Annotated in this window: 36 protein-coding genes and 2 tRNA genes; 17 read left to right on the plus strand and 21 right to left on the minus strand. The window is 65.2% G+C overall.

Annotated elements, in window-relative coordinates; translation table 11 throughout:
- Positions 1 to 306 precede the first annotated feature (306 nt).
- A complete protein-coding gene (gene nadB / locus ACFOLG_RS07035) occupies positions 307 to 1,890 on the plus strand; it encodes an L-aspartate oxidase (RefSeq protein ID WP_386090043.1) in 1,584 nt (527 codons plus the stop codon).
- A 60-nt stretch (positions 1,891 to 1,950) separates the two neighbouring features.
- On the opposite strand, the gene ACFOLG_RS07040 is transcribed toward nadB, so the two are convergent.
- Entirely contained in the window at positions 1,951 to 4,239 is a 2,289-nt protein-coding gene (locus tag ACFOLG_RS07040) for a PAS domain-containing sensor histidine kinase (protein ID WP_386090046.1), read from the minus strand.
- Positions 4,240 to 4,453: 214 nt separating this feature from the next.
- On the opposite strand from ACFOLG_RS07040, the gene ACFOLG_RS07045 reads away from it, so the two are divergent.
- The 8 genes from ACFOLG_RS07045 (at position 4,454) to ACFOLG_RS07080 (ending at position 17,163) form a co-directional block, all read left to right on the plus strand.
- Positions 4,454 to 5,452 (plus strand): TRAP transporter substrate-binding protein, encoded by a 999-nt coding sequence (locus tag ACFOLG_RS07045; RefSeq protein ID WP_386090048.1) that lies wholly within the window; start codon positions 4,454 to 4,456, stop codon positions 5,450 to 5,452.
- A gap of 66 nt (positions 5,453 to 5,518) precedes the next feature.
- Complete coding sequence (locus ACFOLG_RS07050; RefSeq protein WP_386090051.1) at positions 5,519 to 6,133, plus strand: TRAP transporter small permease; 615 nt, start codon at positions 5,519 to 5,521, stop codon at positions 6,131 to 6,133.
- Positions 6,130 to 7,413: a TRAP transporter large permease gene (locus tag ACFOLG_RS07055; RefSeq protein ID WP_386090053.1), complete on the plus strand. Its 1,284-nt coding sequence runs from the start codon at positions 6,130 to 6,132 to the stop codon at positions 7,411 to 7,413. Before ACFOLG_RS07050 ends, ACFOLG_RS07055 begins: the two co-directional genes overlap by 4 nt.
- Positions 7,414 to 7,614: 201 nt before the next feature.
- Positions 7,615 to 9,885 carry an NADP-dependent malic enzyme gene (locus ACFOLG_RS07060; protein ID WP_386090056.1) on the plus strand — a complete coding sequence of 757 codons (2,271 nt, stop codon included), beginning with the start codon at positions 7,615 to 7,617 and terminating at the stop codon, positions 9,883 to 9,885.
- 131 nt (positions 9,886 to 10,016) lie between these two features.
- Entirely contained in the window at positions 10,017 to 10,262 is a 246-nt protein-coding gene (locus ACFOLG_RS07065) for a PhaM family polyhydroxyalkanoate granule multifunctional regulatory protein (RefSeq protein ID WP_386090059.1), read from the plus strand.
- Positions 10,263 to 10,336: 74 nt separating this feature from the next.
- Positions 10,337 to 13,786, plus strand: a complete 3,450-nt coding sequence (gene dnaE, locus ACFOLG_RS07070) for a DNA polymerase III subunit alpha (RefSeq protein WP_386090061.1) — start codon at positions 10,337 to 10,339, stop codon at positions 13,784 to 13,786.
- A gap of 259 nt (positions 13,787 to 14,045) precedes the next feature.
- A complete protein-coding gene (locus tag ACFOLG_RS07075; protein ID WP_386090064.1) occupies positions 14,046 to 15,272 on the plus strand; it encodes an anion transporter in 1,227 nt (408 codons plus the stop codon).
- A gap of 238 nt (positions 15,273 to 15,510) precedes the next feature.
- Positions 15,511 to 17,163 (plus strand): SulP family inorganic anion transporter, encoded by a 1,653-nt coding sequence (locus ACFOLG_RS07080; protein WP_386090067.1) that lies wholly within the window; start codon positions 15,511 to 15,513, stop codon positions 17,161 to 17,163.
- A 263-nt stretch (positions 17,164 to 17,426) separates the two neighbouring features.
- On the opposite strand, the gene accD is transcribed toward ACFOLG_RS07080, so the two are convergent.
- The 14 genes from accD to leuC form a co-directional block, all read right to left on the minus strand.
- Positions 17,427 to 18,299: an acetyl-CoA carboxylase, carboxyltransferase subunit beta gene (gene accD / locus ACFOLG_RS07085; RefSeq protein ID WP_386090069.1), complete on the minus strand. Its 873-nt coding sequence runs from the start codon at positions 18,297 to 18,299 to the stop codon at positions 17,427 to 17,429.
- Positions 18,300 to 18,376: 77 nt separating this feature from the next.
- Entirely contained in the window at positions 18,377 to 19,171 is a 795-nt protein-coding gene (gene trpA / locus ACFOLG_RS07090) for a tryptophan synthase subunit alpha (protein ID WP_386090071.1), read from the minus strand.
- Positions 19,172 to 19,258: 87 nt separating this feature from the next.
- Positions 19,259 to 20,461: a tryptophan synthase subunit beta gene (trpB, locus tag ACFOLG_RS07095; protein WP_386090074.1), complete on the minus strand. Its 1,203-nt coding sequence runs from the start codon at positions 20,459 to 20,461 to the stop codon at positions 19,259 to 19,261.
- 31 nt (positions 20,462 to 20,492) lie between these two features.
- Positions 20,493 to 21,131: a phosphoribosylanthranilate isomerase gene (locus tag ACFOLG_RS07100; RefSeq protein WP_386090077.1), complete on the minus strand. Its 639-nt coding sequence runs from the start codon at positions 21,129 to 21,131 to the stop codon at positions 20,493 to 20,495.
- 1 nt (position 21,132) lies between these two features.
- Positions 21,133 to 21,921, minus strand: a complete 789-nt coding sequence (gene truA, locus ACFOLG_RS07105) for a tRNA pseudouridine(38-40) synthase TruA (RefSeq protein ID WP_386090079.1) — start codon at positions 21,919 to 21,921, stop codon at positions 21,133 to 21,135.
- Positions 21,918 to 22,544, minus strand: coding sequence for a hypothetical protein (locus ACFOLG_RS07110; RefSeq protein WP_386090081.1), 627 nt, complete (start codon positions 22,542 to 22,544; stop codon positions 21,918 to 21,920). The genes truA and ACFOLG_RS07110 overlap by 4 nt, the downstream gene beginning before the upstream one ends.
- On the minus strand, positions 22,544 to 24,658 hold the full coding sequence (locus tag ACFOLG_RS07115; RefSeq protein ID WP_386090084.1) for a type IV pilus assembly protein FimV: 2,115 nt from the start codon (positions 24,656 to 24,658) through the stop codon (positions 22,544 to 22,546). The genes ACFOLG_RS07110 and ACFOLG_RS07115 overlap by 1 nt, the downstream gene beginning before the upstream one ends.
- Before the next feature lie 75 nt (positions 24,659 to 24,733).
- Positions 24,734 to 26,965: a FimV/HubP family polar landmark protein gene (locus ACFOLG_RS07120; RefSeq protein ID WP_386090086.1), complete on the minus strand. Its 2,232-nt coding sequence runs from the start codon at positions 26,963 to 26,965 to the stop codon at positions 24,734 to 24,736.
- 171 nt (positions 26,966 to 27,136) lie between these two features.
- Positions 27,137 to 28,150, minus strand: a complete 1,014-nt coding sequence (locus tag ACFOLG_RS07125) for an aspartate-semialdehyde dehydrogenase (protein ID WP_386090088.1) — start codon at positions 28,148 to 28,150, stop codon at positions 27,137 to 27,139.
- Between the two features lie 68 nt (positions 28,151 to 28,218).
- Complete coding sequence (gene asd, locus ACFOLG_RS07130) at positions 28,219 to 29,325, minus strand: aspartate-semialdehyde dehydrogenase (protein WP_386090091.1); 1,107 nt, start codon at positions 29,323 to 29,325, stop codon at positions 28,219 to 28,221.
- A 281-nt stretch (positions 29,326 to 29,606) separates the two neighbouring features.
- Positions 29,607 to 30,671: a 3-isopropylmalate dehydrogenase gene (gene leuB / locus ACFOLG_RS07135; protein WP_386090095.1), complete on the minus strand. Its 1,065-nt coding sequence runs from the start codon at positions 30,669 to 30,671 to the stop codon at positions 29,607 to 29,609.
- A gap of 64 nt (positions 30,672 to 30,735) precedes the next feature.
- Complete coding sequence (gene leuD, locus ACFOLG_RS07140) at positions 30,736 to 31,374, minus strand: 3-isopropylmalate dehydratase small subunit (protein WP_386090098.1); 639 nt, start codon at positions 31,372 to 31,374, stop codon at positions 30,736 to 30,738.
- 120 nt (positions 31,375 to 31,494) lie between these two features.
- Positions 31,495 to 31,647 carry an entericidin EcnAB gene (locus tag ACFOLG_RS07145; RefSeq protein WP_386090099.1) on the minus strand — a complete coding sequence of 51 codons (153 nt, stop codon included), beginning with the start codon at positions 31,645 to 31,647 and terminating at the stop codon, positions 31,495 to 31,497.
- Between the two features lie 35 nt (positions 31,648 to 31,682).
- Entirely contained in the window at positions 31,683 to 33,089 is a 1,407-nt protein-coding gene (leuC, locus tag ACFOLG_RS07150) for a 3-isopropylmalate dehydratase large subunit (protein WP_386090101.1), read from the minus strand.
- A 152-nt stretch (positions 33,090 to 33,241) separates the two neighbouring features.
- On the opposite strand from leuC, the gene ACFOLG_RS07155 reads away from it, so the two are divergent.
- Complete coding sequence (locus tag ACFOLG_RS07155) at positions 33,242 to 34,024, plus strand: helix-turn-helix transcriptional regulator (RefSeq protein ID WP_386090103.1); 783 nt, start codon at positions 33,242 to 33,244, stop codon at positions 34,022 to 34,024.
- Positions 34,025 to 34,066: 42 nt separating this feature from the next.
- Here ACFOLG_RS07155 and ACFOLG_RS07160 read toward each other — a convergent pair whose 3' ends face one another.
- The 3 genes from ACFOLG_RS07160 to ACFOLG_RS07170 form a co-directional block, all read right to left on the minus strand.
- On the minus strand, positions 34,067 to 35,224 hold the full coding sequence (locus ACFOLG_RS07160; protein ID WP_386090106.1) for an MFS transporter: 1,158 nt from the start codon (positions 35,222 to 35,224) through the stop codon (positions 34,067 to 34,069).
- 108 nt (positions 35,225 to 35,332) lie between these two features.
- Positions 35,333 to 35,740, minus strand: a complete 408-nt coding sequence (locus ACFOLG_RS07165) for an RNA-binding S4 domain-containing protein (protein ID WP_386090109.1) — start codon at positions 35,738 to 35,740, stop codon at positions 35,333 to 35,335.
- Complete coding sequence (locus tag ACFOLG_RS07170) at positions 35,737 to 35,937, minus strand: hypothetical protein (protein ID WP_386090112.1); 201 nt, start codon at positions 35,935 to 35,937, stop codon at positions 35,737 to 35,739. Before ACFOLG_RS07170 ends, ACFOLG_RS07165 begins: the two co-directional genes overlap by 4 nt.
- Before the next feature lie 440 nt (positions 35,938 to 36,377).
- Here ACFOLG_RS07170 and ACFOLG_RS07175 point away from each other — a divergent pair, with 440 nt between their 5' ends.
- The 3 genes from ACFOLG_RS07175 (at position 36,378) to ACFOLG_RS07185 (ending at position 41,481) form a co-directional block, all read left to right on the plus strand.
- Positions 36,378 to 38,147: a PHA/PHB synthase family protein gene (locus tag ACFOLG_RS07175; protein ID WP_386090114.1), complete on the plus strand. Its 1,770-nt coding sequence runs from the start codon at positions 36,378 to 36,380 to the stop codon at positions 38,145 to 38,147.
- 85 nt (positions 38,148 to 38,232) lie between these two features.
- Entirely contained in the window at positions 38,233 to 39,414 is a 1,182-nt protein-coding gene (locus tag ACFOLG_RS07180) for an acetyl-CoA C-acetyltransferase (protein ID WP_386090116.1), read from the plus strand.
- 279 nt (positions 39,415 to 39,693) lie between these two features.
- A complete protein-coding gene (locus ACFOLG_RS07185) occupies positions 39,694 to 41,481 on the plus strand; it encodes an aminopeptidase P family protein (RefSeq protein WP_386090118.1) in 1,788 nt (595 codons plus the stop codon).
- Positions 41,482 to 41,683: 202 nt separating this feature from the next.
- Here ACFOLG_RS07185 and ACFOLG_RS07190 read toward each other — a convergent pair whose 3' ends face one another.
- The 3 genes from ACFOLG_RS07190 to ACFOLG_RS07200 all read right to left on the minus strand — a co-directional run bounded on the left by ACFOLG_RS07190 (position 41,684) and on the right by ACFOLG_RS07200 (position 43,244).
- Positions 41,684 to 42,715, minus strand: coding sequence for an adenosine deaminase (locus ACFOLG_RS07190; RefSeq protein ID WP_386090130.1), 1,032 nt, complete (start codon positions 42,713 to 42,715; stop codon positions 41,684 to 41,686).
- Positions 42,716 to 43,002: 287 nt separating this feature from the next.
- Positions 43,003 to 43,093 (minus strand) — tRNA-Ser (locus tag ACFOLG_RS07195).
- A 60-nt stretch (positions 43,094 to 43,153) separates the two neighbouring features.
- Positions 43,154 to 43,244, minus strand: a tRNA-Ser gene (locus ACFOLG_RS07200).
- Between the two features lie 291 nt (positions 43,245 to 43,535).
- On the opposite strand from ACFOLG_RS07200, the gene ACFOLG_RS07205 reads away from it, so the two are divergent.
- The 4 genes from ACFOLG_RS07205 to serS all read left to right on the plus strand — a co-directional run bounded on the left by ACFOLG_RS07205 (position 43,536) and on the right by serS (position 48,827).
- A complete protein-coding gene (locus ACFOLG_RS07205) occupies positions 43,536 to 45,128 on the plus strand; it encodes an NAD+ synthase (RefSeq protein WP_386090121.1) in 1,593 nt (530 codons plus the stop codon).
- A gap of 240 nt (positions 45,129 to 45,368) precedes the next feature.
- Entirely contained in the window at positions 45,369 to 45,974 is a 606-nt protein-coding gene (lolA, locus tag ACFOLG_RS07210; protein ID WP_386090123.1) for an outer membrane lipoprotein chaperone LolA, read from the plus strand.
- Positions 45,975 to 45,977: 3 nt separating this feature from the next.
- Entirely contained in the window at positions 45,978 to 47,285 is a 1,308-nt protein-coding gene (locus ACFOLG_RS07215; RefSeq protein WP_386090125.1) for a replication-associated recombination protein A, read from the plus strand.
- Between the two features lie 255 nt (positions 47,286 to 47,540).
- On the plus strand, positions 47,541 to 48,827 hold the full coding sequence (gene serS, locus ACFOLG_RS07220; protein WP_386090128.1) for a serine--tRNA ligase: 1,287 nt from the start codon (positions 47,541 to 47,543) through the stop codon (positions 48,825 to 48,827).
- Positions 48,828 to 49,515 lie beyond the last annotated feature (688 nt).

The following is a 49,515-nucleotide window of genomic DNA, read 5'->3' on the forward strand; positions in this document are numbered from 1 at the left end:
GCCAGGCACTTACACCTATCGGTTATTTGGTTTGTTAAAGAGCGGGCTGACTTCGTTTCGTTGCGTCGTCAGCAGAGGAGGCCAACTATACCCACCAGCCTTTCCCCCGTCAACACCCGCCACCGCAAAAACCCCAACCAATTCGACAAGTCATTGATCTGCAAGCACGCCAGAAAGCAAAAAAGGTTGGCCGCAGGCGATGCAGCGACATCCGCACCGCCCGGTCGCACACAGGCCGCCCCCCATCTGCTACTCTGTTGCGCTGTTTTTGACACGTTACGGCACTGCGACGGCGGGATCCGGGAAATGACGAACCTTAAATTTGATGTACTGATTATTGGCAGCGGCCTGGCGGGCATGACGCTGGCGCTGCACCTGGCGGAAAAGAAGAAGGTAGGCCTGATTACCAAGCGCGATTTACTGGAAGGCAGTTCCAGCTATGCGCAAGGCGGGATTGCCGCGGTGCTGGATACCAGCGACTCCATAGAAGAGCACATCCATGACACCCTGGTGGCCGGTGCCGGGCTGTGCAACGAGGACACCACGCGCTTTATCGTGGAGAACTCCAAGGATGCTATCGACTGGCTGGTGGACCTGGGCGTGCCGTTCACCCGCGACGACAGCCACCAGACCGGCTTCCACCTGACGCGCGAAGGCGGCCACAGCCACCGCCGCATCATTCACGCCGCCGATGCCACTGGCGCGGCAGTGACCAGCACGCTGGGGCAGAAGATCAAGGCGCACCCGAACATCACGCTGCTGGAAGACTATATCGCCATCGACCTGATCACCTCGCGCAAGCTGGGGCTGGAAGGCAAGCGCTGCTTCGGCGTGTACGCGCTGGACAAGATCGGCGACCACGTGATCACCATTGCCGCCAACCAGACCATCCTGGCCTCCGGCGGCGCCGGCAAGGTATACCTGTATACCACCAACCCGGACACTGCCACCGGCGACGGCATCGCCATGGGCTGGCGCGCCGGCTGCCGGGTGGGCAATATGGAGTTCATCCAGTTCCACCCCACCTGCCTGTACCACCCACACAGCAAGTCGTTCCTGATCTCGGAAGCGGTGCGTGGCGAAGGCGGCATCCTGCGCCTGCCGGACGGCACCCGCTTCATGCCGCATCACGACGAACGCGCCGAGCTGGCGCCGCGCGACGTGGTGGCGCGCGCCATCGACTTCGAAATGAAGAAACATGGTCTGGACTGCGTGTATCTGGACATCTCCTACAAGCCGGCCAGCTTCATCCAGGAGCACTTCCCCAATATCTACGCGCACTGCCTGGAGCTGGGCATCGACATCACTCAGCAGCCTATTCCGGTGGTACCGGCGGCGCACTACACCTGCGGCGGCCTGGTGACAGACCTGAAGGGCCGCACCGATGTGGAAGGCCTGTATGCAGTGGGTGAAGTGGCCTGCACCGGCCTGCACGGTGCCAACCGCCTGGCCAGCAATTCGCTGCTGGAGTGCATGATCATCGGCAAGGCCGCCGCCGCCGACATCCTGGCCAGCAAGCCGGCCAAGCTGCCGAGCATGCCGGACTGGGACGACAGCCAGGTCACCGACCCGGACGAGGAAGTGGTGATCTCGCACAACTGGGACGAGCTGCGCCGCGCCATGTGGGACTACGTGGGCATCGTGCGCACCAACAAGCGACTGGAACGTGCGCAGAACCGCATCAAGCTGCTGTCGGAAGAGATCAACGAGTTCTACAGCAACTTCCACATCACCAACGACCTGATCGAGCTGCGCAACCTGGTGCAGACCGCCGAACTGATCGTGCGCTCGGCGCTGCTACGCAAGGAAAGCCGCGGCCTGCACTTTAGCCGCGACTACCCGGACACGCTGCCGGAGGCCAAGGAAACCATCCTGACGCCGCCGCAGTAAGCGTCGCGCAGAAATGAAAAGGTTGGCCGCATGCGGCCAACCTTTTTTGCTTTCCGCCCACTACTCGCCCTGATACAGCGGCAGCGTGAACCAGAACGCGCAGCCGCCGGTCAGCGGCGCGCTGACACCAAACTCGCCGCGGTGGTGCTCGACGATGGAGCGGCAGATGTTGAGGCCGATACCCATGCCCTGCGGCTTGGTGGAATAAAACGGCGTGAACAGGTTCTCGCGGATCTGCTCGGACAAGCCCGGGCCGTTGTCCACCACCTCCACCCGCCAGAATTGCGCACCGACCGCGCTGTGCAGCCGCACCGTCGGTCGCGGCGAGTCCGCCTCGCGCATCGCCTCCACCGCGTTCTTGACCAGGTTGAGCAGCACCTGCTCGATCAGCACCGGGTCCATCTCCACCCGCAGGCCGCCAGGCGCCGGCTCCAGCAGCAGCTGCATGCCGTACTTGTCGGCCATCGGCTGCGCCAGCGCCACCGCGCGCCGCACCGCCAGATCCGGGTCGCACAGCTCCAGCTGCGGCGCGTGCTTCTTCACGAAGGCGCGGATGCTGTTGACGATCTGCCCTGCCCGCCGTGCCTGCTCGGCAATCGCCTGCACCGCCTCGCCCACGCCGTTGTTCTGCGCGGTGCTGCTGGGCAGCTTGCGCGCCAGGCCGGCGGCGTAGGTGGAGATGGCGGTGAGCGGCTGGCCCAGCTCGTGCGCCAGCGACGACGCCATCTCGCCCATGGCGATCAGCCGCGAGGTGGTCTGGAAGCGTTCCTCCTGCGCCCGTTCGCGCGCGGCGCGGGCGCGCGATTCGGTGACATCCACCAGCATGCACAGCCAGGCCTGCTCGCCGTCCACCCAGTCGATGCCGCGATACTGCAGCTGGTACCAGTTGCGGCCACGGTCCGGCGAGTATTCCAGGTTGGCCGCCAGCCGTTCCATGCCGCGCGCCATGCCCGGCAGCAGCGGACAGTAGGCGCCCTCGGCATCGAAGCCGCCCCAGCCGCTGGCAAACGCCGGGTTGGCATACACCAGCTGCCGGGTTTCGCCCGCCACCACGCACAGGCCGCTGTCGAGGCCATTGAGCACGGTGAGGAAGCGCTGGTGCGAGGCATTCAGCGCCAGGCGCTTTTTCTTCAGCTCGGTGATGTCGTACATCGACGCCACCCAACCCTCCTGCCGCTCGCCCTGCAGCAAGGGCGCCGCGTACAGCCGCACCTCGAAACGCTCGCCGGCGCGATCGCGGAACGGCAGCTCGAAGCCATGCTCCGGCAGTTCGCCGGCCAGCATGGCGCGCATCGCCGCCATCAGCAGCGGGTAGTCTTCCTCGGCCCAGAAGCTGTACGGCAGCTGCTGGCCAACCAGTTCTTCCACCGTCAGGCCGGTCAACTCGCACATGGCGCGGTTGACGCGCAGGATGGCGCCGTGGCGGTCGAAGGCGATCAGCCCGCTTTTCATGCTGTCTTCCACTGCGCGACGGATCGACATCTCGCGCTGCAGCGCCTGCTCCACCTGCGCCCGCTGCCGCACGTGGCGGCGGATACGCCACAGCAGAAACAGCAGCGCCAGCACCAGCAGCGCAATCAGCACACTGAGCACCGGCAGGGTGAGGCCGATGCCGGTGCGGTAGCTGATACCGCGCAGCATCACGCCGTACCCCGGCGGGTCGAAGCTCAGCTGGTGCGACTGCGTGCCCTGCGGCGGCGCCTGCTCGAACTTGCTGGCCAGCGCGCGGCCTTCCAGATCCACCAGGCTGATGTGGTATTTGGAGGCGATCCACCACGGCACCTGCTGCTGCAGCAGGCCGCTCATGCTGTACACCAGCCGCACGCCGCCGATAAAGCGGCCCTGCTGCAGCAGCGGCACCGCCAGATCGAAACGGAAGTGGCCATCCGGGCCGACATACGGTTGGCCGTAACTCAGCCGCCCCAGTTTTTCCGAGCGCCACAGCGCATCGTAGGCGGCGCCGCTCAACTGGTGCGGCTGGCGCCCCAGGCTGTCCAGCTGCACCGCGCCGTCGCGGCCCACCCACTGCACCGCCACGATCTCGCGGCTCTCGCGCTGCAGCAGCTGCGCGGCGGCCAGGAAGCGCTTGCCCTGCGCCGCCGTAACCGGCGGCAGGTCGCCCTCCATATTGTCCAGCCAGCGCTGGTGCTCCTCCATGTGCAGCCGCAGGCTCTGGTCCAGCCACAGCAGCTCCTGGATCAGGCTGTCGCGCTGCTCGTCCTGCCAGTCCTTGTAGACCACCCAGAACAGTCCGGCCAGCGCCGCCAGCAGGCCGATCAGGATCAGCGCCGCCCCCAGCCACAGGCGACGCGGCGCGGCGTGGGCAGGCGAGAGTTCTTTCAGCGTCATGGCAGATCTTTCAAGGTTGGCCGCAGCGAGCTGCACACTGGCGCAGCCCGTCCGGCGCAGACATTGGGGAAATCCCTGATGCCGAATTCCCCAATGGCGATGGCAAGTCACAACTCCTAGTGTTCAGCATGTGATCTGTCCGCTTGTCGGACAAGGTTGCCCATACAGAGAACACAACAAGCAACACAACATGTAAACACAGGAGAGTAGCAAGATGAAACTCAAGTATGCCGCCCTGATCGCCGGTGTCGCCCTTGGCCTGTCCGGTATCGCCAACGCCGCCGATTTCGTGATCAAGTTCAGCCACGTGGTGGCGCAGGACACCCCGAAAGGCAAGGCCGCCGAATACTTCAAGAAGCTGGCCGAGGAACGCACCAAAGGCCGCGTGCAGGTGCAGGTGTTCCCCAACAGCCAGCTGTACAAGGACAAGGAAGAACTGGAAGCGCTGCAGCTGGGCGCGGTGCAGATGCTGGCCCCCAGCCTGGCCAAGTTCGGCCCGCTGGGCGCCAAGGAATTCGAAGTGTTCGACCTGCCGTACATCTTCGACAACTACGACGAGCTGCACAAAGTCACCCAGGGCCCGATCGGCATGCAGCTGCTGTCCAAGCTGGAAAGCAAGGGCATCAAGGGCCTGGCCTACTGGGATAACGGCTTCAAGATTTTCTCCGCCAACAAGCCGCTCAAGTCGCCGGCCGACTTCAAGGGCCTGAAGATGCGCATCCAGTCCTCCAAGGTGCTGGAAGAAGAAATGCGCGCGCTGGGCGCGCTGCCGCAGGTGATGGCGTTCTCCGAGACCTACCAGGCGCTGCAGACCGGCGTGGTGGATGGCACCGAGAACCCGCCGTCCAATATGCTGACCCAGAAGATGCACGAAGTGCAGAAGTACGCCACGGTGACCAACCACGGCTACCTGGGCTACGCGGTGATCGTGAACAAGAAGTTCTGGGACGGCCTGCCGGCTGACATCCGCACCACGCTGGATGGCGCGATGAAGGATGCCACCACCTACGCCAACAAGATCGCGCAGCAGGAAAACGAAAACGATCTGGCCAAGATCAAGGCCTCCGGCAAGACCCAGGTCTACGTGCCGACCGCCGCCGAGCGCGCCGCCTTCAAGAAGGCTCTGGTGCCGGTACACACCAAGATGGATGACCGCATCGGCGAGGGCCTGGTGCAGCTGATCTACAAACAGACCGGCTACACCCCGAACTAAGCCCCGTCCGTAACCGCCAGGTTGGCCGCAACACCATGCGGCCAACCTTTTATCCGGAGTCACACCATGAAATTCCTCGACCATCTCGAGGAGTGGCTGATTGCAACCCTGATGGCGGCGGCAACACTGATCACGTTCTTTGCAGTGGTGCACCGTTACGGCAGCGGCATCGAGTCACTTCAACCCTATCTCGCCCACATCCACACCAGCTGGGCGCAGGAACTCACCATCTACATGTTCGTGTGGATGGCCAAGTTCGGCGCCGCCTACGGCGTGCGCACCGGCATCCACGTCGGCGTGGACGTGCTGATCAACAAGCTGTCCGACAAGAACCGCGGCCGCTTCATCATCATCGGCCTGTTGGCCGGCGCGCTGTTCACCGGCATCGTCGGCACCCTGGGCGCCAACTTCGTGTGGGAAATCGGCCATACCGACCAGACCTCGGCCGACCTGGAACTGCCGATGTGGCTGGTCTACCTGGCAGTACCGTGCGGCTCCTACCTGATGTGCTTCCGCTTCCTGCAAGTGCTGGTGGGCTTCGTGAAAACCGGCCACCTGCCCAAGCACGACCATAGCCACGTGGAAGGCATGGACGATGTGGAGGAAGACAGCAACTGGTTCGCGCTGGACGACAACCTGCACCCGCACGACATCAAGAAAAACGGAGGCGACAAGCAATGAGCGCACTCATCATTTTTGCTCTGCTGCTGGTGCTGATGCTGACCGGCATGCCGATCTCCATTTCACTGGGTCTGACGGTACTGACCTTCCTGTTCACCATGACCGAAGTGCCGATCGAGGCGGTGGCGCTGAAGCTGTTCACCGGCATCGAGAAGTTCGAGATCATGGCGATCCCGTTCTTCATCCTGGCCGGTAACTTCCTCACCCACGGCGGCGTGGCGCGGCGGATGATCAAGTTTGCCTCGTCGATGGTCGGCCACTGGCACGGCGGCCTCGGCCTGGCTGGCGTGCTGGCCTGCGCGCTGTTCGCCGCGGTATCCGGTTCCAGCCCGGCCACCGTGGTGGCCATCGGCTCCATCCTGCTGCCGGCGATGGTGAAGCAGGGTTTCCCCAACAGCTTCGGCGCCGGCGTGATCACCACCTCGGGCGCGCTGGGCATCCTGATCCCGCCGTCGATCGTGATGGTGATGTACTCGGTGGCCACCAACACCTCGGTGGGCCAGCTGTTCATGGCCGGCGTGATCCCCGGCCTGATGCTGGCGGGCTTCCTCGGCTTCACCACCTGGTGGCGTGCGCGCAAGTTCGGCTACCCGCGTCTGGCCAAGGCCAGCCTGGCGCAGCGCCTGCAGGCGTTCCGCGAAAGCATCTGGGGCCTGCTGCTGATCGTGGTGGTGATCGGCGGTATCTACACCGGCATCTTCACCCCCACCGAGGCGGCCGCCATGTCGGCGGTGTACGCCTTCATCGTGGCGGTGTTCGTGTACAAGGACCTGACGCTGAAGCAAGTGCCCAAGGTGCTGCTGGATTCGGCCAGCATGTCGGCGATGCTGCTGTACATCATCACCAACGCGGTGCTGTTCTCGTTCCTGATGACCAGCGAAGGCATTCCGCAGGCGATGGCCAGCTGGCTGATCGACGCCGGCCTCGGCCCGGTGGCGTTCCTGCTGGCGGTGAACGTGATCCTGCTGCTGGCCGGCAACGTGATGGAGCCGTCGTCCATCGTGCTGATCTTCGCGCCCATCCTGTTCCCGGTGGCCACCGCGCTGGGCATCGACCCGGTGCACTTCGGCATCCTGATCGTGGTGAACATGGAAGTCGGCATGTGCCACCCGCCGGTAGGGCTGAACCTGTACGTGGCCTCCGGCATCACCAAGATGGGCATCACCGAGCTGACCGTGGCGGTATGGCCGTGGCTGCTCACCATGCTGGCCTTCCTGGCACTGGTGACCTACGTGCCGACCATCTCGCTGTGGCTGCCTAGAACGCTGGGCATGATGTAAACGTTGGCCGCAATGCCGGCGCCACCGCCCCTGCCCGCCCCGCGCGCGGCATGGGGCGCGGCGCCGGCGGCGGCCAACCCCGTTGCCGCCAAGCCGCCGCTTGCGTTTTTTGTCGGACACGGTCATAGCCCAATCCAAGGGTTCGCCCTATAATGCCAACCCTCTCCACACCCTCTGAAATAACAATCAGGAGCCAACAGAATGGACGAGCAACTGCGCCAAGCCGCACTCGAGTTCCACCAGTTCCCGCAGCCGGGCAAGATCCAGGTCGCCCCTACCAAGCCGCTGGCCACCCAGCGCGACCTGGCACTTGCCTACTCGCCGGGCGTTGCCGCGCCTTGCGATGCGATCGTGGAAGATCCGCTGAACGCCTACAAGTACACCGCCCGCGGCAACCTGGTGGCCGTGGTGACCAACGGTACCGCGGTGCTGGGCCTGGGCAATATCGGCCCGCTGGCCGGCAAGCCGGTGATGGAAGGTAAAGGCGTGCTGTTCAAGAAGTTCGCCGGCGTCGACGTGTTCGACATCGAGCTGAACGAGAACGACCCGGACAAGCTGGTCGACATGATCTGCGCGATGGAGCCGACCTTCGGCGGCATCAACCTGGAAGACATCAAGGCGCCGGAATGCTTCTACATCGAGAAGAAGTGCCGTGAACGCATGAACATTCCGGTGTTCCACGACGACCAGCACGGTACCGCCATCGTGGCCGCCGCCGCGGTGCTGAACTCGCTGCGCCTGGTGAACAAGGACATCGGCAGCGTGCGCGTGGTGGCCTCCGGCGCCGGCGCCGCCGCCATCGCCTGCCTGGAGCTGCTGGTAGCGCTGGGCGTGAAGCGCGAGAACATCACCGTCTGCGACTCCAAGGGTGTGATCTACCAGGACCGCGACGACAAGATGGACGAATCGAAGAAACGCTTCGCCATCCCGGACAACGGTCAGCGCAAACTGGCCGACGCCATGGTCGGCGCCGACATCTTCATGGGTCTGTCCGGCCCGAAACTGGTGAGCCAGGACATGGTGAAATCCATGGCCGCCTACCCGGTGATCCTGGCCATGGCCAACCCGGAACCGGAAATCCTGCCGCCGCTGGTGAAGGAAGTACGCCCGGACGCCATCATCGGCACCGGTCGCTCCGACTTCCCGAACCAGGTGAACAACGTACTGTGCTTCCCGTTCATCTTCCGTGGTGCGCTGGACGTTGGCGCCACCACCATCAACGAAGAGATGAAGCTGGCCACCGTGCGCGCCATCGCCGACCTGGCCATGGCTGAGCAGAACGACGTGGTTGCCACCGCCTACGGTGACCAGGAACTGTCCTTCGGCCCGGAATACGTGATTCCGAAGCCGTTCGACCCGCGCCTGATCGTGAAGATCGCCCCGGCCGTGGCCAAGGCGGCAATGGAATCCGGCGTGGCTACCCGCCCGATCAAGGACTTCGACGCCTACGCCGACCAGCTGGCGCAGTTCGTGTACAAGACCAACCTGTTCATGAAGCCGGTGTTCTCGCAGGCCAAGAAAGCGCTGAAACGCGTGGTGATGGCCGAAGGCGAAGACGAGCGCGTGCTGCATGCCACCCAGGAAATCGCCGCGCAAGGCCTGGCATTCCCGATCCTGATCGGCCGCCCGAGCGTGATCGAGAAGCGCATCAAGAAACTGGGCCTGAAGCTGGAAATCGGCAAGGATTTCGAGCTGGTGAACAACGAGTCCGACCCGCGCTATGCCGAATACTGGAAAGACTACTACCAGCTGATGAAGCGCAAGGGCGTGAGCCAGGAACAGGCGCGTCGCCGCGTGATCGGCAACACCACCCTGATCGGCGCGCTGATGGTACGCCGCGGTGAAGCCGACGCGCTGATCTGCGGTACCTACGGCCCGTATCGCCAGCACTTCGACATCATCGAGAACGTGATCGGCTACGCCCGCCAGGACAAGGTGGCCGCCGCGATGAACGCGCTGATCCTGCCGACCGGCAACATCTTCATCGCCGACACCTACGTGAACCCGAACCCGGACGCGCAGCAGCTGGCCGCCATCACCGAGATGGCAGCCCAGTCGGTACGCCGCTTCGGTATCAACCCGAAAGTGGCGCTGCTGTCCAACTCCAGCTTCGGTACCTGGAACTCGGAAGGCGCCTGCAAGATGCGCGACGCGCTGGCGCTGGTACAGGAAGCCCACCCGACGCTGGAAATCGACGGCGAGATGCAGGGCGACGCGGCGCTGGTGGAAAGCATCCGCCAGCAAGCCATGCCGGAAAGCACGCTGAAAGGCGCGGCCAACCTGCTGGTAATGCCGAACGTGGAAGCAGCCAACATCAGCTACAACCTGCTGCGCGTGTCGGCATCCGACGGCGTGACCATCGGCCCGATCCTGATGGGCATGGCCAAGCCGGTGCACATCCTGACCCCGATCTCCTCGGTACGCCGCATCATCAACATGGTGGCGCTGGCCGCCGTGGATGCCGCCTGCTAAGCCGGCAGCCGCAACAGACGCAACGGGCACCTTCGGGTGCCCGTTTTTTTATGGCCGCGCCGCGCGGTGGACAGGCGATGCGCTAAGATGAAGCCATCATGCCGGCAGCGCCGGCCACCCCGGAGACCACCATGAGCGCCGACTTCAACCCCGCCGATCCGTTTGCCATGTTCCGCCAGCTGCTGCAATCCGCCACCCCGCCCGGCGCCCAGCCCTTCTTGCCGCCGATGACGGTAGAAGAGGTCGAACGCAAGCTGGCCGAGCTGCGGGTAGTGGAAACCTGGCTCACCATGAACCTGGGCATGCTGTCGATGCAGATCAAGACCCTGGAAATGCAGAAGGCCGCGCTGGCGGCGATGCAGCCGAAAGACAAGTAAACCCCGCCGCAAGGTTGGCCGCATGCGGCCAACCTTGTCATGACGCCCACGCCCGCCACCGTTACAATGGCGGGATGAACGCACCCCGCTTTGTCCACCTCCGCCTCCATTCCGAATTCTCTGTCAGCGACGGTATCGTCCGCCTCGACGACGCGGTAAAACGCGCCGTCAAGGACGGCATGCCGGCACTGGGCATGTCGGACCTGATGAACATCTTCGGCATGGTCAAGTTCTACAAGGCCTGCCGCGGCAAGGGCATCAAGCCCATCGTGTCCTGCGACATCTGGGTAGAGAACGAAGCCGATCCGGACAAGCCCAGCCGCCTGCTGCTGATGGTGAAGAACCGCGCCGGCTACGGCCGCCTGTGCGAGCTGCTGGCCGCCGCCTACACCCACAACCAGCACCGCGGCCGCGCCGAGATCAAGCGCAGCTGGCTGGAGGACGGCGACAACAGCAACCTGCTGTGTCTGTCCGGCGCCCACCTGGGCGATGTCGGCATTGCCATCGCCAACGGCAACCTGGACGAGGCGAAAAGCCGCGCCGCGCACTGGGCGCGACTGTTCCCCGGCAGCTTCTACTTGGAAGTGCAGCGGGTGGACAACCCGCAGGTGGAAAACGTGGTGCAAGGCACGCTGTGCCTGGCCGGCGACACCGGCCTGCCGGTGGTGGCCACCCACCCGATCCAGTTCATGGAGCCGGACGACTTCAAGGCGCACGAGGCGCGGGTGTGCATCGCCGAAGGCTATACCCTGTCCGACAAGCGCCGGCCGAAGGACTTCGCCGAGTGCCAGTACTTCATGTCCAGCGAGGAGATGCTGGCGCGCTTCGCCGACATCCCCGAGGCGCTGCAGAACACGGTGGAAATCGCCCGCCGCTGCAACATTACCGTGCAGCTGGGCAAGAACTACCTGCCGCAGTTCCCCACCCCGGACGGCATGTCGCTGGACGACTACCTGGTGCACCTGTCGCGCGAAGGGCTGGAGACCCGGCTGGCCAAGCTGTACCCGGATCCGGCCGTGCGCGCCGCCGAGCGCCCGCGTTACGACGCGCGGCTGGATATCGAGTGCAAGACCATCATCGACATGGGCTTTCCCGGCTACTTTCTGATCGTGGCGGACTTCATCAACTGGGCGAAGAACAACGGCTGCCCGGTAGGTCCGGGCCGCGGCTCCGGCGCCGGCTCGCTGGTGGCCTACAGCATCGGCATTACCGACATCGACCCGCTGGCCTACGCGCTGCTGTTCGAGCGCTTCCTCAACCCGGAACGGGTATCGATGCCCGACTTCGACATCGACTTCTGCCAGGACAACCGCTACCGCGTGATCGAGTACGTTCGCCAGGCCTACGGCGCCGAGGCGGTGAGCCAGATCGCCACCTTCGGCACCATGGCCGCCAAGGCGGTGGTGCGCGACGTTGGCCGCGTGCTCGACCTGCCGTACATGTTCTGCGACGGCGTGTCCAAGCTGATTCCGGCCGCGCCCGGCAAGCAGTATTCGCTGGACGATGCGGTGGAGATGGAACCGGTACTGCGCGAGCGACTGGAAAACGAGGAAGAACTGAGCGAACTGTGGGCGCTGGCCAAGAAGCTGGAAGGCCTCACCCGCGGCATCGGCATGCACGCCGGCGGCGTGCTGATCGCGCCGGGCAAGATCACCGACTTCTGCCCGGTGTACCAGGCCAGCGGCGAGGACGCGGTGCCGGTGTCGATGCTGGACAAGGACGACGTGGAGCAGGTCGGGCTGGTGAAGTTCGACTTCCTCGGCCTGCGCAACCTGACCATTATCGACTTGGCGGTGCGCTACATCCAGGCGCTGGACCCGAGCTTCACCACCGACATCAACCTGCTGGAATTCACCGACCCGGCCGCCTACAAGGTGCTGCAGCAGGCCAACACCACCGGCGTGTTCCAGCTGGAATCGGACGGCATGAAGCGGCTGCTGGAAAAGCTGAAGCCCGACCGTTTCGAAGACATCATCGCGGTGCTGGCGCTGTACCGCCCCGGCCCGCTCGGTTCCGGCATGGTGGACGACTTCATCCTGCGCAAGGCCGGCAAGCAGGAGGTGGACTACTTCCACCCCGATCTGCAGGCCTGTCTGGACCCGACCTACGGCGTGATCGTGTATCAGGAACAGGTGATGCAGATCTCGCAGATCATCGGCGGCTACACCCTGGGCGGCGCCGACATGCTGCGCCGCGCGATGGGCAAGAAGAAGCCGGAGGAAATGGCCGAGCACCGCGGCAAGATCGCCGCCGGCGCCAAGGAAAAAGGCTACGACCCGGCGCTGGCCGAGATGCTGTTCGACCTGATGGCCAAGTTCGCCGAGTACGGCTTCAACAAGTCGCACACCGCGGCCTATGCGGTGGTGTCGTACCAGACCGCCTGGCTGAAGGCGCACCACACCTCGGCCTTCATGGCCGCCACCATGTCGTCGGAACTGGACAACACCGACCAGCTGAAGGTGTTCTACGACGACAGTATCGATAGCAAGAACGGCCTCAAATTCCTGCCGCCGGACGTGAACGAGAGCTTCTACCGCTTCGTACCGGTGGACCGCAAGCACATCCGCTACGCACTGGGCGCGGTCAAGGGCACCGGCGAATCGGCGGTCGATCACATCGTGGCGGTGCGCAACGACAGCGGCCCGTTTACCAGCCTGTTCGACTTCTGCAAGCGTACCGACAAGAAGCTGGTCAACAAGCGGGTGATCGAATCGCTGATCCGCGCCGGCGCCTTCGACAGCATCGACGCCAACCGCGCCAAGCTGTTCGCCAACGTTGGCCTCGCCATGAGCGCCGCCGACCAGGAAGCGGCCAACGCCAGCCAGGGCGGCCTGTTCGACATGTTCGGCGAAGACGTGGCGCCCAGCGTGGAGATGGTGGACTGCAAGCCGTGGACCGCCGCGGTGCAGCTGGCGGAAGAGAAGATCGCCATCGGCTACTACCTGTCCGGCCACCCGTTCTCCGCCTACGAGAAAGAGGTGCGCGGCTTCATCAAGACGCCGCTGAACCGCCTCAGCCCCAAGCGCGAGCCGCAGTTGCTGGCCGGCTTCGTCACCGGCATCCGCACCAAGGTGGGCAACCGCGGCAAGATGGCCTTCGTGCAGCTGGACGACGGCACCGCCAAGCTGGAGGTGAGCCTGTTCGCCGAGGCGGTGGACCTCAACCGCACCAAGCTGAAGGACGACATCGTGCTGGTGGTGGAAGGCAAGGTCAGTGAGGACAAGTTCTCCGGCGGCCTGCGCATCATCGCCGACCAGCTGTACGAGCTGGGCGAGGCGCGCAGCCGCTACGCGCGCAGCCTGGCGATCCAGATGAAGGCCAGCCACGACGTGACCTCGCTGCGCAACATCCTCACCCCCTACCGCAGCGAGGAAGCCGGCTGCCCGGTGCGCATCAGCTACCAGAACGACAAGGCCAGGGGCGACCTGATGCTGCCGCCGGAATGGGGCGTGCGGCTGGACGACAGCCTGCTGGTGACGCTGGAAGACTGGCTGGGCGAGCGCACCGTGAAAGTGCTGTGGTAAGCGCCCCAGGCCGCAAGTGCAACGGCAAGCCTGTGCTTGCCGTTGTTGCTTGCCCGCGTGGCCTGCGGCCAACCTTGCGCCCAGACGTTGGCCGCAACATTGGCCAGCGCAAGCCCGCCATGCCGCCCTCGCCGCTGCCGTTCAATACTCTCTGCCACCGCCCCGGGCCGGCCAGCGTTGCCCGCGGGCCGCGCTGGCATCGGCGCTGGCGCCAGGCTGGTGCAGCAGCAGCAACCTTTCCCCTTACCTTCCCGCAAACATGACCGCCACCATCGTCACCATCTTTACCCTGGTCTACCTGGGCATGATCCTGGGCGGCCTGCCCTTGCTGCAGCTGGATCGCACCGGCGTGGCGCTGCTGGGCGCCATCGCGCTGATCGGCCTGGACGCCGTCAGCCTGCCGCAGGCGGTGGCCGCGGTGCACCTGCCCACCGTCATCCTGCTGTTCTCCTTCATGGTGGTATCGGCGCAGATGCGCCTCGGCGGCTTCTACGGCTGGGCCACGCGCGGCATGGCGGCGCTGCCGCTGTCGCCGCCGCAGCTGCTGGGGCTGCTGATCGTGATGGCCGGCGCGCTGTCGGCGGTGTTCAGCAACGACATCGTCTGTCTGGCGATGGCGCCGGTGCTGGTGCAAGCCTGCCTGCAGCGCCGGCTGAACCCGGTACCCTTCCTGCTGGGCCTGGCCTGTGCGGCCAACATCGGCTCCGCCGCCACGCTGATCGGCAACCCGCAGAACATCCTGATCGGCCAGACGCTGCGGCTGTCATTCTCCGGCTACCTGCTGCAGGCTATCGTGCCGGTGCTGCTGGGGCTGGCCGCCTGTTGGGCGATCATCGTATGGCAGAGCCGCGGCGACTGGGCCGGCACGGCGCCCGTGCTGCCGGCGACGGAACAGCGCAGTGACGAACCGCCGCTGGATCGCTGGCAGAGCGCCAAGGGCCTGGCAGTAGCCGCCGTGCTGCTGGGCCTGTTCCTGTTCTCGCCGCTGCCGCAGGCGCAGCTGGCGCTCACCGGCGCCGGCCTGCTGCTGATGAGCCGCAAGCTGCACTCCGCACGCATGCTGGGGCTGGTGGATTGGGAGGTGCTGGTGCTGTTCGCCGGGCTGTTCGTCGTCAACCACGCACTGCAGAGCACCGGCCTGCCGGCCGAGGCGGTCAGCTGGCTGGCGGCGCAGGGAGTGCGGCTGAGCGAGCCGTGGACGCTGTTCGGCACCACCTTCGCGCTGTCCAACCTCATCTCCAACGTGCCGGCGGTGATGCTGCTGCTGCCGGTAGCCAGCCATGAACTGGCCGGCAGCATGCTGGCGCTGGTCAGCACCCTGGCCGGCAATCTGCTGATCGTCGGCAGCATCGCCAACATCCTGGTGGTGGATGCCGCCGCCCGCCATGGCGTGCGCATCGACTGGCGCCGCCACGCCCGCACCGGCGTGCCGGTAACGCTGGCCACGCTGCTGATCTGCGCGGCGGTATTCGCGCTACGCTTCTGAGCCTCTGCCCGCTGGCGCGCGGCAAGGCAGCAGCGGCCGGAAAGGCGCCACCACCAGAGCTAACTGCCTGTGCTGACAGCAGACTCGGCGTGCGATCGACCGGGCGCCGCCGCGGGTGAACCGCTGCGCTGCGACCTGCCACGACCCGCAGCGGCCGCCGGCCGCGGCAAGTAACCCTTGAATTGGTGCGGTCTTGTTCAGTAGTCTTGACACTGGATAACTCGAACAAGACCGCACCATGGCCACCCTGCCCGCCTTTCGCCCGCAACTGCTCACCAGCCTGCGCCACTACAACCGGGCGCTGTTCCGCCAGGATCTGATGGCCGGCCTCACCGTAGGCATCGTGGCGCTGCCGCTGGCCATGGCCTTCGCCATCGCCTCCGGCGTGCCGCCGCAGGCCGGCATCTTCACCGCCGTCATCGCCGGCCTGCTCGCCTCGCTGCTAGGCGGCACCAAGCTGTGCGTCACCGGCCCCACCGGCGCCTTCATCGTCATCATCTACGGCATCGTAGTGAAGTACGGCGTGGCCAACCTGATCATCTGCACCTTCATGGCCGGCGCCATGCTGGTGCTGATGGGGCTGCTGCGGCTGGGCCAGGTGATCAAGTTCTTTCCCATGCCGCTGATCACCGGCTTCACCAACGGCATCGCGGTGCTGATCTTCCTCACCCAGCTCAAGGATTTCTTCGGCCTGCCCATCGCGCAGATGCCGGCCGGCTTCTTCGCCGTGCTGGCCACGCTGCGCCAGCATCTGGCCGACTTCGACCCGCTGACGCTGGCCATCGCCGCCGCCTCGCTGCTGCTGATCCTGCTGTGGCCCAAGCGCCTCAATCGCCAGCTGCCCGGCCCCTTCGTGGCGCTGTTGCTGGCCACGCTCACCGTCAGCCTGTTCCACCTGCCGCTGGCCACCATCGGCAGCAAGTTCGGCGGCATCCCGCAGGGCTTGCCCGAGTTGCATGGCCTGCGCTTCGACCCGCAGCACCTGTCCGAGCTGCTGACGCCAGCGTTCACCATCGCGCTGCTGGGGGCGATCGAATCGCTGCTGTGCGCGGTGGTGGCCGACAGCATCACCGGCGACAAGCACGACGCCAACCAGGAGCTGATCGCCCAGGGCATCGCCAATATGGTGGTGCCGTTCTTCGGCGGCATCCCCGCCACCGGCGCCATCGCCCGCACCGCCACCAATATCGGCAACGGCGGCAAGACGCCGGTGGCCGGCATCGTGCACGCGCTGTTGCTGTTGCTGGTGATCCTGGTGGCGGCACCGCTGGCCGCCTACATCCCGCTGGCAGCGCTGGCGGCGATCCTGGTGGCGGTGGCGCTGAAAATGGGCGACTGGGACATCCGCAAGGCGGCGCAGTTTCCGCGCCAGGACACTGCCATCCTGGTGGTCACCTTCGTGCTGACCGTGGTGTTCGACCTGACCATCGCGGTGGAAATCGGCCTGCTGATCGCCGCGGTGCTGTTCATCCGCCGCATGGCGGCCAGCACCAGCGTGCAGCAGCTGCGGCCGGAGCACGCGCAGCTGTTCGAGCGCCACTCGATCGCCGGCAAGACGGTGCCGGCCGGCTGCGTCGCCTACCGGGTGGAAGGCGCGCTGTTCTTCGGCGCCGCCGACACCGTGGAACAGTTGGCCAGCCAGCCGTCCAGCGTACGGGTGGTGATCCTGCAGCTGCACCGGCTGGTGCTGCTGGATACCAGCGGCCTGCTGGCATTATCCGCCCTGCACCAGCGCCTGGCGGCACAGGACCGCACGCTGATCCTGTGCGGCGCCGGCAACGAGGTCACCGGCATGCTGCGTAGCGCCCGCCTGGCGCACGAGATGGGGGTGGGCAATATCCAGCCCGACCTCACCACCGCGCTGCGCCGCGCCGCGCCGAGGAACTGCTGACCAGCGGCGTGGTGTGGGGCTAGCGCCTGCGGCCAACGTTGCCCGCAGACAAACAAAGAGCCAGTCCGCAGACTGGCTTGCAGGCGACTGACCAAGCGCGTCGCTCTCCGCCTGCCGGAGCCGGCGAAGCCGGCCGCACCAGACAAGCAGGAGTGACGGCAGTCTTGCTGTTTACATAGCAAAGCCCTTTCGCCATGCGAAAGGGCTTTGTCTACGCGCAAAAAAGCCAGTCCGCAGACTGGCTTTTTTCACGACGGCAGCGCTCAGGCGGCGACCGGCGGCTCTTTCTGCAGCATCGCCAGCAGAGTGGCAACACGCTCTTTCAGCTCGCGGCGGTCGACGATCATGTCGATGGCGCCCTTTTCCATCAGGAACTCGGAACGCTGGAAGCCTTCCGGCAGGGTCTCGCGCACGGTCTGCTCGATCACGCGAGGACCGGCAAAGCCGATCAGCGCGCCCGGCTCGCCGATTACCACGTCGCCGAGGAAGGCGAAGGAGGCGGATACGCCCCCCATGGTCGGGTCGGTGAGGATGGAGATGAACGGCAGCTGGAAGTCGCTCAGCAGCTGCAGCGCGGCCGAGGTCTTGGCCATCTGCATCAGCGAGTTCAGGCCTTCCTGCATGCGCGCGCCACCGGAGGCGGCCACACAGATGAATGGCGCACGTGCTTCCACCGCGGCCTGTACGCCGCGCACGAAGCGCTCGCCCACTACCGAGCCCATCGAGCCGCCGATGAAGCGGAACTCGAAGGCGGCGACCACCGCCGGCAGGTTGTGGATGCTGCCCTGCATCACCACCAGTGCATCGTCTTCGCCGGTGCCGGCCTGCGCTGCGGTGAGGCGATCCGGATAGCGCTTGCTGTCCTTGAACTTGAGAATGTCCACCGGCTTGACGTCGGTGCCGATCTCGCGGCGGCCTTCTTCATCCAGCAGCATGTCGATGCGCGCGCGCGCATCGATAGCGTGATGATAGTCACACTTGGGGCAGACCTGCAGGTTGCTTTGGAGGTCGGTGTGATACAACACCGCCTCGCAGGCCGGGCATTTGCTCCACAGCCCCTCCGGTACCGCCGACGATTTCACGGCGCGGGTTTCGCGCTTGATTTTCGGCGGCAGGAGTTTGTTCAACCAGCTCATGCTGACTCCTTGATTCAAACACTGCGGCCAACTGGTCGTTGGCCGCAGTGGTGCTGGCACGGGTATCCAGCGTGTTCCTAACGGGTGGCAGCTTTCAATGTAGCTACCAGACGGGTCAACTGCTCTCTGGCAGTTTCTGGTGTAGCCGCCTCGATTTCCTGTACCAGACGGCTGCCCACCACCACCGCGTCGGCGGTACCGGCGATGGCGCGGGCGGTTTCGGCATCGCGAATGCCAAAGCCGACACCGATCGGTACTTCAATGAATTGTCTAAGGGCGGCAATTTTACGCGCTACGTCGGCAATGTCCAGATTTCCGGCACCGGTAACGCCTTTTAATGACACATAGTAGACATAACCCCGTGCCTGACGGGCGATCTCGCGCACCCGCGCCTCCGGCGTGGTAGGGGCGATCAGGAACACCGGATCCAGCCCGGCCGCCGTCAGCGCGGCGGACAGTTCGCCGGCTTCTTCCGGCGGGCAGTCCACGGTCAGCACGCCGTCCACGCCGGCATCGGCGGCCAGCTGGGCGAACTGCTGGTAGCCGATGACGTGCACCGGGTTCAGGTAGCCCATCAGCACCACCGGGGTGGTCTGGTTGCTCTGGCGGAAGGTTTTCACCATCGCCAGCACGTCGCGCAGACCTACCTTGTGTACCAGCGCGCGCTCGCTGGCGCGCTGGATCACCGGGCCGTCGGCCATCGGGTCGGAGAACGGGATGCCCAGTTCGATGATGTCGGCACCGCCGTCCACCAGGCCGTGCATCAGCTCCACGGTCAGGTTCGGGTGCGGGTCACCGGCGGTAATGAAGGGAATCATGGCCTTTTCGCCGGCGGCCTTGAGGCGGGCAAAGGTGGCAGCAATACGGTTCATGGCAGGTTTCCTTGCTGGGCAGCATCTGCTTCTGCCCGCGTATGAAATGTGCCAAGGGTTGGCCGCATGCGGCCAACCCTTGGGTGGTTACAGCGTCAGCCCCATCAGGCCGGCAACGGTGTTGATGTCCTTGTCGCCGCGGCCGGACAGCGTCACCAGAATGGCCTTGTCCTTGGCCATGGTGGGCGCCAGTTTCACCGCCTGTGCCAGTGCGTGGCTGGATTCCAGCGCCGGGATGATGCCCTCCAGACGGCAGCAATCGTGGAATGCCGCCAGCGCCTCGGTATCGGTCACCGCCACATACTCTGCGCGGCCGCTGTCCTTCAGCCAGGAGTGTTCCGGCCCCACGCCCGGGTAATCCAGGCCGGCGGAGATAGAATGGGTCTCGATGACCTGGCCGTTGGCATCCTGCATCAGGTAGCTGCGGGAGCCATGCAGCACGCCGGCCGGCGCGTTGGAGGCCAGCGGCGCGGCGTGGCGGCCGGTTTCCAGGCCGTCACCGGCCGGCTCCACGCCCACCAGGCGCACGCCCGGTACATCGAGATACGGGTGGAAGGTGCCGATGGCGTTGGAGCCGCCACCAACACAGGCCATCACCACGTCCGGCTGGCGGCCAAGGATTTCCGGCATCTGCACCTTGGCTTCCTCGCCGATCACCGATACGAAGTCGCGCACCAGCATTGGGTACGGGTGCGGGCCGGCGGCGGTGCCGAGGATGTAGAAGGTGGTGTCGATATTGGTTACCCAGTCGCGCATCGCCTCGTTCAGCGCATCCTTCAGCGTCTTGGAGCCGGATTCCACCGGCACCACGGTGGCGCCCAGCAGCTTCATGCGGAACACGTTCGGCGCCTGGCGCTTGATGTCCTCAGCACCCATGTACACCACGCATTCCATGCCGTAGCGCGCCGCCACGGTGGCGGTGGCCACGCCATGCTGGCCGGCACCGGTTTCGGCGATCACGCGCTTCTTGCCCATGCTGCGCGCCAGCAGCGCCTGGCCGATGGCGTTGTTGATTTTGTGCGCGCCGGTGTGGTTGAGGTCTTCACGCTTGAGGAAGATCTGCGCCCCGCCCAGCAGCTCGGACCAGCGCTTGGCGTGGTACACCGGGCTGGGGCGGCCGACGAAGTGCTTCAGCTCGTAGTGGTACTCCTGCCAGAAGGCCGGGTCTGCCTTGGCACGGGCGTACTCGGCTTTCAGCTCGTCCAAGGCAGCCATCAAGGTTTCGGCAACGTAGACGCCACCGTACGGGCCGAAGTGGCCGCGTGCATCGGGGAAGTCGTATTGGCTCATGGCATGCTCCTGATTGTGGGTGTGTGCCGGCTTACACCGGCGATATGGAATGCTGTGCCGCCCTGACGGCGGCAATGAAACTGGCCATGCGCGACGGGCTCTTGATGCCCTTGCCGCTTTCCACGCCGCTGGACACATCCACCGCGGCGGGACTGACGCGCGCTACCGCGTCGGCCACATTGTGTTCGTCCAGTCCACCGGACAGGATCAACGGCAGCGGCAGCTGCGGCGGGATCAGCGTCCAGTCGAAAGTCTTGCCGGTGCCGCCGTGCGCGCCTTCCACGAAGGCGTCGGTCAGCAGGCCGCGGGCATCGTGATACTGTGCGGCCAACGCCGCGAGGTCGGTACCGGGCTGCACTCGCACCGCTTTCAGATACGGGCGCCGGAAGCTGCGGCAGAATTCCGCGCTTTCCTCGCCGTGGAACTGCAGCACGTCGATGGCGCAGTGCGCCAGCACGCTTTCCACTTCCTCGCGGCTGGCGTTGACGAACAGCGCCACCACGCTGACAAACGGCGGCAGCGCGGCAATGATGGCCTGCGCCTGCGCGATGTCGACATGACGCGGGCTCTTGTCGTAGAACACCAGGCCGATGGCGTCGGCGCCAAGGTTGGCCGCAGCCAGTGCGTCTTCCGGGCGGGTGAAACCGCAAATCTTGATACGCGCGCTCATGTCATCTCCACAGCGTCAGCCGCGACGGCACGGCGTGCGACGGCACATCGAATTCGGGCGGATAACCCACGCCGGTCAGGTACAGGCCATCCGGCATGAAGGTGGGCGGCGCCTTGGTGCGGTCACGGGCGGCCAGCAGTGCCTGCAGACCGGCGGCATCCAGGCTGCCCTTGCCGACGTACAGCAGCGCGCCGACGATATTGCGCACCATGTGGTGCAGGAAGGCATCGGCCAGCAGATCGAAGCTGATCACGCCGTCCACCTGGTGAATATCCAGCTGCTGCAGGTTTTTCAACGGCGACTTGGCCTGGCACTCGCTGGCGCGGAAGCTGGAAAAATCGTGCTGCCCCAGTAGGCCCTGCGCCGCGTCGCGCATCGCGGCCACGTCCAGCGGCTGGTGGTACCAGCCGATGCGGCCGGCGGTCAGCGCCGGGCGTACCGGGTCGGTGAGCAGCAGGTAACGGTAGGAGCGGGAAAACGCCGAGAAACGGGCGTGAAAGGTCTCCGGCACTTCGCGTGCCCAGGTCACCGCCACACTGTCCGGCAGGTGGGCGTTGACGCCGCGCACCCAGGCGTTCAGCGGCCGCGGCACCTCACAATCGAAATGCACCACCTGCTGCAGCGCATGCACGCCGGCATCGGTGCGACCCGCGGCCAACGTGGTCAACGGCTGGCCGGCAATGGTGGAAATCGCCTGATTCAGGCGATCCTGTACGGTATTGCCATGTGGCTGGCTCTGCCAGCCGGCAAATGCGCGCCCGTCGTACTCCAGACCCAGCGCAATCCTCATGCCACTACTTTCATTACAACCGCCATCAGGACGCCCGCCAACAGCACGCCGTCCCATTTGCTCCATGGGTAAAGAGGCAACTGTACCTTATCGGGCGCAGCTTGTGCGAACTGCGCCGGCTGCAAATACGGCAATAATTGCGCCAGACGGGGCTTTTCCGCTTGCTCCAGCAGGCTATTGGCATAGTGCATGGTCAAGGCCAGCCGCAGCGCCAGGCGGCCACGCGGCATACCGGCGCGGGCAAACAAGGCATCCAGCGGCCAACTTGCCGCCAGCAGGCCCTGAGTCCCCAGCCCTAGCCAGACACCGCGCGCCAGCAGCGCCAGCAACAGCACCGACAGCGCCTGATGCGCACCGGCCTGCAGGCCGGCAATACTGGGCGCGAACCGGGAGGCGAACAGCGGCGTGCCGGGCAGTGTCCATGCCGCCAGCAGCAACATGGCCAGCAGCAACCAGCGCATGCGCCGCAGCGCCTGCCGCAGCTCGGCGTGCCCGCGCCGCCAGCAAGCCACGGCGGCCAGCAGCAACAGATAACCGGCAATGGGAAGCGACAGCAGATACAGGGCCAGCACGACAACGAGGAGGCAGCAGGTCAGTGGGTGCGGCAACAACCGACGCGACATCAGTCGCTATCCCCTTTCAGCAGAGCATCGGCCATTTCACTATCGCCCATCTCGCGGTACAGCCGCGCCAGGGCGGCCGCCTCATCGTCGGTATCCGCCAGCGCCGAGACCGGCACCGCTTCATTGCCGTTGACCTTGCGCACAATCTGGCGCACCGGCTCACGCGATGGCTCGGCGAACGGTGCGGCCGCGGTCGGCGTGGCGGACTCCGCCGCCCGGTACAGGGGGTTACCGCCATCGAAGCGGGCTCCCAGCAGCTGCACCCGCTGCCACAACTCGCTATCCGGCCCGGACATCGCCAGCACGTCCAGCGCTTCGCTCTCGAACGGCTCGGTCGCCCCGGCTTGCGCCAGCACTTCCAGCAGCTTGTACCGCACCTCGTCCGCCTGCGGAGTCTGCTGCAGGGCGGCCCGCAGCATCTGCTCGGCCTGCTCGCGGCGGCCGTACACCAGCAGCACATCCACCTCGGCCAGCACATCGCCGACCGGCAGCGTCTGCGCCTGGGCAACTGGCGGATAATCCGACGTCGTCAACGGTGTGACGGCTGCCGACTCTGCTTGAGATTCCGATTGGGACTCCGATTGTGGCTCCGTTTCGGATGCGGCAGGCGCCAGCACGACCGCCGCCGGAGCAACGGCTGGCGCCGCCTCGGCAACGTCCGGCTCGGCGCCGCTATCCGGCAACGCTGCAACCACCGCCTCGCTACTGGCGGCAGCTGGCTCCGGCACCCAGCGGGCAGGCGTGGCCGCCAGCGACTCGCGCAACTGCTGCTTGCGGCGGTGCCACACCGCCCACGCCAGCAGGCTCAATACCGATACCCCACCAATGCCGGTCAACACCCAGTCGTCCAGCGCCGCCAGCAAGTCTTCGTCTTGTTTGGCGACGACAGCCGGACTGGAGGCCGGTGCCTTCGTCGGCTTGGCCGGCTCTCGGTCGGTAGCCGCAATCCGGCGTATCTCCGCTTCCAGCTGGGCAATGCGCTGTTGCGCCTGATGCAGGTGCAGAATGCGCTGCCGTTCAGCCTCCTGCTGCGCGCGCTCCGCGGCGCTGGGCTCGGCCTCCACGGCAGGCACTGGCGCTGCCTTGCTGGGTGCTTTGGCATGCAACGACGGCGCCAAGGTTGGCCGCGCCGCAGCATGGCCGGGCAGGCGCAATACCGCCCCGGCCAGCAAACGGTTGGGGTCGCCCGCCACAAACGCGTGCGCATTACTGCGCACGATCTGCAACGCCAGCTCGTTACGGCGCTGCGTTCCCTCCGCCAGGCGCGACACGATTTGCGACAGCGTGTCACCGGCCCGCACCTGATAGCGCCCGCCCGGCGCATGGGCGATATGTCGTGGCAGCGGTTGTTTACTGCCCATGGCAGCATGGGCTGGCGACAGGCTGAAGCTACGCTGCACCTGCAGGCCATGGGCATGCGTTTCCAGCACAAAGGTCAGCTCGTCACCGCTTTGGGCTTGCTGCCCGTGCAGGGTCAGCCACTGGTGCCCCGCAGCCTGGTGGTAGCGCACGGCAAGCTGCTCGCCCGCCAACCCCTTGCCCGGGCGCAACACAAAGTCTTCATCGCGCAGCTCCGCCGGCCAACGTCCCAGCAGGTCGATCTCGGCCTGCAAGGGCACACCCTTGGCCGACAACACGCGTGCCTCGCCAAAGGCCAGAAACTCGGCAGCAGCGCTATTGGCAGCCCGCTCGCCAGATTGCGCACCGTCGGTACTGGCGAAGCTTGCAGCTGGTGAGCGCGTGGCATCGGCCTGCGCATGATAGGCCCGCACCTCGCGCCCGGAGGCCCACGCCAGTTCCAGCGCGAAATCCAGCACTTCGTCTGGCGCCATGACCGGCCCCATGACCCGCACCACATACTGGCCTGGGCGGTCCTCCACGGTCATGACCTTGAGCTGGAAGGCCTTGGCGGAAAAACTTTCAAGGAAGGGGTATTGCTGCGCGGATGCCAGCGAGGCGTAGGGGTCGCTCAGGCCAGGCTCATCGAGCAGGGGGATTTCGGCCAGAAACGGCTCCCCTGCGGCGGAGAGGACGCGTACCTCGCCAAGACCGGCATGAGCACCCGGCGCCAGCAAGCCCAGCGCCAGTGCAACAGACAGCGCCTTTAATCGCACGCAGTCATCCCCTGTTGATGCAAAAAGATTGAGCGTGGCAGCGCGGCCAACGTTGCGCCGCCACGGTTAGACGGATTACAGGCTGTCAAGCAATGCCTCTGCTTCGGCCTTGAGCGAGCCCTGGGCTTCCTTGACCAATTCTTCCAGCACTTCGCGTGCACCTTCCTTGTCGCCCATATCCAGATAGACCCGCGCCAGGTCCAGCTTGGTGGACAGCGGATCATCGCTGACATCCAGTCCGGCGGTAGACACTGCCTCAACCGGCTCGGCAAGCGGCGCAGCCGCCACGGCCGGCTCATCCAGTGCCGACAGGTCGAAGTCGAACGTGGCCAGGGCATCATCGGTGCTAGCGGCAGGCTTCGGTGGCTCGACTTCCGCCGCTGCCGTGCCTGCCGGCAACATGCTGTCCAGATTGAAGTCGAAGTCCAGCATGTGACTGTCGTTGCTTGCCGCGGCCGGCTCCGGCTCGACTACCACCTCTGGCGCCGGCTCTGGTTCGTGGAGCATGGCCTCCAGATCCAGATCGGCGGCAACCGGGGTCGCCGGTGCCGGCATGCCCATCAGGGCGGCTTCGATATCGTCCACCGCTGCGGCTGCCGGCGACGGGGTCGCCGGGGCTTCGAAATCGCCCATCAGCTCCTTGTCCAGGTCAACCGTAGTGCTCGACGACACCACCTCTACCGCGGCAGCGGCCGCTGTGGCCGCATTCTGGTCCGCATACAGCGCGTTTTCCGGATCAATGACGCGCCCCAATGCCGCCGCCTTGGCCCACACCCCGCCCTGCCCACCCGTTACCGCGTGCAGCTCCTTGGCATGGCCCTCCAGTGCCGAGCGATCCTGACGCGAAACGTAGATTTCCATCAGCTTGAGACGGGCTTCGTGACGGGTAGGATCTTTCGCCAGCGCATCGCGCAGGATTTCCTCGGCCTGCTGGTCACGGCCATACGCCAGATACACCTCGGCCTCGGCCACCGGATCGACCTCTACCGTATCCACGGTATTCATGCTGGTGCGGGTAAAGTCGGCCAGGAAGGCGCTGTCACTGGCGGCAGCCCCTGCGGCCAACGTGCGGCCAACATTGTCCAACGGTACATTGATGGTGGCAGCCGAGGTTACGGCATCGTTGCCACGCCGACGGCGCAGGAACACCACCGCGGCAGACAGCAGCAGCACGGCGGCACTGCCACCGGCCACCAACGGCAGGTTGTCCAGCAGGGAGTCCATCATGGACGGGCCGGACTCCTGCGCTGGCTCCGCTGCGGCCGGCGGCGCCGCCTTGGCGGCAGACGCGGCGGCTTGCAGCGCCTTCAGCTGTTTTTCCAGCTCGTCGATCTTGCGCTGCGCCTGCTGCAGCGCCTGGTCGTTTAGCGGTGCGGAAGCCGCAGCATCCGGCGCCTCCAGCTTCAACACCGGACTACCGCTGGGCGCCAGGGTAACAGGCGCCGAGGCGGCGGCCTTTGCGGCAGGCGCGGGAGCAGGAGCCGGCGCGGGCGCCACCGATTTTTCCGGTAGCGGGGCGACGGCGGGCGCAGCAGGCTGTGGTTTGACCGCCGGCACATGGGCCGCCGCCATGCCACCGGCCAGAATCTGCGCCACCTGTTGCTCAGGCAGCGCACGCATGCTGGCTGCCGACGGCACTTTCAGGCGGCTGCCAGCCTTGATCGACGACGGATTGCCATTGATGAAGGCGGACGGGTTGGCGTTGACCAGTGCCGCCATTACGCGACGCTGCCCCACCCCGCTCAACCCCAGACCACGCGCGAGGCCGGACAGCGTCTGCCCCGGCTGCACTACCAGGCTGCCACGCGGTGCACGATAGACCGGCGGCACCGGCAGATCGTCCGCTGGCAGCGGGCGCGGGCGCACAACCGGCGGCGGTGGCCGACGCAGCGGCGCAGCCTGCACATTGCTGCGGCTGATCTCGTCGGCACGCCCGGCGTACTCGGCCGGATCCAGCAGAATGGTGTATTCACGCACATAGCGGGCGTTGGTCGCCTTGGCTTCCACCACAAAGCGCAGGAAAGGCTCACTGATAGGCTGGTTGGAACTTACCCGGATGTAGGGGCGGCCGTTGCTGCGGTAGGCCAGCGTGAAGCGCAAGCTGCTGAGCACACCGGTGTAATCCACTTGCAGGTCGCGAAAGGTCTCGATCGGCGCAAGACCAACGCGCAAGACGTCCTCATCGGCCTTGCCGGTCAGGTCGATCTCCGCGCGGAGTACTTCACCCAGGTTGGAGCGTACCGCCACCCCTCCCAACCCGGCCCAGGCGGATGTAGAGAACAGCAAAGCCAACAGCAGCGAACTCATTCTTTTCTTGGCCAGCATTTTTCTTGCACTACCTTTCGCTGTAATTATCTATTTCCCACCCCGCCCCGCGGCCGATGGAGACTGGTTTGCTGCATGTAATATCAAACTAGCAGATCAACAAGTCAAACCACATACCAGTGTCAACGCCCGATACTAACTGCTGTTAGCGGATCAGGCAAAATAGCCGCGCTTCATCAGCGCCATGGCTGTTGCCACGCAGCTGTGCGCAATCGCGGCGCGGATATTGTCGGCGGCCAACCAGAACGACAGCGCATTGCCCTGGCGACGCACGCGGCTCACCCACACTGCCTCGTTACCGGAAGCTTCCAGTGGTGTGACATAGGGCATGTCGCCAGCCGGATCGTCCACCACCTGCAGGCCGGCGGCCGCAAACAGTTCGCGCGCCTTGTCGGCAGTCAGTTCGTCGTCGCTGGCCACGCTCACCGCCCAGCCATGGCCAAAGAACACCGGCACCCGCACGCAGCTGGCTTCGATGCTCAGCGCCGGCAGCGCCAGCAGCTTGCGCACTTCCTGCTCTACCGATAGCTCTTCCTCGCTGACACCCTGCGCGTCCACGCCGCCGATCAGCGGCAGTACGTTGAAGGCGATGCGCTTGGGGAATACTTCCATCTCGGCATCACGCTGCGAGAACAGCGCGGTGGTCTGGCTGGCCAGCTCTTCCAGCGCGGCCTGGCCACTGCCGGATACCGACTGGAAAGTGGTAACGGTAACGCGCTGTAGGCCAGCAGCCTTGATTGCGGCCAACGCCTGCGCCAGCGGGGTAGCGGTGCAGTTGGGAATGGACACCAGCGGCGCCTCACCCAGATCGTCCAGCAGCTTGTCGTTGATCTGCGGCGCGTACAGCGGCACGTCGTCGGCCTGGCGGTAGGCGGCACTGAAATCGATCACTGCGGCACCGGCGGCACGCGCGGCCTGCACGTACTGGCGCGACAGCGCACTGCCAGCTACGAAGATAACCAGCGCCGCGTTGGCAAAGTCGAACTCCTCCACCGCCAGCACATCCAGCTCCAAATTGCCGTAGTAAGCACTTTCGCCTTCCTTGTCGGCGACATCCAGCGCGTACACGCGCTCGATCGGCAGCTCGCGCTCGGCGAGCAGCTCCAGTACGGCCTGGCCTACCAGATTGGTGGCCCCCACTACGGCAACACGAATTGCTTCAGACATATTCTTTCCAGGTAAAAAACAGAAAGGGCGCCGCCGGCGCCCTTGAAGGAAACAGCATCAAGCGTATTTTAACGCTCAATCAGGATACGCAACATACGGCGCAGCGGTTCGGCCGCGCCCCACAGCAGCTGGTCACCGATCACGAAGGCGGACAGGTACTCGCCGCCCATGTTCAGCTTGCGCACGCGGCCAACGCCTACCTGCAGGCTGCCGGTGATGGCGGCCGGGGTCAGTTCCTTGACCGAGATCTCGCGATCGTTCGGCACCCACTTCACCCAGTCGTTGCCGGACTTGATAATGGATTCGATCTCGTCCAGCGGCAGGTCGCGCTTCAGCTTCACGGTCAGCGCCAGGCTGTGACAGCGCATGGCGCCGATGCGTACGCACAGGCCGTCGACCGGAATGGTGGCATCGGTGCCCAGAATCTTGTTCACCTCGGCCTGGCCCTTCCATTCTTCCTTGGACTGGCCATTGTCCAGCTGCTTGTCGATCCACGGAATCAGGCCACCAGCCAGCGGCGCGCCGAAGAATTCGGTCGGCACGTCTTCGCGGATGGTAGCGGCCACCTTGCGGTCGATGTCGAGGATGGCGGAAGACGGCGTGGCCAGCTCGTCGGCCACGGCGGCGTGCACCACGCCCATGCCCTTCAGCAGCTCGCGCATGTGGTTGGCACCACCGCCGGAAGCCGCCTGGTAAGTCATGGAGGAAACCCACTCCACCAGACCGGCACGGAACAGCCCGCCCATACCCATCAGCATGATGGAGTTGGTGCAGTTGCCACCGATGAAATCCTTCACGCCATTGGCGAGGCCGGCGTCGATCACGTCACGGTTCACCGGGTCCAGCACGATAATGGCGTTGTCTTCCATGCGCAGACTGGAGGCGGCATCGATCCAGTAGCCGTTCCAGCCGGCTTCACGCAGCTTGCCGTACACCTCGGCGGTGTAGTCGCCGCCCTGGCAGGTAACGATGGCGTCCATCGCCTTCAGCTCGTCGATATTGCGCGCATCCTTCAGCGGCGGCACCGTGCGGCCAACGTCGGGGGCGGCGCCGCCGACATTGGAGGTGGTGAAAAACACCGGCTCGTCGATAACGGCAAAATCGTTCTCTTCACGCATGCGCTGCATCAGCACGGAACCAACCATGCCGCGCCAGCCTACAAAACCTACTCGCACGATACTTCTCCTGAATGTCTGTCGGGTGATATGAAACTGTTCTGCCGGCCCGTTGACGCACCGGCTCTATTCGATGATCGACCCCATTGTGCAGGGCAACAGCCGACCGCACAATGGGGTTACGTATTTTTATACAAACAGCATTAAAACACTGTTTTCAAGCATCTGTTCCCGACCTTGCCGACAGTAGCGCAACAAGGCAAAAACGGCTGCGGAGGCAACGTTTACCGATGGTAAACGCGCTCTCCACAGCCGTTTTCAACGTAGCGTCGACGAGCAGCTTACAGCGCCGCGATTACCGCATCGCCCATGCCGGAGCAGCTTACTTTCTCGCTGCCGGCCTCGAAAATGTCGGCGGTGCGATAGCCCTGGGCCAGCACTTTCTTCACCGCGTCTTCCACCCGCACCGCGGCGGCTTCCTGGTTGAAGGTGTAACGCAGCATCATGGCGGCGGACAGAATGGTGGCCAGCGGGTTGGCCAGATTCTTGCCGGCGATGTCCGGGGCGGAACCGTGGCTCGGCTCGTACAGGCCCTTGTTGTTCTGGTCCAGCGACGCCGACGGCAGCATGCCGATGGAACCGGTGAGCATGGACGCCTCGTCGGACAGGATGTCGCCGAAGATATTGCCGGTCACCATCACGTCGAACTGCTTCGGATTGCGCACCAGCTGCATGGCGGCGTTGTCCACGTACATGTGGCTCAGTTCCACCTGCGGGTACTCGCGCGCCACGTCGATCATGATTTCTTTCCAGAACTCGGTGGTTTCCAGCACGTTGGCCTTGTCCACCGAGCACAGCTTCCTGTTGCGCTTCATCGCGATGCCGAAGGCCACGTGGGCGATGCGGCGGATTTCGCTTTCGCTGTAGCGCATGGTGTTGAACGCCTCGCGCTCGCCCAGTTCGTTCACCGCGATACCGCGCGGCTGGCCGAAGTAGATGTCACCGGTCAGTTCACGCACGATCATGATGTCGAGGCCGGATACCACTTCCGGCTTCAGGGTGGAGGCATTGGCCAGCTCCGGGTACAGGATGGCCGGGCGCAGGTTGGCGAACAGGTTCAGATCCTTGCGGATCGCCAGCAGGCCGCGCTCCGGGCGCAGCGGGCGGTCCAGCTTGTCGTACTGCGGGCCGCCCACGGCGCCCAGCAGCACGGCGTCGGCCTCGCGGCACAGCTTCTGGGTGAACTCCGGGTACGGCACGCCGTAGGCGTCGTAGCCGGCGCCTCCCAGCGGCGCCTCTTCCATTTCGATGGGCAGGCCATCCTGGCGCAGCACATCCAGCACGCGGCGCGCCTGGGCAATGATTTCCGGACCGATGCCGTCACCCGGCAGAACTGCGATCTTCATGTTTGGTATCCCGTCAGATTAAGTGACAACAGGTTGGCCGCATGCGGCCAACCTCATGGGTGTGTCAGGCAAACAGCCACGGCTGTTCGGCGCGGCGCTTGGCTTCGAACGCCTTGATCTCGTCGGCATGCTGCAGGGTGAGGCCGATTTCGTCCAGACCGCCCAGCAGGCAGTGCTTGCGGTGCTCGGTGATGTCGAAGGCGAAAGACTGGCCGGACGGGGTGCTGATGGTCTGCGCCGCCAGGTCCACGCTCAGCTGGTAGCCTTCCGCCGCTTCACATTCGCGGAACAGCTGATCCACCACTTCGGCCGGTTGCACGATGGGCAGCAGGCCGTTCTTGTAGCAGTTGTTGAAGAAGATGTCGGCGAAGCTCGGCGCGATCACCACGCGGAAACCCTGATCTTCCAGCGCCCACGGCGCATGCTCGCGGCTGGAGCCGCAGCCGAAGTTCTCGCGTGCCAGCAGCACCTGGGCGCCGGCGTAACGCGGGAAGTTCAGCACGAACTCCGGGTTCAGCGGGCGCTGGCTGTTGTCCATGCCTGGCTCACCGTGATCCAGGTAGCGCCATTCGTCGAACAGGTTGGGGCCGAAGCCGGAACGCTTGATCGACTTCAGGAACTGTTTGGGGATGATCGCGTCGGTGTCGACGTTGGCGCGGTCCAGCGGGCAGACGAGTCCGTTCAGGGTAGTGAATGCTTTCATGTATTGCTCTCCGGAGAGGTTGGCCCTTGGCGCCGGTTGTACGATCTGGCGAGGGGCGCGGAACAAAGCGCACTCGCCGCGCGCCGCTTTTACGGCGCGCCGCAGATCGTAAACAAGCCCTTAGTGCACGACATTTTCAATGGCTTGGCCTGCCTTCTGCAGACCATGCCCCACGGCTTCACCGCCCTGTTTCAAGTCCTCTTTCGCGCCTTGCACGGTATTGCAGGCGGACAGCAGCAGTGCCATGAAGAGACTGATAGCGAATGTTTTCATGAGGCAGATCTTTCCAGTAATGAGGAGGGATTCGCTTAGAGGGTACGAATATCCACGAAGTGCCCGGCCACCGCGGCGGCGGCGGCCATCGCCGGGCTTACCAGGTGGGTGCGGCCACCCTGGCCCTGGCGACCTTCGAAGTTACGGTTGGAGGTGGAGGCGCAACGCTCGCCCGGTTGCAGGCGGTCGGCGTTCATCGCCAGACACATCGAGCAGCCCGGTTCGCGCCATTCGAAGCCGGCGGCCACGAACACCTTGTCCAGGCCTTCGGCCTCGGCCTGTGCCTTCACCAGGCCGGAGCCCGGCACCACCAGCACCTGCTTGACGTTGGCGGCCTTGCTGCGGCCCTTGGCCACCGCAGCGGCTTCGCGCAGATCCTCGATGCGGCTGTTGGTACAGGAGCCGATGAACACGATGTCCACCGGAATCTCGTTGATCGGGGTATTGGCCTGCAGGCCCATATAGGCCAGCGCGCGCTCGATGGAGCCCTTCTTCACCGGGTCGGCTTCCTGCGCCGGGTCCGGCACGCGGCCATTGATGTCGGTCACCATTTCCGGCGAGGTACCCCAGGTCACCTGCGGCTGGATGTCGGCAGCGTCCAGCGTCACCACGGCATCGAACTGCGCGCCTTCGTCGCTGTGCAGGGTGTTCCAGTAGGCCACGGCGGCATCCCACTGCTCGGCCTTGGGCGCGAACGGACGGCCTTTTACGTAGTCGATGGTTTTCTGGTCCACCGCCACCAGGCCGGAGCGAGCGCCGGCTTCAATCGCCATATTGCACAGGCTCATGCGGCCTTCCATCGACAGGCTCTCGATCGCTGCGCCGCCGAACTCGATGGCGTAGCCGGTGCCGCCGGCGGTGCCGATCTTGCCGATAATCGCCAGCGCCACGTCCTTGCCGGTGATGCCTGCGGCCAACGTGCCGTCCACGCGCACCAGCATGTTTTTGGACTTCTTCGCCACCAGCGTCTGGGTGGCCATCACGTGTTCCACTTCCGAGGTGCCGATGCCGTGCGCCAGCGCGCCGAAGGCGCCGTGGGTGGAGGTGTGGCTGTCGCCGCACACCACGGTCATGCCCGGCAGGGTGGCGCCCTGCTCCGGCCCCATCACGTGCACGATGCCCTGGCCCTTGTCCTTGAACGGGAAGTAGGCCAGCGCACCGAATGCCTTGATATTGGCGTCCAGGGTTTCCACCTGCTGACGCGAGATCGGATCCTTGATGCCTTCGTCCCAGTGGTCGGTGGGGGTGTTGTGATCAGCGGTGGATACCACCGAATCGACGCGCCACAGCTTGCGCCCGGCCAGCTTCAGGCCTTCGAAGGCCTGCGGGCTGGTCACTTCGTGTACCAGGTGGCGGTCGATGTACAGCAGTACGGTGCCGTCGGCTTCCTGGTGTACCACGTGGCTGTTCCAGAGCTTGTCGTAGAGAGTCTGTGCGGTCATGGTTTGCTTTCCGTTTGCTGGCGCTATCAGGCGCCGGGGTCGCTGGATCATTGTGCCGTCAGGCGGCGTTGCTGCCATCATTGCGCAGCCGGATTCCTAGTACAAGATAAGCATTTATACTAGTAGTAACACTACCACCCATAGAGGCAGACATGGAACAGCACGGCCCCGGCCCGCTGGGCGAATTCATCCGCAGCCACCGCGAACGCATCACCCCGCAACAGGCCGGCCTACCGGCCGGCAACCGCCGCCGCGCCAAGGGCCTGCGCCGCGAGGAAGTGGCGCAGCTGGTGGGCATCAGCCCCACCTGGCTGACCTGGATCGAACAGGGCCGCACCCAGTCAGTCTCCGCCGGCACACTGTCGCGGCTGGCCGAGGTGCTGATGCTGTCGCGCGCCGAGCGCGACTACCTGTTCGACCTGGCCGGCCTGAAAGACCCGCAGGAAGCCAGCCTGGCGGCCAACCCCGAGGCGCAGCAGGCACTGGCGCAGGCGGTGGGCAAGATCGCCAGCCCGGCCTATGTACTGGATGCGCTGTGGAACGTGCCGGCCTGGAACGCCGAGGCCGCCAGCCTGTTCAGCGGCTGGCTGGACGATGGCAACAATGGCGGCAGCGGCCACAACCTGCTGCAGTTCATGTTCCAGCACCCGCTGGCGCGCACGCTGGTAGACGACTGGCCGACCCGTGCGCGGCGCATGGTGGCCGAGTTCCGCGCCGAGATCAGCCATCACCACGACGACGCAGTAACCGAACTGCTGGAGCGGCTGCGCCAGGACAGCGGCGAATTCGACACCCTGTGGCGCCAGCAGGACGTGCAGGGCCGCGAAGGCGGCGAGCGGGTGTTCAACCACGCTGCGCAAGGGCAGCTGTGCTACCAGCAGCTCACGCTGCGGCTGGCGCACGCCCCCGGCCTGAAGCTGGTTATCCTGCTGTAAACGACGGCTGCCGGACGCGCGGCGGCAGGGTTGGCCGCACCATTACGCCGCCGGCTGCGGCCGCAGCCACTTCAGGCACACCACCACCCCCAATAGCGCCGCCGCGCTGGAAATACCGAAAGTCAGCGCCACGCCGCCGTGCTGCCACAGCGCCCCGCCGAGCAGGCCGCCCAGGCTGCCGCCGATGCCGAACGAGGCCACGGTGTACAGGCCCTGGCCGCGCGCCTGCTGCTGCGCGCTGAAGTAACGGTGGATCAGCCCGACCGCGGCGGCGTGGTGCACCCCAAAAGTGAAGGCATGCCCCAGCTGCGCCAGCACCGCCAGCGCCGGTACCGCCAGCAGGCTGGCAATCAGCGCGAAGCGCAGCGCCGACACCAGCAACGAGGCCAGCATCAGCCGCTCCAGGCTGAAACGCGCCATGATGCGCGGCATCTGCCAGAACACCACGATTTCGGCGATCACCCCCACCGACCACAACCAGCCGGTGGCGGCGGTGTCGTAGCCGGCTTCCTTCAACCCCAGCGAGTAGAAGTTGTAGTACGGCCCCATGCCGAAGGCGAGCAGGAAGCAGCAGGCGAACAGCGCCAGCACCCGTGGCTGGCGCAGCGTCGCCAGCATGGATTCCTGCTGCCGGCTGCGCTTCTCCGGCGCCACCTCCGGCACCGTCCAGCCCGCCAGCACTACCAGCCCCAGCAGCACGCACAGCAGCCACGGCAGGCTGGCCAGCGACACCCACTCCAGCAGATAGCCGCCGGTGCTGGCCAGGCAGACGAAGCCGATGGAACCCCACACCCGGACGCGGCTGTAGCGGCCGGGCTGGCTGCGGGTGAGCTGGCTGGTGCTGGCCTCGGCCAGCGGCAGTGCCGCCGCCCAGAAGAAAAAGCCCAGCGCCAGCGCGGCGAACATGCCCCAGAAAGCGCTCTGCCATGCCACCAGCACGAAGCTGACGGCAGCAGCCAGCGAGGTCCAGAAAATGATGGCGCGGCGCTTGCCGGAACGGTCGGCCAGCCAGCCCCAGAACACCGGCGACACGATACGCGCCAGCGTGGACAGCGACATCAGGATGGAGATATCCAGCGGCGAGAACGACAGCGATTCGAGATACAGCGACCAGAACGGCCCGAACAGGCCCTGGAAAGCGAAGTAGCTGAAATAGAAGGCGGCAAGCGCCGCCAGCGGGGGAACAAATGGAGCAGACATTGCGGCCAACCTTCAAGCGGGACGGCATTTTAGCGCAAGCGACCGCCCCCGGACATGACAGTTGCCTGCGTCAGCCCTGCCCGCGCGGACAGGTTGGCCGCACCCGGCCTACCACTTGTCCTTGAAACGGATAATGTCGCGGCGCGCCTTCTTGGTGGGGCGGCCCTCGCCGTACGGAAAGCTGGCGTGCTCCGCCTTCTGCAGCCCGATCTGGTGCTCGCGCGCCTGGACCGACTCCTCGCTTTCGCTATACAGCAGCCGCGCCTCTGCCGCCGGGCGGCGCTGGCTGGCCAGCGCCAGCACGCTGACGTTATAGACCAGCTTGTCGATGCGGACCTGCAGCATATCGCCCACCCTGGCCACCCGCGACGCCTTCACCCGCTCGCCGTTCACCAGCACGCGGCCCAGCTCCAGCGCCTCGTGCGCCAGCTGGCGGGTCTTGAAAAAGCGCGCCGCCCACAGCCACTTGTCCAGCCGCAGCTTGGCGTCGTCTTCCACCCCCTGCTGCCGGCTCATGCCGCCACCTGCCAGCCGGCCTGCGGCCCGTGCTGCAAGGCCGGCGGCAGCCGATCGCCCCCCCGCAGCGGCGTGAGCACCACCGCCGGCTCCAACTCCAGCGCATGGCCCAGTTCGGCGGCGGGCGCTACGTAATGGCGGCCAATGCAGAACACCGTGTTGACCCGTTGCGGCTGCCCACCCAGCTCGACATACATGCGCTTTCCTGTCTGTAAATGATTGCCAGCCGCCACGGTAGTGCCGCCGCCGCGCAGCGTCAACGTGACGGCCGCGACCTGCGCCTAGCTGACCACCAGGCGGCAGCCCGCGCTTTGTGCATTGCCGCAACAGCGCCCCGCCCTTAGCACGCCATGTCATTTCGATAAATGACCGCTACCACCATCTTGCAGTGCAACATGCAAACAATTGAAAGCAAACGCTTTTCCCGCAGCGCAACACGCGGCAAAAAGGTTGGCCGCATGCGCCGCCCTTCCCGGCCATCGCCACGCCGCAGCCGGACGCCGCCCCGGCCACGGGCAATTCGTGTGTTTTGTCATAAAGCGGTGATACAGTGACAGGCATGCATTCGGTAGCGGGCCACCAGAATGACAAGCACAGGCCCCCGCCGTCCACCTTGCCACTTTCTGAAGGAGCCCCCATGAGTCAGGACCCAAAGGCAGCGCTGGACAGCTTTTTCGCCAGCATCTCTGAAAACAACCAGAAGTGGATGCAGCAGTTCGTCAATTCGATGTCGGCAGGCGCCAGCCCGGAGCAGGCGGACAACCCGCTGGCCGGCGCCTGGGGGCAGATGATGGAGAGCACCAACCAGTTCTTCGCCATGCAGAACAGCCTGTACCAGCAGCAGATGAACCTGTGGCTGCAGTTTCTCGGCCAGGGCGATGCCGCCGCCAGCCCGGCCACGCCCGCCGCCGATCGCCGCTTTGCCGCCCCGGAGTGGAACGAGCACCCGTTCTACAACTTCCTGAAGCAAAGCTACCTGATGACCTCCAAGTGGATGACCGAGCTGGTGGACAAGGCGCAGTTGGAAAGCGGCGACAAGGAACGCCTGGCCTTCGCCACCCGCCAGTACATCGACGCCATGTCGCCAACCAACTTCATGCTCACCAACCCGGAAGTGGTGAAGCGCGCCATCGAGACCAAGGGCGAGAGCCTGGTGGAAGGCATGAAGAACGTGATCGACGACTGGCAGAAGGGCCATATCTCGATGTCGGACGAAAGCAAGTTCGAGATCGGCAAGAACATCGCCTGCACCCCGGGCCAGGTGGTGTTCCGCAACAACCTGATGGAACTGATCCAGTACACCCCCACCAGCGGCGAAGTGTATGAAAAACCGCTGCTGATCGTGCCGCCGTGCGTGAACAAGTACTACCTGATGGACCTGCAGCCGGACAACTCCATGGTGCGCCACTTCGTAGCCCAGGGTTACCGCGTGTTCCTGATCAGCTGGCGCTCCGCCACCCCGGAGATGAAGAACTACCTGTGGGACAACTACATCGAGGAAGGCGTGTTCGCCGCCGCCGAGACGGTGAAGAAGATCACCAAGCAAGCCAGCATGAACGTGCTGGGCTTCTGCATCGGCGGCGTGATCCTCACCACCGCGCTGTGCGTGGCCAAGGCGCGCGGCCTGAAATACTTCGATGCCGCCACCTTCATGACCTCGCTGATCGACCACACCGACCCGGGCGAGATCAAGGTGTTCCTGGATGACAACTTCTTCGCCGGCCGCGAGGCCAAGCTGGCCGCCGGCAACGGCGGCATCGTCAGCGGCAAGGAGCTGGGCCGCACCTTCGCCAGCCTGCGCGCCAACGACCTGGTGTGGAACTACGTGGTCAACAACTACCTGCTGGGCAAGACCCCGCCGCCGTTCGACCTACTGTACTGGAACAACGACGCGGTCGACCTGCCGATGCCGATGCATACCTTCTTCCTGAAGGAGTTCTACCGCAACAACGCGCTGACCAAGCCGGGCAGCATCACCCTGTGCGACGTGCCGATCGACGTATCCACCATCGACATCCCGGTGTACATCTTTGCCGCGCGCGAAGACCACATCGTGCCGTGGCAATCCGCCTTCGACGGCCTGCAGTACCTGACTGGCGCGCCGAGCTGCCACTTCGTGCTGGGCGCCTCCGGCCACATCGCCGGCTCCATCAACCCGGTAACCAAGGACAAGCGCAATTACTGGGTGAACGACCAGCCGGCGGCCAACGCCGAAGCCTGGCTGGACGCCGCCGAAAGCCACCCGGGCAGTTGGTGGAAAGACTGGGATGCCTGGCTGGCGCCGCAATCCGGCGACAAGATCGCGCCGCCGAAAGCCATGGGCAGCAAGGAATTCCCGCCGCTGTGCGCGGCACCGGGCGAATACGTGCAGGCCAAGGCCATGCCGTCGCTCGCTGCACTGCAATAAACTGACCCGGGAGTGTGCTAGAGTTGATTTGCCCGTGCGAAAACCAACTCCAACAAGCACATTACCCAACACTCTGGAGAAACCGATGCAAGACGTAGTTATTGTTGCAGCCCTGCGTACCGCCGTTGGCAGCTTTGGCGGCTCCCTGTCCAAAATCCCGGCCCCGGAACTGGGCGCTACCGTGATCAAGGGCCTGCTGGAAAAAACCGGCGTCAAGCCGGAAGACGTCAGCGAAGTGATCCTGGGCCAGGTACTGACCGCAGGCAGCGGCCAGAACCCGGCGCGCCAGGCGCTGATCAAGGCCGGCCTGCCGGTGAGCACCCCGGCTTCCACCCTCAACGTAGTGTGCGGCTCCGGCCTGCGCGCCGTGCACCTGGGCGCCCAGGCCATCGCCTGCGGTGATGCCGAGATCGTGATCGCCGGCGGCCAGGAAAACATGTCGCTGTCGCCGCACATCCTACCGGGTTCGCGTGACGGCTTCCGCATGGGCAATGCCCAGCTGGTGGACACCATGGTGGCCGATGGCCTGACCGACGTGTACAACCAGTACCACATGGGTATCACCGCCGAGAACGTGGCCTCCAAGTACGACATCAGCCGCGAAGAGCAGGATGCACTGGCCGTAGCCTCGCAGAACCGCGCCGAAGCCGCCCAGGCCGCCGGCAAGTTCGTGGACGAGATCGTTCCGGTACTGGTGCCGCAGCGCAAGGGCGACCCGGTTGCCTTCGCCGCTGACGAGTACATCAAGGCCGGCGCCACCGCCGACGGCCTGGCCAAGCTGCGCCCGGCGTTCAAGAAGGAAGGCACCGTTACCGCCGGTAACGCCTCCGGCATCAACGACGGCGCCGCCGCCGTGCTGCTGATGAGCGCCGCCAAGGCAGCCGCCCTGGGCCTGAAGCCGCTGGCAGTGATCAAGTCCTACGCGCTGACCGGCTGCGCACCGGAAATTATGGGCATCGGCCCGGTGGCCGCCACCCGCAAGGCGCTGGACAAGGCCGGCTGGAAGGTGGAAGACCTCGACCTGGTGGAAGCCAACGAAGCCTTCGCCGCCCAGGCACTAGGCGTGGCGCGCGAGCTGGGCTGGAGCGCCGACAAGGTGAACGTGAACGGCGGCGCCATTGCACTGGGCCACCCGATCGGCGCCTCCGGCTGCCGCGTACTGGTAACCCTGCTGCACGAAATGCAGCGTCGCGACGCCAAGAAAGGCCTGGCTACCCTGTGCATCGGCGGTGGCATGGGCGTGGCCCTGGCGGTAGAGCGCCCGTAATAACACGCTTTTCTGCATGCAAAACCGGGGCCCCGCCCCGGTTTTTTTATTTGCCCGCCGGCATTGCCCGGCGCCAGTGGTGGCAGCCGGCCCGCCCTGGCCACCCGCCAGCCCCAAACGCTGCTCCACCGCGGTTTAGCATGCCCCGGGCATCGGCAGTCATCGCGCCACGGGCCACCACCTGTCCCTTAGTTCAGCAATTAATTGTTTTCCGCCGCAGCGCTTGCGCACACTTATGCCGATCCGCAAAATGAATACAATATTTTGTTGGAGCCCACCATGAGCCAGATTCCCCAGCGTATCGCCGCCCTGCGCGCCGCCATGCAGCAACACGGCATTGCCGCCAGCCTGATTCCCTCTTCCGACCCGCACCTGTCGGAATATCTGCCGGGCTACTGGCAGGGCCGCCGCTGGCTGTCCGGCTTCCATGGCTCGGTGGGGCTGCTGATCGTCACCGCCGACTTTGCCGGCCTGTGGGCCGACAGCCGCTATTGGGTGCAGGCCGAGCAGGAACTGGCCGGCAGCGGCATCCAGCTGATGAAGATCCAGACCCTGGCCAGCACCCACCACCTGGACTGGCTTGCGGCCAACCTTGCCGCCGGCAGCACGCTGGCCGTGGATGGCGACGTACTGGGCCTGGCCGCGGCGCGTGCGCTGCAGGCGGCGCTGGAGGGTGCCGGCGTGAGCCTGCGTACCGACCTCGACCTGCTGCAGCAGGTGTGGAGCGAGCGCCCGGCGCTGCCGAGCGCGCCGGTATACCCGCACCTGGCGCCCTATGCCGCCGTTGGCCGCAGCGACAAGCTGGCCGCCGTGCGCGGCGCCATGCGCGAGGCCGGCGCCGGCTGGCACTTCATCTCCACCCTGGATGACATCGCCTGGCTCAGCAACCTGCGCGGCAGCGATGTGAACTACAACCCGGTCTTCATCTCCCACCTGCTGCTGGGGCTGGACAGCGCCACGCTGTTTGTCGGCGGCGGCAAGATCGACGCCGCGTTGGCGGCGGAGCTGGCCGCCGACGGCATCCAGATAGCTGCCTACGATGGCACCAAGGCCGCGCTGGCGGCACTACCGGCCGGCAGCCGCCTGCTGCTGGACCCGCGCCGCATCACCCTGGGCCTGCGCCAGGCGGTGCCGGCCACGGTAACCGTGAGCGAAAGCATCAACCCCAGCACACTACTGAAATCGCGCAAGACCGCCGACGAAGCCGCCCACGTACGCCAGGCCATGGAACTGGACGGTGCCGCGTTGGCCGAGTTCTTTGCCTGGTTCGAGGCCAACGTTGGCCGCAGCGCCATCAGCGAGCTGACCATAGACGAGCAGATCACCGCCGCGCGCGCGCGCCGCCCCGGCTTTGTCTGCCCGAGCTTTGCCACCATCGCCGGCTTCAACGCCAACGGCGCGCTGCCGCACTACCGCGCCACCGAAGCCAGCCACAGCGACATCGCCGGCAACGGCCTGCTGCTGATCGACTCCGGCGGCCAGTACCTGAACGGCACCACCGACATCACCCGCGTGGTGGCGGTGGGCCAGCCCAGTGCCGCGCAGCAGCGCGACTTCACCCTGGTGCTCAAGGGCATGATCGCCCTGAGCATGGCGCACTTCCCGGTGGACACCCCGTCGCCGATGCTGGATTCGCTGGCGCGCGCGCCGATCTGGCAGGCCGATATCGACTTCGGCCACGGCGTGGGCCATGGCGTGGGCTACTTCCTCAACGTGCATGAAGGCCCGCAGAGCATCTCCCGCTCGCAGCCGGAAGCCACCATGGCCATGCAGCCGGGCATGATCACCTCCAACGAGCCCGGCATCTACCGCCCCGGCCAGTGGGGGGTGCGCATCGAAAACCTGCTGCTGAACGTGGCGGCCGCCGATAACGTCTTCGGCAGCTTCCTGAAATTCGAAACCCTGACGCTGTGCCCGATCGACACCCGCTGCATCGCACGTGAGCTGCTGAGTCCGGCGGAAACCGCCTGGCTCAACGACTACCACGCTGAGGTGTATGCGCGCATCGCCCCGCTGGTGGACGGCGCGGCGCTGGCCTGGCTGCAGCAGGCAACGCAGGCCATCTGACGAGCCACGCCCAGCAGGCGCAGCGCGCATGACAAAGCCCGGCACTACGCCGGGCTTTTTGCATGGCAGCGGCCGCTTGCCACTGCCAGTATGTGCGCCATCGTTCGCGCCACGGCGACCACCAGGAGGGGTAGCGCTTGTCGGCATCGCAGCGCCGCATGACGCGTTGCCAACGCCGTGGCGCCGCAGTGCCAGCGGGCGCTTAGACCGCCTGCGCCGCCTGCCAGTCGGCCACGATATGGCTGATGGCGCGCTGCCAGTCGGCCTTTTGTGCCGGCGCCAGCCAGCTGGCTTCAAAGCTGTTGCGCACCAGCTGCACGATCTCGTCGGCGCCCAGATCCAGCGCGCGGCGGCAGGCCAGCAGGTTGTCGGCCAGGTAGCCGCCAAAATAGGCCGGATCGTCGGAATTCACCATCGCCAGCAGCCCGGCCTGCAGCATGCGCCGCAGCGGGTGCTCGGCCAGGTCGGCAAACACTTTCAGCTTGATGTTGGACAGCGGGCACACCGTCAGCGGCATGCGCTCTGCGGCCAACCTTTGCACCAGCGCCGCGTCTTCCAGGCTGCGCACGCCATGGTCGATACGGCATACCTGCAGCAGCTCCAGCGCCTCGCACACGTAGGCAGCCGGGCCTTCCTCGCCGGCATGGGCGACGCAGGGCAGCTCCAGTTGGCGGCAGCGGGCGAACAGCCGCTGGAACTTGGACGGCGGGTGGCCGGCCTCGCTGGAATCCAGCCCGAAGCCGTCGATGCCGGACAGGTAAGGCATCGCCTGCTCCAGCACGGCAAAGCCGTCTTCCTCGCTGAGGTGGCGCAGAAAGCTCATGATCAGCCGCGATGTCATGCCCCACTCCGCCTCGGCGGCTTCCAGCGCGCGGCTGATGCCATGGTAGACGGAGGCAAAGGCGATGCCGCGCGCGGTATGCGTCTGCGGGTCGAAGAAGATCTCGGTGTGCACGATGCCGTCGGCGTGCGCGCGCTGCAGGTAGGCCCAGGTCAGGTCGTAGAAATCCTGCTCGCTCTGCAGCACGCCGGCGCCGGCGTAGTACAGGTCGAGGAAGGATTGCAGATTGCCGAAGTCGTAGGCGGCACGCAGGCTGGCGATATCGGCATACGGCAGGGTGATGCCGTTGCGCGCGGCCAGCGCGAACATCAGCTCCGGCTCCAGCGTGCCTTCGATATGCAGGTGCAGCTCGGTCTTGGGCAGTTGCGCGATCAGTGCGTCGATGGGGTGCATGGCAGACATGGGTAGCTCCGGGCAGGTTGGCCGCAGGCGGCGGTGCGCTTTGAGCATGGTGCAAAGCGGCGGGCAGGAAAAGCAAAAAGCCCCGATTGCTAGGGGCTTTTTGCGAGTATTGACCAAGCCCTGTTGCCGGGCAAAAGGACTTGGTTGTGTAAACAGGGAGGCTGCCGATGCAAACACTTCGCTGACGCGGCCCGGCTTTGCCGGGTCCGGTGAGGCATCAATGGCTAGTTTGTCAGCAGCCAGCAAAAAGCCCCGATTGCTCGGGGCTTTTCACATTCTGGCGGAGAGGGGGGGATTCGAACCCCCGTCAGGGTATTACCCTGAACACGCTTTCCAGGCGTGCGACTTAAACCACTCATCCACCTCTCCAGAATTCTATAAAACCGGAATTTGATAAAGCCGGCGTTGAACCGGCTTTATGAGGCAATCTGGCGGAGAGGGGGGGATTCGAACCCCCGTCAGGGTATTACCCTGAACACGCTTTCCAGGCGTGCGACTTAAACCACTCATCCACCTCTCCAGATGGCTTTGACAACGGCGCTAGGCGTTTCGTCGTCAGAGGCTGCGCATTCTAGGGGAGGCTCCCCGTATTGGCAAGCTTTTTTGCAGAAAAAAGCACAGCATGCGGCGACTTGCGGCCAAGCCTGCACCGTGCCGGCAACAGCGACGGCGACAAGCGCTTGATCCAGCAGGCAAAGCGCCAATGATCACCCCCTGCCCGGCCGCAGAAGCGCCGCCACATGGTCCGGCGCAGGCTGGCGGCCGATCAGGTAGAATCCCCCCGTTAACTTACAACAAGCTGTCTTTAGCCATGCGTATCGCTCTTGCCCAGTTCAACCCGGTGGTGGGTGACATCCCCGGCAACACCCAGAAGATCCTCGACCTCGCCCATGCCGCCATGGCGCAGGGTGCCGACATACTGGTCACCCCGGAGCTGGCGCTCACCGGCTACAGCCCGGAAGACCTGTTGCTGCGCGACCAGTTCTATCGCGACATCGCCCGCGGCCTGGACGCGCTGGAGATGCTGGACGGCATCACCCTGGTGATCGGCCACCCGGTGAAGCTGGGCAACGAACGCTTCAACGCTGCCACCGTGCTGCGCGACGGCCACCGACTGGGCCAGTACCACAAGATGCTGCTGCCGAATAACGAAGTATTCGATGAATGCCGCTACTTCACCCCCGGCGCCGCGCCGCTGGTATTCGAGCAGAACGGCGTGCAGGTGGGCGTGTTGATCTGCGAGGACGTGTGGTCGGTGGAGCCGGCGGCGGAAACCGCCGATGCCGGCGCGCAGGTGATCGTGTCGCTGAACGCCTCGCCGTTCCACCGCAACAAGATCGCCACCCGCCACGACGTGCTGCGCTACCGCGTGGAAGAAACCGGCGTGCCGATGGCCTACGTCAACCTCACCGGCGGCCAGGACGAACTGGTGTTCGACGGCGGCTCCTTCGCCCTCAACCAGGCCGGCGAAGTGGTGGCACAGGCCGCCGCCTACGACGACGAGCTGCTTCTGCTGGACGTGATCGACGGCGACATCGCCGCTGCCCCGGTTACCGCGCTGCCGAACGAGCTGGAAAGCATCTACCGCGCGCTGGTGGTGGGCGTACGCGACTACATCGGCAAGAACCGCTTCCCCGGCGCCCTGCTGGGCCTGTCCGGCGGCATCGATTCCGCGCTGACGCTGGCAGTGGCGGTGGACGCGCTGGGTGCCGACAAGGTGCACGCGGTGATGATGCCCTCGCGCTACACCGCCGACATCAGCGTGGAGGACAGCCGCGACATGATCGCCCGCCTGGGCGTGAAGTACGACGAAATCGAAATCTGGCCGATGTACGAAAGCTTCATGCAGGCGCTGGCGCCCTCCTTTGCCGGCCTGGATGCCGACACCACCGAGGAAAACCTGCAGGCGCGCATCCGCGGCACCCTGCTGATGGCGCTGTCCAACAAGAGCGGCAAACTGGTGCTGACCACCGGCAACAAATCGGAAATGACCACCGGCTACTGCACGCTGTACGGCGACATGGCCGGCGGCTTCGCGGTGCTGAAGGACGTGGCCAAGACCCTGGTGTTCGCACTGTGCCGCTGGCGCAATACCGTGGGCGACGTGATTCCGGAACGCATCATCACCCGCCCGCCGTCCGCCGAACTGCGCCCGGACCAGAAAGACCAGGACAGCCTGCCGCCGTACGAGGTGCTGGACGCCATCATGGAGCGCTACGTGGAAGGCAACCAGTCCGCCGCCGACATCGTGGCCGCCGGCTTTGCCGAGGCAGACGTGAACAAGGTGGTGCGGCTGCTGAAGATCAACGAATACAAGCGCCGCCAGGCGCCGGTAGGCCCGCGCATCACCCACCGTGGCTTCGGCAAGGACTGGCGCTACCCGATCACCAACCGCTTCATGTAACAACCGGTTTTCGATCTGCGGCGCGTCGTGAAACGTTGCACGCTGAGTACGGCTTCGGAATGCTCATTTACTACTTGTAGACTCCGCTTCCGCAGCCGTTTTCGCCTTGCCTCGCCCCAGCTCGCAAGATCGTCAACAGCTTCTACTTGCGGCCAACCTTACGCATTCGTTAACAAAAGCGCACGAACAGTCACCGCGGGGCATGGTCTGATTGGCCATCCCCTCACCGACAGGAACCCCATGAAAGCATTCGCCAGTCTCGCGCTGTGCTGCGCCATGATCGCCCCGGCCAACGCCGCCGCCATCGCCCAGCTCAAGGCCTTCGTTGCCGGCACCAAGACCCTCTCCGCCAGTTTCAGCCAGACCGTGACCAGCAAGAACGGCCAGGAAAAAGCCAGCGGCCAGATGGAGATCCAGCGCCCCGGCAAACTGCGCTGGACCTACCAGCAGCCCTACGAGCAGCTGATCGTCGGCGACGGCAAGACGCTGTGGGTGTACGACAAGGAGCTGGCGCAGATCACCAAGCGCAGCCAGGGCGGCGCGCTGGGCAGCAGCCCGGCGGCGCTGCTGGCCGGCAGCAACGCCATCGAGCGCGACTACCTGCTGCGCGAGGTTGGCCGCCAGGGCCAGGTGGAATGGCTGGCCGCCACACCGAAGAAGGCCGACAACACTTTCGAGGCCATCAAGATGGGCTTTAGCGCCAACCAGCTGGTGGAAATGGAACTCACCGACAGCTTCGGCAACGTTACCCGCATCAGCTTCGGCAACATCAAGAAGAACCCGCCGCTGGGCGCCGGCCACTTCAACTTCACCCCGCCCAAGGGCGTGGACGTGGTCAGCGAGTAAGCCATGGACCTGTTTGCGCGCGAACCGGTAAAACCGCTGGCCGAAGCCATGCGGCCAACCTCGCTGGATGAAGTCATCGGCCAGCAGCACCTGATCGGCGCCGGCAAGCCGCTGCGGCTGGCGGTGGAGGCACAGGTGCCGCACTCCATGATCCTGTGGGGCCCTCCCGGCGTGGGCAAAACCACGCTGGCGCGCATTCTGGCCGGCGCCTTCGACGCCGAATTCATCCCGCTGTCGGCGGTACTGTCCGGGGTGAAGGAAATCCGCGAGGCGGTGGAGCGCGCCCACGCCATCCTGCAGCAGAGCGGGCGGCGCACCATCCTGTTCGTCGACGAGGTGCACCGCTTCAACAAGAGCCAGCAGGATGCCTTCCTGCCGTTTGTGGAATCCGGCCTGCTCACCTTCATCGGCGCCACCACCGAGAACCCCTCGTTCGAAGTCAATGCCGCGCTGCTGTCGCGCGCCCAGGTCTACGTGCTGAAATCGCTGCAAAACGACGACCTGCTGGCACTGCTGCAGCGCGTGGCCGCCAGCGGCCGGCTGGACGGCCTCGCCTTCGCCGATGGCGCCGCCGAAGCGCTGGCCGGCTACGCCGACGGCGACGCGCGCCGCTTCCTCAATCTGCTGGAGCAGACCATCACCGCCGCGCGGGCACGCAAGGCCGCCGGCGTGGATGCCGCCTTCCTGGCCGAGGTGCTCACCGTCAGCGCCCGCCGCTTCGACAAGGGCGGCGACAACTTCTACGACCAGATCTCCGCGCTGCACAAATCGGTGCGCGGCTCGCACCCGGATGCCGCACTGTACTGGCTGATGCGCATGCTGGACGGCGGCGCCGACGCCCGCTACCTGTCACGCCGCATCGTGCGCATGGCGTGGGAAGACATCGGCCTCGCCGACCCGCGCGCCATGCAGATCGCCAACGATGCCGCCGCCACCTACGAGCGACTGGGCAGCCCGGAAGGCGAGCTGGCACTGGCGCAGGCGGTGATCTACCTGGCAGTGGCGGCAAAGAGCAACGCCGGCTACATGGCCTACAACCAGGCCCGCGCTTTCGTGCAGCAGGACAAGAGCCGCGAGGTGCCGGTGCACCTGCGCAACGCCCCCACCAAGCTGATGAAAGAGCTGGGTTACGGCCACGACTACCGCTATGCCCACGACGAGCCGCACGCCTACGCCGCTGGCGAAACCTATTTCCCCGACGGCATGGCCGAACCCGGCTGGTACCAGCCGGTGCCGCGCGGCCTGGAAAGCAAGATCGCCGACAAACTGGCCTTCCTGCGCCAGCTGGACGAGGCCGCCGGCAAGAAATGACGCCGACGGCTTGGCCGCAGCCCTGCCATGCGGCCAACCATGGCGCCGCAAATCGCCATCCCGGCATTGCCGGACAGGACAAACCCCACAGCTAGCCAGTACACTTGCGGTTTGCGTCGCCTGGCTCCATGCCGGTGGCACTACCCGGCCAGCGACAGCTGCTTTGCCGGGTACCGCAAGCACAAGATGACGGACCCGCTCGCGCCGGGCGCGGGCGTAATCGACAAGCCAATTCAAAAAAAACAGGATTGAACCATGCTGGACATTCAACTGCTGCGCAGCAATATCGAAGAAGTGGCCGCCCGCCTGGCGAGCCGTGGCTACACCCTGGACGTGGACGCCTTCAATGCGCTGGAAGCCGAGCGCAAATTCCTGCAGACCCGCATGCAGGAGCTGCAATCCAAGCGCAACACCGTGTCCAAGCAGATCGGCATCGCCAAGAAAAACGGTGAAGACGTGTCCGCCATCATGGCCGAAGTCGCCACCCTGGGTGACGAGCTGAAAGCGGCGGAAGACGGCTTCGCCGCCGTGCAGAAGCAGCTGGATGGCTGGCTGATGTCCATCCCCAACCTGCCGCACGAATCGGTGCCGGCCGGCGAGGACGAAAGCGCCAACGTCGAAGTGCGTCGCTGGGGCACCCCGCGCCAGTTCGACTTCGCGGTGAAGGACCACGTGGATGTGGGCGCACCGCTGGGCCTGGATTTCGACACCGGCGCCAAGCTGTCCGGCGCCCGCTTCACCGTGCTGAAGGGCGACATCGCCCGCCTGCACCGCGCGCTGGCGCAGTTCATGCTGAACACCCACACCGGCGAGCATGGCTACGTTGAGCACTACACCCCGTACATCGTCAACGACACCGCGCTGCTGGGTACCGGCCAGCTGCCCAAGTTTGCCGAGGACATGTTCAAGGTGACCCGTGGCGGCGAGGAAGGCAATGTCGACCAGTACCTGATCTCCACCTCGGAAATCACCCTCACCAACACCGTGGCCGACAGCATCCTGAAACTGGAAGAGCTGCCGCTGAAAATGACCGCGCATTCGCCGTGCTTCCGTTCCGAAGCCGGCAGCTACGGTCGCGATACCCGCGGCATGATCCGCCAGCACCAGTTCGACAAGGTGGAAATGGTGCGCATCGAGCACCCGGACAACTCGTTTGCCGCGCTGGACGAGATGGTGAACCACGCCGAAAACATCCTGAAAGCGCTGGGCCTGCCCTACCGCGTGATCACCCTGTGCACCGGCGACATGGGCTTTGGCTCGCACAAGACCTTCGACCTGGAAGTATGGCTGCCGGCGCAGAACACCTACCGCGAGATCAGCTCCTGCTCCAATATGGGCGACTTCCAGGCGCGCCGCATGATGGCCCGCTTCAAGGATGCCGACGGCAAGAACCGCTACGTGCACACCCTGAACGGCTCCGGCCTGGCGGTGGGCCGCACGCTGGTGGCGGTGCTGGAGAACTACCAGAACGCCGACGGCAGCGTGACCGTGCCGGAAGTGCTGCGTCCGTACCTGGGCGGCAAGGACAAGATCGGTAGCTAATACTTGCGCATAAGGTTGGCCGCATGCGGCCAACCCCTGAGATGACAAAGCCCTTGCGCAATGCGCAAGGGCTTTGTTGTGTGGGCAGGCAAGCGACCAACGCAATCACCTGACCTCAGTAGCCGATAAGCGTGCGTAGCCATGAAGGCATGACTGTAGAGTGAAGCCGCCGTTCAAATGACAACTCAGCTCAGCCTCTGAACGGCAACAACTGGCCGGGTGCTGCCAACCGTCCGGCAGTAGTCGCCACAAAGCAGAAGTTACCGTTCTGGAAAAGCGGACGCTTAACCAAGTGGTAGCAACTGACTGGAGGACTCCAAACACGACAGTTAGCAACAGTCACTTACATCCTGCTGGGTCACTAGTGGCAACTTTCCGATTGGAAAGCAGCCACTCACTCATTTCGGTCCACCAGAGGAAAATCAGAACCTCCCCGTGAGCTTTTTTCGGTTCGCTTGCCACGAGCCAACTATCAGGCCAAAGACAATCCAGGCCATGCCACCGGCGAGTCCGGTCGTGCCACTTGCAATCATTAGTACCAATTCCATAGCAAATGCGAGTGGCAACACGAGTTGCGGGAGTGGTGTCACAAAGGCTGGAGAAGGGCCTGAATCGCCCCAGCTTCTCTAGACACTCTTGAGCCGTTGGAAATATTGCTTCTCAAACTCTACCGGCGATAGCCCGTTTG

Source organism: Vogesella facilis (genome assembly GCF_042648525.1).
GTDB lineage: Bacteria > Pseudomonadota > Gammaproteobacteria > Burkholderiales > Chromobacteriaceae > Vogesella > Vogesella facilis.

Excerpts from the sequence above, each read along its gene's own strand:
- ACFOLG_RS07075 (WP_386090064.1), top strand. The coding sequence starts at position 14,046 with ATGACCGCCACCATCGTCACCATCTTTACCCTGGTCTACCTGGGCATG.
- trpB (WP_386090074.1), bottom strand. The coding sequence starts at position 20,461 with ATGAGCCAATACGACTTCCCCGATGCACGCGGCCACTTCGGCCCGTAC.
- nadB (WP_386090043.1), top strand. The coding sequence starts at position 307 with ATGACGAACCTTAAATTTGATGTACTGATTATTGGCAGCGGCCTGGCG.
- ACFOLG_RS07100 (WP_386090077.1), bottom strand. The coding sequence starts at position 21,131 with ATGAGCGCGCGTATCAAGATTTGCGGTTTCACCCGCCCGGAAGACGCA.
- ACFOLG_RS07215 (WP_386090125.1), top strand. The coding sequence starts at position 45,978 with ATGGACCTGTTTGCGCGCGAACCGGTAAAACCGCTGGCCGAAGCCATG.
- ACFOLG_RS07040 (WP_386090046.1), bottom strand. The coding sequence starts at position 4,239 with ATGACGCTGAAAGAACTCTCGCCTGCCCACGCCGCGCCGCGTCGCCTG.
- ACFOLG_RS07055 (WP_386090053.1), top strand. The coding sequence starts at position 6,130 with ATGAGCGCACTCATCATTTTTGCTCTGCTGCTGGTGCTGATGCTGACC.
- trpA (WP_386090071.1), bottom strand. The coding sequence starts at position 19,171 with ATGAACCGTATTGCTGCCACCTTTGCCCGCCTCAAGGCCGCCGGCGAA.
- ACFOLG_RS07125 (WP_386090088.1), bottom strand. The coding sequence starts at position 28,150 with ATGTCTGAAGCAATTCGTGTTGCCGTAGTGGGGGCCACCAATCTGGTA.
- leuB (WP_386090095.1), bottom strand. The coding sequence starts at position 30,671 with ATGAAGATCGCAGTTCTGCCGGGTGACGGCATCGGTCCGGAAATCATT.
- ACFOLG_RS07165 (WP_386090109.1), bottom strand. The coding sequence starts at position 35,740 with ATGAGCCGGCAGCAGGGGGTGGAAGACGACGCCAAGCTGCGGCTGGAC.
- accD (WP_386090069.1), bottom strand. The coding sequence starts at position 18,299 with ATGAGCTGGTTGAACAAACTCCTGCCGCCGAAAATCAAGCGCGAAACC.
- ACFOLG_RS07120 (WP_386090086.1), bottom strand. The coding sequence starts at position 26,965 with ATGAGTTCGCTGCTGTTGGCTTTGCTGTTCTCTACATCCGCCTGGGCC.
- ACFOLG_RS07050 (WP_386090051.1), top strand. The coding sequence starts at position 5,519 with ATGAAATTCCTCGACCATCTCGAGGAGTGGCTGATTGCAACCCTGATG.
- ACFOLG_RS07180 (WP_386090116.1), top strand. The coding sequence starts at position 38,233 with ATGCAAGACGTAGTTATTGTTGCAGCCCTGCGTACCGCCGTTGGCAGC.
- leuD (WP_386090098.1), bottom strand. The coding sequence starts at position 31,374 with ATGAAAGCATTCACTACCCTGAACGGACTCGTCTGCCCGCTGGACCGC.
- ACFOLG_RS07045 (WP_386090048.1), top strand. The coding sequence starts at position 4,454 with ATGAAACTCAAGTATGCCGCCCTGATCGCCGGTGTCGCCCTTGGCCTG.
- ACFOLG_RS07205 (WP_386090121.1), top strand. The coding sequence starts at position 43,536 with ATGCGTATCGCTCTTGCCCAGTTCAACCCGGTGGTGGGTGACATCCCC.
- ACFOLG_RS07185 (WP_386090118.1), top strand. The coding sequence starts at position 39,694 with ATGAGCCAGATTCCCCAGCGTATCGCCGCCCTGCGCGCCGCCATGCAG.
- ACFOLG_RS07160 (WP_386090106.1), bottom strand. The coding sequence starts at position 35,224 with ATGTCTGCTCCATTTGTTCCCCCGCTGGCGGCGCTTGCCGCCTTCTAT.
- leuC (WP_386090101.1), bottom strand. The coding sequence starts at position 33,089 with ATGACCGCACAGACTCTCTACGACAAGCTCTGGAACAGCCACGTGGTA.
- ACFOLG_RS07190 (WP_386090130.1), bottom strand. The coding sequence starts at position 42,715 with ATGCACCCCATCGACGCACTGATCGCGCAACTGCCCAAGACCGAGCTG.
- lolA (WP_386090123.1), top strand. The coding sequence starts at position 45,369 with ATGAAAGCATTCGCCAGTCTCGCGCTGTGCTGCGCCATGATCGCCCCG.
- ACFOLG_RS07060 (WP_386090056.1), top strand. The coding sequence starts at position 7,615 with ATGGACGAGCAACTGCGCCAAGCCGCACTCGAGTTCCACCAGTTCCCG.
- ACFOLG_RS07080 (WP_386090067.1), top strand. The coding sequence starts at position 15,511 with ATGGCCACCCTGCCCGCCTTTCGCCCGCAACTGCTCACCAGCCTGCGC.
- truA (WP_386090079.1), bottom strand. The coding sequence starts at position 21,921 with ATGAGGATTGCGCTGGGTCTGGAGTACGACGGGCGCGCATTTGCCGGC.
- dnaE (WP_386090061.1), top strand. The coding sequence starts at position 10,337 with ATGAACGCACCCCGCTTTGTCCACCTCCGCCTCCATTCCGAATTCTCT.
- ACFOLG_RS07170 (WP_386090112.1), bottom strand. The coding sequence starts at position 35,937 with ATGTATGTCGAGCTGGGTGGGCAGCCGCAACGGGTCAACACGGTGTTC.
- ACFOLG_RS07175 (WP_386090114.1), top strand. The coding sequence starts at position 36,378 with ATGAGTCAGGACCCAAAGGCAGCGCTGGACAGCTTTTTCGCCAGCATC.
- ACFOLG_RS07110 (WP_386090081.1), bottom strand. The coding sequence starts at position 22,544 with ATGTCGCGTCGGTTGTTGCCGCACCCACTGACCTGCTGCCTCCTCGTT.
- ACFOLG_RS07065 (WP_386090059.1), top strand. The coding sequence starts at position 10,017 with ATGAGCGCCGACTTCAACCCCGCCGATCCGTTTGCCATGTTCCGCCAG.
- ACFOLG_RS07155 (WP_386090103.1), top strand. The coding sequence starts at position 33,242 with ATGGAACAGCACGGCCCCGGCCCGCTGGGCGAATTCATCCGCAGCCAC.
- serS (WP_386090128.1), top strand. The coding sequence starts at position 47,541 with ATGCTGGACATTCAACTGCTGCGCAGCAATATCGAAGAAGTGGCCGCC.
- ACFOLG_RS07145 (WP_386090099.1), bottom strand. The coding sequence starts at position 31,647 with ATGAAAACATTCGCTATCAGTCTCTTCATGGCACTGCTGCTGTCCGCC.